Annotated in this window: 45 protein-coding genes, 1 tRNA gene, 1 other RNA gene and 5 riboswitches (2 of these 52 only partly in view); of the genes, 24 read left to right on the top strand and 23 right to left on the bottom strand. The window is 70.5% G+C overall.

Annotated features, from left to right (window positions below; genetic code table 11):
* The 3 genes from NCCP_RS09365 to NCCP_RS09355 form a co-directional block, all read right to left on the bottom strand.
* On the bottom strand, positions 1–3,036 hold the 5' portion of the coding sequence (locus NCCP_RS09365) for an Ig-like domain-containing protein (RefSeq protein WP_149956972.1). Its footprint begins 2,253 nt before the window's first position; only the first 3,036 of its 5,289 coding nucleotides appear in the window; it begins with the start codon at positions 3,034–3,036; its stop codon lies off the left edge, out of view.
* A gap of 185 nt (positions 3,037–3,221) precedes the next feature.
* Positions 3,222–3,716 (bottom strand): CoA-binding protein, encoded by a 495-nt coding sequence (locus NCCP_RS09360; RefSeq protein WP_149956971.1) that lies wholly within the window; start codon positions 3,714–3,716, stop codon positions 3,222–3,224.
* Positions 3,713–5,188 (bottom strand): O-acetylhomoserine aminocarboxypropyltransferase/cysteine synthase family protein, encoded by a 1,476-nt coding sequence (locus NCCP_RS09355; protein ID WP_149956970.1) that lies wholly within the window; start codon positions 5,186–5,188, stop codon positions 3,713–3,715. Before NCCP_RS09355 ends, NCCP_RS09360 begins: the two co-directional genes overlap by 4 nt.
* A gap of 388 nt (positions 5,189–5,576) precedes the next feature.
* Between NCCP_RS09355 and NCCP_RS09350 the strand changes: the two genes are divergently transcribed.
* Entirely contained in the window at positions 5,577–6,137 is a 561-nt protein-coding gene (locus NCCP_RS09350) for a histidine phosphatase family protein (RefSeq protein WP_149956969.1), read from the top strand.
* Positions 6,138–6,353: 216 nt separating this feature from the next.
* The gene (locus tag NCCP_RS09345; RefSeq protein WP_149956968.1) at positions 6,354–7,139 is read left to right on the top strand and encodes an SRPBCC family protein; all 786 of its coding nucleotides are present in this window, start codon (positions 6,354–6,356) and stop codon (positions 7,137–7,139) included.
* A 240-nt stretch (positions 7,140–7,379) separates the two neighbouring features.
* Here NCCP_RS09345 and NCCP_RS09340 read toward each other — a convergent pair whose 3' ends face one another.
* A complete protein-coding gene (locus NCCP_RS09340; RefSeq protein ID WP_149956967.1) occupies positions 7,380–9,104 on the bottom strand; it encodes a thiamine pyrophosphate-binding protein in 1,725 nt (574 codons plus the stop codon).
* Positions 9,105–9,389: 285 nt separating this feature from the next.
* Here NCCP_RS09340 and NCCP_RS09335 point away from each other — a divergent pair, with 285 nt between their 5' ends.
* Entirely contained in the window at positions 9,390–10,190 is an 801-nt protein-coding gene (locus tag NCCP_RS09335; RefSeq protein ID WP_149956966.1) for a cyclase family protein, read from the top strand.
* A 54-nt stretch (positions 10,191–10,244) separates the two neighbouring features.
* Here NCCP_RS09335 and acs read toward each other — a convergent pair whose 3' ends face one another.
* The 4 genes from acs to NCCP_RS09315 form a co-directional block, all read right to left on the bottom strand.
* A complete protein-coding gene (gene acs / locus NCCP_RS09330) occupies positions 10,245–12,209 on the bottom strand; it encodes an acetate--CoA ligase (RefSeq protein WP_149956965.1) in 1,965 nt (654 codons plus the stop codon).
* Positions 12,210–12,214: 5 nt separating this feature from the next.
* Positions 12,215–12,310: riboswitch (SAM riboswitch) on the bottom strand.
* Positions 12,311–12,419: 109 nt separating this feature from the next.
* Positions 12,420–13,265, bottom strand: a complete 846-nt coding sequence (locus NCCP_RS09325) for an ABC transporter permease (RefSeq protein WP_149956964.1) — start codon at positions 13,263–13,265, stop codon at positions 12,420–12,422.
* Positions 13,265–14,305: an aliphatic sulfonate ABC transporter substrate-binding protein gene (locus tag NCCP_RS09320; RefSeq protein WP_149956963.1), complete on the bottom strand. Its 1,041-nt coding sequence runs from the start codon at positions 14,303–14,305 to the stop codon at positions 13,265–13,267. Before NCCP_RS09320 ends, NCCP_RS09325 begins: the two co-directional genes overlap by 1 nt.
* Before the next feature lie 127 nt (positions 14,306–14,432).
* Positions 14,433–15,266 (bottom strand): ABC transporter ATP-binding protein, encoded by an 834-nt coding sequence (locus NCCP_RS09315; protein WP_149956962.1) that lies wholly within the window; start codon positions 15,264–15,266, stop codon positions 14,433–14,435.
* 5 nt (positions 15,267–15,271) lie between these two features.
* Positions 15,272–15,363: riboswitch (SAM riboswitch) on the bottom strand.
* Positions 15,364–15,814: 451 nt separating this feature from the next.
* Positions 15,815–15,912: riboswitch (SAM riboswitch) on the top strand.
* A gap of 9 nt (positions 15,913–15,921) precedes the next feature.
* Here NCCP_RS09315 and NCCP_RS09310 point away from each other — a divergent pair.
* Both NCCP_RS09310 and NCCP_RS09305 read left to right on the top strand, forming a co-directional pair.
* Positions 15,922–17,250, top strand: coding sequence for an acyl-CoA dehydrogenase family protein (locus NCCP_RS09310; protein WP_225873770.1), 1,329 nt, complete (start codon positions 15,922–15,924; stop codon positions 17,248–17,250).
* Between the two features lie 168 nt (positions 17,251–17,418).
* A riboswitch (SAM riboswitch) is annotated at positions 17,419–17,507 on the top strand.
* A gap of 124 nt (positions 17,508–17,631) precedes the next feature.
* Entirely contained in the window at positions 17,632–19,050 is a 1,419-nt protein-coding gene (locus NCCP_RS09305) for an LLM class flavin-dependent oxidoreductase (protein WP_263970134.1), read from the top strand.
* Between the two features lie 110 nt (positions 19,051–19,160).
* Here NCCP_RS09305 and NCCP_RS09300 read toward each other — a convergent pair whose 3' ends face one another.
* Positions 19,161–19,553 (bottom strand): hypothetical protein, encoded by a 393-nt coding sequence (locus tag NCCP_RS09300; RefSeq protein ID WP_149956961.1) that lies wholly within the window; start codon positions 19,551–19,553, stop codon positions 19,161–19,163.
* Positions 19,554–19,856: 303 nt separating this feature from the next.
* Positions 19,857–19,945: riboswitch (SAM riboswitch) on the top strand.
* A gap of 105 nt (positions 19,946–20,050) precedes the next feature.
* On the opposite strand from NCCP_RS09300, the gene NCCP_RS09295 reads away from it, so the two are divergent.
* The 6 genes from NCCP_RS09295 (at position 20,051) to NCCP_RS09270 (ending at position 25,827) form a co-directional block, all read left to right on the top strand.
* The gene (locus NCCP_RS09295; protein WP_149956960.1) at positions 20,051–20,845 is read left to right on the top strand and encodes a methionine ABC transporter ATP-binding protein; all 795 of its coding nucleotides are present in this window, start codon (positions 20,051–20,053) and stop codon (positions 20,843–20,845) included.
* A gap of 1 nt (position 20,846) precedes the next feature.
* Positions 20,847–21,557, top strand: a complete 711-nt coding sequence (locus NCCP_RS09290) for a methionine ABC transporter permease (protein WP_225873771.1) — start codon at positions 20,847–20,849, stop codon at positions 21,555–21,557.
* 75 nt (positions 21,558–21,632) lie between these two features.
* Positions 21,633–23,072 (top strand): NtaA/DmoA family FMN-dependent monooxygenase, encoded by a 1,440-nt coding sequence (locus NCCP_RS09285; protein WP_149956959.1) that lies wholly within the window; start codon positions 21,633–21,635, stop codon positions 23,070–23,072.
* 8 nt (positions 23,073–23,080) lie between these two features.
* Complete coding sequence (locus NCCP_RS09280; protein ID WP_149956958.1) at positions 23,081–24,286, top strand: acyl-CoA dehydrogenase family protein; 1,206 nt, start codon at positions 23,081–23,083, stop codon at positions 24,284–24,286.
* A 108-nt stretch (positions 24,287–24,394) separates the two neighbouring features.
* The gene (locus NCCP_RS09275; protein WP_149956957.1) at positions 24,395–25,276 is read left to right on the top strand and encodes a MetQ/NlpA family ABC transporter substrate-binding protein; all 882 of its coding nucleotides are present in this window, start codon (positions 24,395–24,397) and stop codon (positions 25,274–25,276) included.
* Positions 25,277–25,380: 104 nt separating this feature from the next.
* Positions 25,381–25,827, top strand: a complete 447-nt coding sequence (locus NCCP_RS09270) for a CoA-binding protein (protein WP_149956956.1) — start codon at positions 25,381–25,383, stop codon at positions 25,825–25,827.
* A gap of 82 nt (positions 25,828–25,909) precedes the next feature.
* Here the strand turns inward: NCCP_RS09270 and NCCP_RS09265 are convergent, their stop codons facing one another.
* The gene (locus NCCP_RS09265) at positions 25,910–26,827 is read right to left on the bottom strand and encodes a DUF1206 domain-containing protein (protein ID WP_149956955.1); all 918 of its coding nucleotides are present in this window, start codon (positions 26,825–26,827) and stop codon (positions 25,910–25,912) included.
* 22 nt (positions 26,828–26,849) lie between these two features.
* On the opposite strand from NCCP_RS09265, the gene NCCP_RS09260 reads away from it, so the two are divergent.
* The 3 genes from NCCP_RS09260 to NCCP_RS09250 are packed head-to-tail and all read left to right on the top strand — an operon-like array spanning position 26,850 to position 28,282.
* Positions 26,850–27,299, top strand: a complete 450-nt coding sequence (locus NCCP_RS09260; protein WP_149956954.1) for an MmcQ/YjbR family DNA-binding protein — start codon at positions 26,850–26,852, stop codon at positions 27,297–27,299.
* Entirely contained in the window at positions 27,296–27,949 is a 654-nt protein-coding gene (locus NCCP_RS09255; protein ID WP_149956953.1) for a hypothetical protein, read from the top strand. Before NCCP_RS09260 ends, NCCP_RS09255 begins: the two co-directional genes overlap by 4 nt.
* Before the next feature lie 9 nt (positions 27,950–27,958).
* Positions 27,959–28,282, top strand: a complete 324-nt coding sequence (locus tag NCCP_RS09250) for a putative quinol monooxygenase (RefSeq protein ID WP_149956952.1) — start codon at positions 27,959–27,961, stop codon at positions 28,280–28,282.
* A gap of 3 nt (positions 28,283–28,285) precedes the next feature.
* Here NCCP_RS09250 and NCCP_RS09245 read toward each other — a convergent pair whose 3' ends face one another.
* Complete coding sequence (locus NCCP_RS09245) at positions 28,286–29,251, bottom strand: hypothetical protein (RefSeq protein ID WP_149956951.1); 966 nt, start codon at positions 29,249–29,251, stop codon at positions 28,286–28,288.
* A 74-nt stretch (positions 29,252–29,325) separates the two neighbouring features.
* On the opposite strand from NCCP_RS09245, the gene NCCP_RS09240 reads away from it, so the two are divergent.
* Entirely contained in the window at positions 29,326–30,249 is a 924-nt protein-coding gene (locus tag NCCP_RS09240) for an oxygenase MpaB family protein (protein ID WP_149956950.1), read from the top strand.
* Between the two features lie 136 nt (positions 30,250–30,385).
* Here the strand turns inward: NCCP_RS09240 and purL are convergent, their stop codons facing one another.
* From purL to purS, 3 genes are read right to left on the bottom strand one after another with little or no spacing between them, the layout of a single operon-like run.
* Positions 30,386–32,695 (bottom strand): phosphoribosylformylglycinamidine synthase subunit PurL, encoded by a 2,310-nt coding sequence (purL, locus tag NCCP_RS09235; protein ID WP_149956949.1) that lies wholly within the window; start codon positions 32,693–32,695, stop codon positions 30,386–30,388.
* Positions 32,692–33,447 (bottom strand): phosphoribosylformylglycinamidine synthase subunit PurQ, encoded by a 756-nt coding sequence (gene purQ / locus NCCP_RS09230; RefSeq protein ID WP_149956948.1) that lies wholly within the window; start codon positions 33,445–33,447, stop codon positions 32,692–32,694. The genes purL and purQ overlap by 4 nt, the downstream gene beginning before the upstream one ends.
* Positions 33,447–33,698: a phosphoribosylformylglycinamidine synthase subunit PurS gene (gene purS, locus NCCP_RS09225; RefSeq protein WP_149956947.1), complete on the bottom strand. Its 252-nt coding sequence runs from the start codon at positions 33,696–33,698 to the stop codon at positions 33,447–33,449. The genes purQ and purS overlap by 1 nt, the downstream gene beginning before the upstream one ends.
* A 186-nt stretch (positions 33,699–33,884) precedes the next feature.
* Here purS and NCCP_RS09220 point away from each other — a divergent pair, with 186 nt between their 5' ends.
* A complete protein-coding gene (locus tag NCCP_RS09220) occupies positions 33,885–34,277 on the top strand; it encodes a YchJ family protein (protein ID WP_149956946.1) in 393 nt (130 codons plus the stop codon).
* Positions 34,278–34,364: 87 nt separating this feature from the next.
* Here the strand turns inward: NCCP_RS09220 and NCCP_RS09215 are convergent, their stop codons facing one another.
* Both NCCP_RS09215 and NCCP_RS09210 read right to left on the bottom strand, forming a co-directional pair.
* A complete protein-coding gene (locus tag NCCP_RS09215) occupies positions 34,365–35,954 on the bottom strand; it encodes a Na+/H+ antiporter (RefSeq protein ID WP_149956945.1) in 1,590 nt (529 codons plus the stop codon).
* 148 nt (positions 35,955–36,102) lie between these two features.
* Positions 36,103–37,581, bottom strand: a complete 1,479-nt coding sequence (locus NCCP_RS09210) for a CitMHS family transporter (protein ID WP_149956944.1) — start codon at positions 37,579–37,581, stop codon at positions 36,103–36,105.
* Between the two features lie 201 nt (positions 37,582–37,782).
* Between NCCP_RS09210 and NCCP_RS09205 the strand changes: the two genes are divergently transcribed.
* Positions 37,783–39,546 carry a sensor histidine kinase gene (locus tag NCCP_RS09205; protein WP_149956943.1) on the top strand — a complete coding sequence of 588 codons (1,764 nt, stop codon included), beginning with the start codon at positions 37,783–37,785 and terminating at the stop codon, positions 39,544–39,546.
* A complete protein-coding gene (locus tag NCCP_RS09200; protein WP_149956942.1) occupies positions 39,543–40,205 on the top strand; it encodes a response regulator in 663 nt (220 codons plus the stop codon). The genes NCCP_RS09205 and NCCP_RS09200 overlap by 4 nt, the downstream gene beginning before the upstream one ends.
* Here the strand turns inward: NCCP_RS09200 and NCCP_RS09195 are convergent.
* The 6 genes from NCCP_RS09195 to ffs form a co-directional block, all read right to left on the bottom strand.
* Positions 40,141–41,172 carry a 3-methyladenine DNA glycosylase gene (locus tag NCCP_RS09195; RefSeq protein ID WP_225873769.1) on the bottom strand — a complete coding sequence of 344 codons (1,032 nt, stop codon included), beginning with the start codon at positions 41,170–41,172 and terminating at the stop codon, positions 40,141–40,143. The two genes, NCCP_RS09200 and NCCP_RS09195, sit on opposite strands and share 65 nt — an antisense overlap.
* 133 nt (positions 41,173–41,305) lie before the next feature.
* Complete coding sequence (locus NCCP_RS09185) at positions 41,306–42,592, bottom strand: aspartate kinase (protein WP_149956941.1); 1,287 nt, start codon at positions 42,590–42,592, stop codon at positions 41,306–41,308.
* A 213-nt stretch (positions 42,593–42,805) separates the two neighbouring features.
* On the bottom strand, positions 42,806–43,405 hold the full coding sequence (recR, locus tag NCCP_RS09180) for a recombination mediator RecR (RefSeq protein WP_149956940.1): 600 nt from the start codon (positions 43,403–43,405) through the stop codon (positions 42,806–42,808).
* A 59-nt stretch (positions 43,406–43,464) separates the two neighbouring features.
* Positions 43,465–47,100, bottom strand: coding sequence for a DNA polymerase III subunit gamma and tau (locus NCCP_RS09175; protein ID WP_149956939.1), 3,636 nt, complete (start codon positions 47,098–47,100; stop codon positions 43,465–43,467).
* A gap of 38 nt (positions 47,101–47,138) precedes the next feature.
* Positions 47,139–48,029, bottom strand: a complete 891-nt coding sequence (gene gluQRS / locus NCCP_RS09170) for a tRNA glutamyl-Q(34) synthetase GluQRS (RefSeq protein ID WP_149956938.1) — start codon at positions 48,027–48,029, stop codon at positions 47,139–47,141.
* A gap of 29 nt (positions 48,030–48,058) precedes the next feature.
* Positions 48,059–48,155: signal recognition particle sRNA small type (gene ffs, locus NCCP_RS09165), an RNA gene on the bottom strand.
* A gap of 215 nt (positions 48,156–48,370) precedes the next feature.
* Here ffs and NCCP_RS09160 point away from each other — a divergent pair.
* Both NCCP_RS09160 and mmsB read left to right on the top strand, forming a co-directional pair.
* Positions 48,371–48,459 (top strand) — tRNA-Ser (locus NCCP_RS09160).
* A 410-nt stretch (positions 48,460–48,869) separates the two neighbouring features.
* Positions 48,870–49,781: a 3-hydroxyisobutyrate dehydrogenase gene (gene mmsB / locus NCCP_RS09155; protein WP_149956937.1), complete on the top strand. Its 912-nt coding sequence runs from the start codon at positions 48,870–48,872 to the stop codon at positions 49,779–49,781.
* Positions 49,782–50,450: 669 nt separating this feature from the next.
* Here mmsB and NCCP_RS09150 read toward each other — a convergent pair.
* Positions 50,451–51,350 carry an HAD family hydrolase gene (locus NCCP_RS09150; RefSeq protein ID WP_149956936.1) on the bottom strand — a complete coding sequence of 300 codons (900 nt, stop codon included), beginning with the start codon at positions 51,348–51,350 and terminating at the stop codon, positions 50,451–50,453.
* A gap of 220 nt (positions 51,351–51,570) precedes the next feature.
* Here NCCP_RS09150 and NCCP_RS09145 point away from each other — a divergent pair, with 220 nt between their 5' ends.
* The 4 genes from NCCP_RS09145 to NCCP_RS09130 all read left to right on the top strand — a co-directional run.
* Positions 51,571–51,921 (top strand): bifunctional 3-phenylpropionate/cinnamic acid dioxygenase ferredoxin subunit, encoded by a 351-nt coding sequence (locus tag NCCP_RS09145; RefSeq protein ID WP_149956935.1) that lies wholly within the window; start codon positions 51,571–51,573, stop codon positions 51,919–51,921.
* Positions 51,914–53,869, top strand: coding sequence for a BCCT family transporter (locus NCCP_RS09140; RefSeq protein WP_149956934.1), 1,956 nt, complete (start codon positions 51,914–51,916; stop codon positions 53,867–53,869). The genes NCCP_RS09145 and NCCP_RS09140 overlap by 8 nt, the downstream gene beginning before the upstream one ends.
* Before the next feature lie 267 nt (positions 53,870–54,136).
* Positions 54,137–55,042: a formyltetrahydrofolate deformylase gene (gene purU, locus NCCP_RS09135; RefSeq protein ID WP_149956933.1), complete on the top strand. Its 906-nt coding sequence runs from the start codon at positions 54,137–54,139 to the stop codon at positions 55,040–55,042.
* A 60-nt stretch (positions 55,043–55,102) separates the two neighbouring features.
* On the top strand, positions 55,103–56,697 hold the 5' portion of the coding sequence (locus NCCP_RS09130; RefSeq protein ID WP_149956932.1) for a GcvT family protein. 898 nt of this gene lie beyond the right edge of the window; only the first 1,595 of its 2,493 coding nucleotides appear in the window; its start codon is at positions 55,103–55,105; the stop codon falls past the right edge of the window.

Raw genomic sequence — 56,697 nt, 5'->3', positions numbered from 1 at the left:
CATGATGATGTCCAGTCCGGCTCCGGCGTCGATGGCGTCGTTGCCCGGACCTCCCTTGAGCACGTCGTCGCCGTGGGAGTCGGTGATCCGGTCATCGCCGTCGCCGCCGAGCGCGACATCCGCGCCGTCGTTGCCCTCGATGACGTCGGGTCCCTCGTTGCCCCAGAAGGTGTCGTTGTCGACGCCGCCCCAGATCCGGTCGGTACCCGCGGTGCCGTTGTAGGTGGCCTGGGCGTTCAGCCCCGGGCGGTCCACCGTGTTGGAGACGCGGTACCGGATGGTGCCGTCCGCCATGCGCAGCAGCAGCTTGGACTCATCGCAGGCCGATGCCGGATCGTCCAGGACGTTGTTGCCGCCGGCCGACTGGATGTTGCCCATCTCGAACTCGCAGTCCGCGGTGCCGAAGACATCCGCCTTCAGCGCCCTGGCGTCGGTGTTGCGCATGACCAGCTCGGCCATCGAGTTGCCTTCGAGCTGCGTGCGCAGGTTCAGGCCCGAGGTGCGCGAGAGGTAGTACAGCCGGTCCCCGTCCTGCAGGTCCGTCATCTGGCGCTCGAAGATGTAGTTGAAGGTGTTGCCCAGCAGGCCGCCGAAGAGGTTCTGCGACTCGGCCAGGCCACCCACCCACAGGTCCACGTCATCGAGGCCGGTGGCGGAGTTCCCGCCCACCGTGGCCCACTCCGTGTCCGGGGCGCTGTTGGCAAAGGCGTAGGCGTCCGCGGGGGTGGCCGGGTTGTTGACGTCCATGTCGAAGATCAACTGCGCCGCGGCCCGCTTGTCCTTAATGGTGGTGGCGGAGGTGATGGTGGGGTGCTTGCCGTAGGCGGCCATGAAGTTCACCACGGAGTCCGGGTGCTTGAGCGCCTGGCCGAAGTCCACCCAGCTGGAGTACGGCTTCAGCGAGGACTCGTTCGTTTTCGCGTACAGGTCCTTGCGGAAGTTGTTCAGTGACGGCACGCCGGTGTCGCGGCCGCGGGCGATGTTCAGCGACGCCAGGTCCAGCGGCAGCCCGAGCACGTTGTTGCGCAGCGTGTCGGTGACGAACTCGTCCAGCTCGGCGCCGACCTGGTCCGTCATGCCCATGGCGATGGCGCCGGCGGCTGCCTCCGGGGTCAGCGGGCTGTCGCCGTTGGCGTAGTAGGCCGGCGGGTTCAGGAAGGCCTCCAGCAGCGGCAGGCTGATGTCGGCGCCGGTGTTGGTCTTCCGGTCCACCATGTCCGTGAGCATGGAGTGCCCGAAGCGGTAGGTGGCGTGGGCGAACTCGGCCTTGATGGCCGGGTTGATGCCAGTGTCGGACTGCGTGAACACGTTGAAGGGATTGATCCCGGGGGAGATCTTCCGGGCAAAGTCCTCGAAGACGATGTGCTGGTACTCCATCTCCGTGACGAACCGGGCGGCCTGGAACAGGCGCTCGCCGTTCCATTCGCCGTTGGGAAGCTTCCACTCGTTCAGGTCCAGGTTCAGGTGGGTCAGCAGGTCCTCCATGTAGTCCACCAGGCGGTTGTGCTCCGAGTGGAAGACCTGGTGGACGGCGGTCAGGCCGATGTTCTCGTTGACCCGACCGTCACCGGCGACGAAGTGGGCGTTGAGCATTTCGTCGTCGTAGGTCCCGGCCGGCTGCTGGGCCGTGGCGGGGGTGATGGCGGTGTCCTCATCGGGTGCCAGCGCGGCACCGGACCGCGCGTTGAACGGCGCGGCGTGGTGGGAGATGTCGTCCAGGAACGCGATGGAGATGCGCTGCACGTTGGCCGGAGGCGCCACCGGGGTTTCCAGGTTGCCCTCGACCAGCTGGTTGTCCGTGGTCACATACTGCGGCAGCCCGTTGGGGCCGCGCAGGAACCGGCCGTACTGGTCGGTGGCCAGCATCGGGACGTTCGTCACGTCCGTGTCCGACAGCAGCAGTCCCAGCCGGAGCCGGGCCTGCTCCTTGAGGTCCTTCCAGGTGGCCATGCCGCCCTTGACGCCGTTGGGCGTACCCTCGGCCATCTTGCCGGTGGAGACCGGCTTGCCGTCCGTGTTGGCGTCGTACTCGCGCAGGAAGACGTGGTGGGAGGGGTGCGAGGAGTAGGTCTGGCTCTGGTCAACCCAGGGCGAGTTGGTGTTGGTGCCGTCGGCGACGTCGTCCGCGGTGCCCAGCTGCCCGTCGGGGCCGGGCTGGTTCTCGGCCCGGTTCAGCACCATGAAGCGCTGGTTGGCCGGGACCTTGCCCTCCACCACCAGCGGATCGTCTGCCGCCAGCGGCATCATGACGAAGTTGTTGGTCTTCCTGGTGGAGTCGACTCCGTGGTCGAAGAACTGGCCGAAGAGGGCGAAGAAGCCGTTGTAGGGCGGGGACAGGCCGAAGTCGGTGGTGACGTTCGGGATGTCCAGCGTCTCGCCCTCCGGCACGCAGTTGTCGGTGGCCGGGTCCTGGCCCGCGGCGCAGGGCACCGCCGTGGGCTCGTCATTGACCGTGCGGTGCGCCTTGCCCGCGGCTGCGACGGCGGCCGGGTTGGCCGAGGTCTGGTCCACGATCACGTTGCTGACGAACCTCGGGTCGGCGTCTGTGACGTTGGTGTTGACGGCACCGTAGTTTCCGCTGCCGCTTGTTGCCGCGCGCCACTGGGGCGGGGCCAAGCGCGGGAAGGGCAGGCTCGCCGCCCCATAGTTCCCCTGCTCCGGCAGCAGGTTGTTCTCCGAACCGTCCACGGTGCGCAGCCCGTACGGGGCCAAAGCGTTGGGCACCTGGTTGGGGCCGCTGCCCAGCAGCGGCTGGCCGGGAACCGGCCTGCCGGCCGCGTCCTCCTTGGTGGCGTGGTTTTCGGCGATCTTGATTTGCTTGAGGATGAAACGCATGTCCCCGGCGTTGAGGGTGAGCCCCTGGCCCACCGGTGCGGCGGCCAGCGCCGCCGGCGCCAGCGCGCCGGGCAGGACTCCGGCGCCCAGGATCAGGGCCGTCAGCCCGGCGGTGAGCTTCCGTCCCGCGGAGGTTCCTCTCCCCCTCTCCCCGGGTGGGTCAGCGGAATGTTTGGGCCCGCGTGCAGATGGCAGTGGCATGGTCTTTTCCCCCTTAGTCGAGTGGTCCGGCTGGCCACAGCCTTTACACCCGACCTTGGGGATATCTTGTGGCGGCGGGAAAGGGGCCCCGGCCCGAGGGGCGCATACGACGGGGGGAGGCGGGCCGGTGTCCGGCCCGCCTCCCGCGGTGCTTGTGGCGGCGGCGTGCCGCCAGGCTCATCCCCTTAGTGGAGCTGGCGCTTGGAGCTGATCACACCAGTGTTGAAGCCGGCCAGGTGCAGACCGCCGTGGAAGCGTGCGTGCTCGATCTTCACGCAGCGGTCCATGACCACGTTCAGGCCCGCGGCCTCGCCCTTCTCGGCGACGCCCTCGTGCCAGGAGCCCAGTTGCAGCCAGATGGTCTTGGCCCCCACCGCGATCGCTTCGTCCAGGACGCCCGGCAGGTCGTCGTGCTTGCGGAAGACCTCGACCAGGTCCGGCACTTCCGGCAGGTCCGCCAGGGACTTGTAGACCGGCTGGCCCAGGATGGTGTCCACCACGGGGTTCACGAAGTAGACCCTGAACTTCGTGGAGGAGAGCAGGTAGGTCGCCACGAAGTAGGACGCGCGGGACGGCTTGTCCGAGGCGCCCACAATGGCGATCGAGGTGGTGTTGCGCAGGATTTCGAGGCGCTCCGGGGCGGACGGGCCCACCCAGGTGCGCTTGGCGGCGGCGGTCACTTGGAGGCCCCTTCCTCGGCGGCGATGGCTTCCTCGACGGACTCGACCACCCGGGTGCCCGGCTCCGTCACCCTGGCGCGGGCTGCGGGGATGGTGCAGGCCTCGCCGTCGTAGGTCGGAGCGGCGAATTCGGCAGGGCTGAAGACGTGGTCCTCGTGGTCGCGGCTGGGCCCGTGCTCGGCGCCGGCCTGCTGGGAGGCGGTGAGCGCCTGGTCCAGGTCCCACAGGATGTCCTCAAGGTCCTCCAGGCCCACCGAGAGACGGATGAGGTCCTCCGGAACACCGCCGGCGACCAGCTGGTCGGCCGTGAGCTGCTGGTGCGTGGTGGATGCCGGGTGCAGGACCAGCGTCCGGGCATCGCCGATGTTGGCCAGGTGGCTGGCCAGCTGCAGCGCCTCGATGAACTTGGCGCCGGCGGCGCGGCCGCCCTTGACGCCAAAGCTGAACACGGAGCCCACGCCCAGGGGGAGCAGTTCCTTGGCACGCTCATGGTGCGGGTGGGTCGGCAGGCCGGCGAAGTTCACGTAGCTGACGCGTTCGTCCCGGGCCAGCCACTCGGCCACCTTCTGGGCGTTATGCAGGTGGGCGTCCATGCGCTGGGGCAGGGTCTCGACGCCCATCAGCAGCTGGAACGCGGACTGTGCCGGCAGGGACGGGCCGATGTCGCGCAGCTGCTCCGAGCGCAGCTTGGTCAGGAAGCCGTACTCCCCGAAGTTGCCCCACCAGGAGACGTTGCCGTAGCTGGGCACCGGCTCGGTCATTTGCGGGAACTTGCCGTTGCCCCAGTTGAAGGTGCCGGCCTCGACGACGACGCCGCCCAGGGTAGTTCCATGGCCGCCGAGGAACTTGGTGGCGGAGTGGATGACGATGTCCGCCCCATGCTCGATCGGGCGGATCAGGTACGGCGGGGTCAGCGTGGAGTCCACGACCAGCGGAACGCCGGCCTCGTGCGCGACGGCGGCCAGGCCCTTGAGGTCGGCGACGTCGCCGGAGGGGTTGGCCACGATCTCGGTGTACACGGCCTTGGTGTTCTCGCGGATGGCAGCCCTGTAATCGGCCGGGTCCGTGGAGTCGACGAAGGTGGTGTCCACGCCAAAGCGGCGCAGCGTCACGTCCAGCTGCGTGATGGTGCCTCCATACAGCTTGGAGGAGGCGACGATGTGGTCCCCGGCCCCGGCGAGCGCGGCGAACACGAGGAACTCCGCGGCCATGCCCGAGGCGGTGGCGACGGCACCGATGCCGCCCTCCAGCGAGGCGATGCGCTCCTCGAAAGCCGCCACGGTGGGGTTGCCGATACGCGAGTAGATGTTGCCGTACTTCTGCAGGGCGAACAGGTTGGCGGCGTCGTCCGAGTCCTTGAACACGAACGACGAGGTCTGGTAGATCGGGACCGCGCGGGCGCCGTGTTCGGCGTCGGGGGTGCCCCCGGCGTGGAGGGCGCGCGTGCGGAAGCCGAACTGGTGTTCTGCCATGAGGCGGGGGCTCCTTCGAGGTTGGTGGCGGGGAGATAGGTCGATGGCGGATCGGGTGCCGCCGGGGCGGACGGCGGCGGCCCGCGGCACCGGGGAACCCGGCGCCACCACGGCCGGCGAAAAGCCTGCGCCTTCCCCATCGTTTCCGGCGGCAGCACCTATCCGGCGGCAGTACCTTTCCGGCGGAGTCCGGAAGGTTGCTGTGGCATCAGGGAGCCAGATTTCTCAGCCACTCGGGATGGACCGAACCATCCTCCCAAAAAGCGGCCCCCCGATCAAAGAATGTTGACCCCCGTTGCGCTGGGGCGGGATCCGCTCGAAGATCCGGCGGCGGTTCCCGCCCCCCGCTTCGCGCGGATCAGGGCCCGCGGCTCATACACTGGGGCACATGCAGGCACGGATCGCCTTGGTCAGGCACGGGGAAACGGACTGGAACGCCCAGGGGCGGCTGCAGGGCAGCAGGGATATCCCGCTGAACGACGCCGGCCGGAGCCAGGCGCGCCAGGCCGGCGTGGCGTTGGGGCGCGGACGGTGGGACCTGCTGGTCTCCTCGACGCTGCAGCGCGCCGCGGAGAGCGCGGACATCATCGGTGCGCTGATCGGGCTGGAGGCCACCCACCGGCTGCCCGACCTGGTGGAGCGCAGCTACGGAGCCGCCGAAGGGCATATTGTGCAGGGCCTGTCCCGGCCCCAGGTCGAGGCCCTGCTGGCCACGGGCGAACCGGAGGCCTCCGTGGCGGCGCGCGGAGTCGGCGCCATCGGACGCCTGGTGTCCGAGTACCCCGGCCGGCGGATCGTGGTGGTCGCCCACGGCACGCTCATCCGCCTGACGCTGGACGCGGTGCTTGGCGGCAACCATCCGCACGTGGAGAACGGCCAGGTCCTTGAACTGGACTGGGATGCGCGGGCTTGGGTGGCCCCGGTGCGTGCGTCCCTGCCCGGGCAGTAGACGGAGCCATCCCGCCGACCGGCCGTCTTGGGTGCCAACCGGAGCGGGAGGGTGGCGAGCAGGCCAAGGTTCTGCTTGCCGGGCTTTATGAGCCGCGCGAGGGCGCCGATGCAGCTCTGGCCACGGGTTGGGACGCGCGGTAACGTGATGGTTCCACGGGCGGTTGATCTTCCGTCTTTCCCTGTTCTAGTCGAAGTTCTAGCCGAAGGAGACACTGTGAGCACGAGGATCGAAAAGCAGATCATGGTGAACGTGCCGGTCAGCACGGCCTACAACCAATGGACTCAGTTCGAAGAGTTTCCTCACTTCATGGGCGGGGTCAAGCAGGTGACGCAGCTCGGCGATGACCGGCTGGAGTGGGTCGCGGAGATCGGCGGGGTCCGCCGCCGGTGGGAAGCGAGGATCCTGGAGCAGGTCCCGGACCAGAAGGTCGCTTGGGCGGCAACCGAGGGTGCCACCAACGCCGGTGCCGTCACGTTCGAAGACGTTGGAGGCGGCCAAACGTCAGTGCGCCTGACGCTGGAATACGAACCCGAAGGCCTCGTGGAGCAAATCGGCGACAAGCTCAACGTCATCGAAAGGCAGGCTGAAAGCGACCTGGCCCGGTTCAAGGAGTTCATCGAATCCGAGGGCTACGCGTCCGGGGCTTGGCGCGGAACGATCAATGAAGGTGCCGGTGGCACGCCCGGAGTTGAGGCGGCCGAGGCGTCGCGCGGCGACAGTGGAAAGGCCGGGGTCTCCGGGACGGCGGTTGCCGCCGGCTTGGGCGTCGCCGCGGCCGCGGCCGCGGGTGTCGCGGCCGCCACGGGAGGCAAAAAGTCCGACGAGGAAGAGGAACCCGTCATTTCGTCCGAGACGGCCACGCCGGTGACGCCGGTGACGCCGGTGGTCGAGCCCGTGGTGGTGGAGGAAGTTGACCCGAACGCCGGCATCACCGGCGCCGGTTCAAGCGAGGGCGGAACCTTGCCCCCGACGGATCCGGACGGCACTACCCGCTGGTAGGCCGGTGCCGGCGTTTGAGGGCCTGACAATGGCGCATGCCGCTTGACGCGAGGGTCCCAGCCTTGGATCGGGTTGGGGCCTTCGTCGCGTCCAGGGGGCGCCGCTCAGGAACCGGCCGTTCCGGTCGCCTGAGGCCGGCGGAGGGCAGAGGCTTGCCCTGTGTCCGCCACCTCACCAACGGCTCGGGGCATCCTGCCGCGTCGCTCAACCGGCTCGAAGCCGGCCCCGGGACAACACTCCCTAGTGGCCCTTGAACGCCTCCGCCAGCCACCATGCACCGCCGTCGGAGGCGATGCGCGCGTCGATCACCAGCGGTGCCGCGCGCGGGCCCTCCAGCCATTCGGCCACCCCGGCCAGGTCCGCCACGGTCCTGACCGTCACGCCCGCGGCCCCGTAGCCGCGGGCGATCGAGGCGATGTCCACCAGCGGGAACCTCACCACCTCAAGGTCCTGGTCCCCGACGTCGAAGTGGTGCACCTCGGCGCCGTACGCGGAGTCGTTGTACACGATGGCCACCAGCGGGATCCGCCCGCGGACGGCAGTCTCAAGTTCGGAGATGGACATCAGGAACCCGCCGTCGCCGGTGCCGAGCACCGGCAGCCGGTCCGGGCGCGCGGTGGCCGCGCCGATGGCCGTGTACAGCCCCAGGCCAATCGACTGGAACGCTTGGGTGAAGCAGAACCCAAACTCGTCCGGCACGGACAGGTAGGCGCTCGGGTAGCCCATGAAGTTGCCCGAATCGATGGACACGATCCTCTCGGCCGGCAGCAGCCTGTCCAGTTCCCGGCTGAGCACGCGCGGATCGATGGCCTCCTCCGTGGAGATGTCCCCGGTCGGCACGTCGTTCCAGCGGGAGCGGGCAGCAATCCGGGCCGCCATTTCGGGCGTTCGCCATCCCGCGGTGGGCTGACCGGCGGCATGGCCGTCCGCCCGCAGCCGCTCCAGCACCGCGGTGGCGGCCTGCGCGCAGTCCCCGAGCACGCCCAGGTCGATGGGCCGGTGCGCGCCCAGCCCGGAATCCTCCACGTCCACCTGGACCACCTTGGCGCCCGGTCCGATCAGCGAGCCATGCCGCATGGTCCACATGTTCAGCGCGCAGCCCCAGCCGACGACCAGGTCCGCCCGGGCGATGGTCTCCGCCGTGAAGGGAGAGGAGAACCCGCCCGAAATGCCCAGGCTGAAGGGGTCCCGGGCGAACAGGCCGTTGGCGACGGCGGAGGTGGCCAGCAGCGCCCCGCCCGCCTCGGCCAGGGCGGCAATTTCCGGGCCGGCGCTCCGGGCCCCGCGGCCGGCCACGAAGACCGGGCGCCGGGCGGCGCGGATCAGGCCGGCCAGCTGCGCGACGGCGGCGTCGTTCGGCCGGACCGGCTGCGGCACTGGGAGCGGCCCGGCGGCGGGCGCGTCCGCGGGGGCGGGGGCGGCCTGGATGTCGATGGGCAGGGACAGCACCACCGTGCGGCGCTCGTTGACGGCGGTGCGGAAGGCGCGGACGGTGTCCGCGACGGCGCTCTGGGGCGAGTGGACGCGCTCGGCGACGGCACCCACGCTGCGCGCGAGGCCGTCCTGGTCGATCCTGAAATTGGAGCGGATGGCCGAGGCCGCGGTGTCGGCGGTCAGCACGATCATGGGGGTGCGGCTCTTGGCGGCCTCGCCGATGCCGGTGACGGCGTTGGTCAGGCCGCAGCCCTGGTGGGTGGTGACGATGCCGACCCTGCCGGACATGCGCCCGTAGGCGTCGGCCATGGTGGCGGCCCCGCCCTCGTGACGGGCCGCAGTGAACGGGACGCCGTGGCGGCGCAGCGCATTGGTGACCGTGAAGTTGCCGCTGCCCACCACACCGAAGGCGTGCCCGGCGCCCAGGCGGGCCAGGGTGCGCCCCACGGCCTCGGCGACGTTCTCCACCGGCGTGGCCGGGCCCTCCGCGGAGGGGCCGGCGGTTCCGGCGCGGGCGGTGGCGGCTGTCATGGAAGTCTCCTCGTGTCGATGGGTCCGGCGTCCAGCTGCGGGGCCGCTCCCTGGTGTCCGGGCTGGTGTCCGGGCCGGAAGCCGCCGGCTGGTCCGTGGCCCGCATCCCCGGATAAATGCTATGCCGTGGATGTGACGGCCCTATGCAAAAACCCGTAAACGGGCGGGGCCTCTGGAACGCCTTCCACTCCCGATGGTAGACAGGTGGCATGCGCCACGCCGTGGCGGACCCACGCCCCTCTGGCACGCCCCTTTGACACGCGCCTTGACCGAAAGTTGGATGAGATGACTTCTGCCGCCGCAGCGCCCGCAACCGGCCCCGTCGCCGGCTTCCTTGCCGCGCTGACCGGCGGGGACGTCGAGATCGTGGACCTGACCAACCGCCTCAGCAGCGCCACCCCGACCCTGCGCCTGCCGGAGCCGTTCGCGAACCTGATCGACTTCAGCCTCGAAACGGTCAGCGAGTACAACGGGCCCGGTCCCTTCTGGAAGCACGCCAACATCCACACCGGCGAACACATCGGCACCCACCTGGATGCCCCCATCCACTGGATCACCGGCCGCGACGGCCACGACGTCGCCGACATCCCCCCATCCCGCCTGGTCGGGCCCGCCGTCGTGCTGGACTTCACCGCCGAGGCCGCAGCGGACCCCGACTTCCTGCTGGACGTGCACCACCTCCAGGCGTGGGAGGCCGCGCACGGCCCGCTGCCGGAGGGCGGCTGGGTCCTGTACCGCACCGGCTGGGACGCGTACGCCCAGGACCGCGAACGGTTCCTCAACGCCGACGCCGGCGGATCCCACACTCCCGGCGTCACCGCCGAGGCCGCCAAATGGCTCTCCGAGACGGGGATCGCCGGATTCGGCGCCGAAACTGTGGGCATCGACGCCGGCAACGCGGTCCGGTTGGACCCCCCGTTCCCGGTGCACCACTTCCTGCTGGGGGCGGACAAGTACGGCATCACCTCCCTGCAGAACCTGGCCAGGCTGCCCGCCACCGGGGCGATGCTCGCCGTGGCCCCGCTGCCGATCGTGGGCGGCACCGGAAGCCCTGCCCGGGTCCTCGCCTTCGTCCCGAAGGCCTAGTCCGCCGGCGGCGCGTGCCTGCCCGGCAGGGAATCCGGCCAGGCGCGCCTTCCTTTAGCGTGCCTCGCAGATGCCCTTGATCTCGGCGATGCAGGGTTCGTTCTGCAGGCTGGTGGTGTCTCCCAGCGTGGTGCCCTCGAACAGTTGGGTCAGCAGGCGGCGCATGATCTTGCCGGAGCGCGTCTTGGGCACGTCCGGGACGAAGATGATCTCGCGCGGCTTGGCGATCGGGCCGATCTGCTTCGAGACGTGCCCGCGCAGGTCGGCAGCCGCGGCCGCAACGGCCTCCACGGAGGCTCCGGAAATCAGCGACTTGTCCAGCGGCACCACGAACGCGGTCGCGGCATGGCCGGTCTTGGCATCCACCGTCGGGCACACCCCGGCCTCGACGACGGCGGGGTGGGAGACCAGCGCGGATTCGATCTCGATCGTGGACAGCCGGTGTCCGGAGATGTTGATGACGTCGTCGGTGCGCCCCAGGATCCAGATGTCGCCGTCGGCGTCGAAACGGGCGCCGTCACCGGCCAGGAACCAGCCCTGCGCGGCGTACTTCTCCCAGTAGGAGGTGAAGTAGCGCTCCGGGTTCCCCCAGACGGTGCGGGCCATCGACGGGCCCGTCCTGGTGACCACGATGTTGCCCTGCGTGTCGGCCGGAACGGTCCTGCCGGCGTCGTCCACGATGTCCACGGCGAGGCCGGGCAGGGGCCGGGAGGCACTGCCGCCCTTGAATCGGGAATCGGTGGGGCGGGGGGAGAGGACGGTCGCGCCGGTCTCCGACTGCCACCAGGTGTCGACCATGGGCACGCCGTTCGGGGTGTCGCGGCCCACTTGGGTCCGCAGCCACTTCCACGCCTCAGGGTTCACGGCCTCGCCCACGGTGCCGCACAGGCGGATCGAGGAGAGGTCGTACCCGGCCGGGATGCCCTCCGGGAACCAGCCCATCAGCGACCGCACCAGCGTGGGGGCCGTGTAGTAGGCGGTCACCCCGTAGCGCTGGATGATCTCGAAGTGGCGGCCCGGGTGCGGGGCGTTGGGGACGCCCTCGTAGATGACCTGGGTGACGCCGTTGGAGAGCGGCCCGTAGATCTCATAGGTGTGCGCGGTGACCCAGGCCAGGTCAGCGGTGCACCAGTGCACGTCGGCGTCGCGCTGGGCCGGATCCGGGTGGGAGAAGAGAAACTCGTGGCTCCAGGACGCCTGGGTGAGGTAGCCGCCGGTGGTGTGGACCAGGCCCTTGGGCTGGCCGGTGGTGCCGGAGGTGTACATGATGAACAGGGGGGTCTCGGCGTCGAACGCCTCGGCCTCGTGGGTGCGCGGCTGGGTGTCGACGACGTCGTGCCACCACACGTCGCGTCCCTCGACCCAGTTGATGTCGGTGTGCCCGGTGCGGTTGAGGACCAGCACGTGCTCAATCGCGTTGCTGCCGGAGACGGCCTCGTCGGCCTGGGCCTTGACCGGCACGGCCTGGCCGCGGCGGAACTGGCCGTCAGTGGTGACCAGCAGCTTGGCGCCGGTGTCCTCGACGCGGAAGCGCAGCGCCTCGGCGGAGAAGCCGCCGAACACCAGCGAGTGGACCGCGCCGATGCGGGCGCAGGCCAGCGTGATCACGATGGTTTCCACCAGCACGGGCAGGTAGATGACGACGCGGTCGCCCTTGGTGATGCCCAGCGCCAGCAGCGCGTTGGCGGCCTGGGAGACCAGCTCCTGGAGTTCGCGGTAGGTCACGGTGCGGCGGTCGCCCGGCTCGCCCTCGAAGTGCAGGGCCACCTTGTCCCCGCGGCCGGCGGCCACATGGCGGTCGGCACAGTTCACGGCCGCATTGAGCTTGCCGCCGTCGAACCAGCGAATCTCGGGACCGCGCCGGGCGGCGGGGTCCACCGGCGTGGAGGAATGCGCGGTGTGCCACGGCTCGGCCCACTCCAGGCGGCGGGCCGCATCCTCCCAGAACGCGATGCGCTCGGCCTCGGTCCAGGCCTTTTCGGCGGCCTCGGTGCGGGCGGAAGTCTCAACGGTTGTCATGCTCAGCTCCATCGGTCCTGGCTGAAGCACCTGCGCGGCCGCGGCCTGCGTGGTTGCTGCGGCGTCATGGAGCCAGATCTCTCGGCCGCTCGGGATGGTTTCATTCCCACTAAAGGACATCCGGTGCGCCGCCGGCAAACCGGGGCGCCCGAAAACGCAACAATTGGGGCCTGCGTTTCACCGCAGGAGGCCGGGGGTGGGTTACCCGGCCTACGCCCAGCGGGTAACGGCCTTGCGTTCGACGACACCCAACAGGGCATCGGTGATCTTTCCGATCACCGCCAGCAGGATGATGGCCAGCAGCAGGCGGTCCGTGCGCCCGTTGTTCTGCGAATCCGTCAGCAGGAAGCCCAGCCCCATCGAGGAGGCAATGAGCTCGGCGGCGACCAGGAACAGCCAGGACTGGGCCAGGGCCAGGCGCAGGCCGGAGAAGACCGCCGGAACGACGGCGGGCAGCTGCACCGTGGTGAGCAGCTTCAGCCCCTTGAGGCCGAACGCGCGGGCGGCCTCGACCAGGTTCTTGTCCACGTGGCGCAGGGCCAGGTAGACGGTGGTGAAGATCGGGAAGAACGCGCCGATGGCGATCAGCGTGACCTTCGAGTCCTCGCCGATCTTCATCCACAGGATCAGCAGCGGCACCCACGCCAGCGACGGCACGGCACGGAACGCCCCGATGGTCGGTCCAAGCAGCGCATCCGCCCACTTGGACAGGCCCACCAGCGAGCCCAGGGCCAGGCCCAGGGCGGCGCCGATGCCGAAGCCGATCAGCACGCGCTGCACCGAAATGCCGATGTGCCTGCCCAGCTCGCCGCGCCCGGCCAGCTCCCCCGCGGCCTCCACCACGGACGCCGGGGCGGGCAGGGCGACGGCGGAGACCCAGCCGAGCGTGCTGGCCGCCTGCCACAGGGCCACCAGGGCCACGGGGACGACGGCTCCCAGCCCGATGCGCCGGGCCAGTTCCTGGCGGGAGGCCCGCCGGGCAGCGGCCGTGGCGCCGCCGCGGGAGGCGGCGGATCCCTCGGCCTTGGTGGTGGTGTGTGCGCCGGGGAGTGCCATTACGCGTCCTTGATGGTGCTCGGGTCGGCCTTCTGGGCGAAGCTGTCCTCGATGATGGTGCCCACGGCCACGTCGATCTTGGCCTGGTCAGTGACGTCACCGGTTTCCACGAAGATCGGGCCGACCACCTTCAGGACGGATTCCTGGGCCGCGCCCGGGATGCCGCTGACGTCGAGGTTGGAGCGTTCCAGGATGACCTTGTCGGCGACCCCCTGGTCCAGGCCCGCAACCTCGGCCAGGATCGCCGCCGTCTCCTCGGCGTTGTCCGCGGCCCAGGCGCGGGCCTTCTCGTAGGCGTCCACCACGGTCTGCGCCAGTTCCGGGGAGTTGGCGACGAAGTCCTCGGTCGCGTTCAGGAAACCGTAGGTGTTGAAGTCCAGGTTGCGGTAGAGCAGGGTGGCCCCGTTCTGCTCGGCACCGGCCATGATCGGGTCCAGTCCCGCCCACGCGTCCACGGAGCCGTTTTCCAGGGCGGCGCGGCCGTCGGCGTGCTGCAGGTTCTGCACGGTGACGTCGTTGATGGACAGCCCGGCCTCTTCCAGGGCCTGCACCAGGAAGAAGTACGGGTCGGTGCCCTTCGTGGCGGCGACCTGCTTGCCCTTGAGGTCCGCGACGGACGTGATCGGGGAGTCCTTGGCCACCACCAGCGCCGCCCACTCCGGCTGCGAGAAGATGCCGATGGTCTTGATCGGGGAGCCGTTGGAACGGGCAAGCAACGCGGCGGAACCGGCGGTGGAGCCGACCTCGATGGCGCCTGCGCGCAGCGCCTCGTTGGCCTTGTTGGAACCGGCGGACTGGACCCAGTTCACCGCGATGCCCTGGTCCTTGAGGGTGGCCTCAAGCCAGCCCTTCTTCTTGATGACCAGGCTCAGCGGGTTGTAGGTGGCGAAGTCGATGTTCAGGGTCTTCGCCGCGCCGGAAGCCGCGCCGCCGGTTGGGGCCGACTCGCCCGCGCAGGCGGTGAGGAGGGCGGCGGCGCCGACGGCGCCGAAGCCCAGGAAGGCGCGGCGGGACACGGGGGAAAGCGGACGCGTGGTCATGGGGAGCGGTTCCTTCTGGTGGGTGCGGGGCGGGTAGGGCTGACGGGTGGTGGGCCGGACACGGACGGGCGCGACGGGGGGCGCCGTTGCACGGCGGTGCCGGGTGGGTGGTTTTTCGGGGGTGGCGCTAGTGCCGGTGCGAATCGACGCCGAGGCTTTCCAGCAGCGCGGAACGCATGCGGGCCAGTTCGGCGGAGGCGCGGTCGCGCGGGCGCTCGCCCGGGACGGTGAGGACCTCGGAGATCGTGGCACCTTCGCGGTCGGGCGTGCGGCCCAGGACCAGGATGCGGTCGGCCAGCTGCAGGGCCTCGTCGACGTCGTGCGTCACCAGCAGCACCGTGGCCGGGGCGACGCGGCGCACCTCCAGCAGGAGGTCCTGCATCTTGAGCCGGGTCAGCGCGTCCAGGGCGCCGAAGGGCTCGTCGAGCAGCAGCACGCCGGGGCGGCGGGCCAGCGCCCGGGCCAGCGAGGCGCGCTGCGCCATGCCGCCGGAGATTTCGCGCGGGCGGTGGCTGGCGTGCGCACCGAGTTCAACGAGGTCGATCAGTTCGTCGACGCGGGCGTCGCCTTCGGCCTTGCCGGTCCCGTGGGGCAGGCCCAGGGCCACGTTCCTGCGGACGCTCTGCCACGGCATGAGGCGCGGTTCCTGGAACGCGACGGCGCAGCGGCCGTCGATGCCCTCCACTGCGGTGCCGTCAATCAGGACCTCGCCCGCGCTGGGGGCATCGAGGCCGGCAACGGCCCGCAGCAGGGTGGATTTGCCGCAGCCGCTGGGACCGAGGATGGCGACGAGCTCGCCGGGGACCACGTCGAAGTCGATGTCGCGCAGGACGGTGCGGCGGGCGGTGCCTTCACCGAAGGACCGGCCCAGCCCGCGGAAGCTCACGCCCAGGGCGGAGCGGGGACCGGCCGTGGCCGAGCCCGCCGGATGGGGGGCAGCCGGGGCGAACGTTGCAGTCATGGTCTTCTCCATCGGATCTGGCGGTAGCACCTTGCCTTCCGGAGGCGGGTTGCTGCGGCGTCGGGGAGCCAGATCTCTCAGCCGCTCGGGATGGTCACGGTTTCGGTCCAGCCTAGGGGTAACCCAAGCAGGCCTCCCAAGAATATGACATTCGATGTCGGATATTTGGTGGAAGGCCCCCGGAGGGCGGAAGGAATGAACTTTTGTACCGTGGGTGGCGTTTTCCGTGCCGGATCTTCAGCCGGGGCCCCGCGTTTCCGTAGAGCGGGGCTTCCGGCGCATCCGGGGGCCGGAAATGTTCGAACGGTTCGACCGCTCCCGGTCCACCCGCCAGAAGCGTCGGGTGCGGAGCTTCCGGGGCGTGGCCGGCGGAGCCCGCCGAGCCCTGGAATGAAATTTTCTGGCCCCTGCCCGGGGTCCGGGCGGTAATTTTGGCCGAAAAATCCAGCGTAATGCCCACGTGCCAAAGATAATTCGACGTTCACGTGACGCGGTATGACGCGGCGCGGCTTGGCGTGACGCGGGGCCATGGGGCAACAATGGGGGCGTAACCATCCAGAGCGGCCGAGAGATCTGGCTCCATGACGCCGCAGCAACCCCTTCCCGGGATCCGGGAGGAAGGTGCTCACGCCAGGACCGATGGAGTGTGATTCCCGTGGCCTTGCCGTCAGTTTCCCCCCGTGTTGGCGGGGTCCCAACTGAAGCGGTCCCCGCCGGTGGCGCCGCGGCCGGCCTTGAGGACCACCAAGCCCCGCCCCCGCCCCGCCACCTGATCAAGCTCACGCCCGGGGTGCCGGCCGACGGCGGCTACGACGGTCTCGCCGAGGTCTTCCGTCCCGTGTTTGCGCGCATTGCCGAGGGTGCGCGGGAGCGCGACGCCGGCCGGATCCTGCCGTACGAGCCGGTGGGCTGGCTGAACCAGGTCCGCTTCGGCGCCGTGCGCGTGCCCGTGGCGGACGGCGGCTACGGGGCTTCGCTCATCGACACCTTCCGGCTGCTGATCGAGCTGGCCGAAGCGGACTCGCAGGTGGCCCACCTGCTGCGTTCCCACGTGGGCTTCGTCGAGTCCGTGCTGCTGCTGGAGGACGGCGGGACGCGCCGCCGCTGGACCGAACGCTTTGTCTCCGGGCAGCTGGTCGGCAACGCCTACACGGAGCGGGGCGGCAACGCGCTGGGCAGGTTGAACTCGGTGCTCCGCGGGCACGACGGCGCCTGGCTGGTTTCGGGCGACAAGTACTACTGCACGGGGACGATTTTCGCCGACTGGGTGGCGGTGACCGCCGAACGGCCCGGCGTGGCCGGCCGCCACATCGCCGTCGTCCCCACCCAGCATTCGGGGGTGCGGATCTTCGACGACTGGGACGGCTTCGGGCAGCAGCTGACCGGCACCGGCTCCACCACCTTCCGCGACGTGCCGGTCGATACCCTGCTCACTCCCTCCCAGCTGGGGGCGCATCCGGAATCGGCGGTGTTCCAGCTGGTCCTGCTGGCGGTGCAGGCCGGAATTTCCCGAGCCGTGCTGGCCGACACCCGCAACGAGGTCCAGCAGCGCACCCGCGCCTTCAGCACCGGCACCGGGGTGCCCGTGCGCAACGATCCCCAGGTCCTGCAGGTGGTGGGGGAGATCTCCGCGGCGGCATTCACCGTCGATGCCGTGGTCCTGGCCGCGGTGGCGGAGCTTGAATCGGCACTCTCCGCCCCCGGGCTGACCCCCGCCGAGCGGTACGCGGTGTGCGAACTGGCGGCCAACCGCGCGCAGGCCGCGGTGCAGCCGATTGTGTTGGAGGCGGCGGGCAAGCTCTTCGACGGACTGGGTGCGTCCTCGACCGCCCGCGGATGCAACCTGGACCGGCACTGGCGCAACGCCCGCACGGTCGCCACCCACAACCCGGCCATGTACAAGGCCCGGATCGTGGGGGACTACGAGGTCAACGGGGTGGCCCCCCGCAGGCTCGACGCCGTTGGGGACGCGGCCCCGGCCTAGTGCGGCCGCCGGGGGTTGGGGGCCGCAGGCTGGGGGGCGGGCAGCCGAAGGAACGGACGCCGGCACGCGCGGTCCCCCGGGAATTGTTTCGCCATGAGTCGGTTCCGGGTTGAGGCATCGAAGGAAGTACGGTTCCATTGAGGTACCGCCGGTTCCGTTTTTCGCCGGCGCCCATCCAGAGCGGCCGAGAGACCTGGCTTGTCGACGCCGCAGCAACCACCCTTCGGGGCCGGTGCTAATGCCAGAACCGATGGAGAATCCCCGATTCGCCTCAGGCCCGGGAGCCACCCGGGCGCACGCGCCAGCCTGCGCCCCACCCGGCCCCAGGTGCGTGACGGTGCAGGATCCACGAATTGCCCGCCACCTTCGGAAGGAACCACCGTGACAGGGAACAACCGGTCCGGCGCCCCGCAGCGCCGCCAGCTCCGCTTCAACGCTTTTGACATGAACTGCGTGGGCCACCAGTCCCCGGGCCTGTGGCGCCATCCGCAGGACAGGTCCGCCGACTACAACACCATCGGCTACTGGACGCACCTGGCCAAGGTGCTGGAGAAGGGCCTCTTCGACGGCCTTTTCATCGCCGACGTGCTGGGCACCTACGACGTCTTCGGCGGCACCAACGAGGTGCCGCTGCGCACCGCCGCGCAGGTCCCGGTCAATGACCCGTTCATGCTGGTCTCCGCCATGGCGGCTGTTACTGAACACCTCGGCTTCGGCGTCACCGCGGGCACCGCCTACGAGCATCCCTACCCCTTCTCCCGCCGCCTGGCCACGCTGGACCACCTGACCAACGGCCGCGTCGGCTGGAACGTCGTCACCGGCTACCTGCCCTCGGCCGCGCGCAACATGGGCCAGGAGGACCAGTTGGAGCACGACGAGCGCTACAACCACGCGGACGAGTACATGGAGGTCGTCTACAAGCTCCTCGAGGGCTCGTGGGAGGACGGCGCCGTGGTCCGCGACGCGGAGGCCGGCGTCTTCACGGACCCGTCCAAGGTCCACGAGATCAACCACGAGGGCAAGTACTTCAAGGTCCCGGGCATCGCCATCACGGAGCCGAGCCCGCAGCGCACCCCGGTGGTTTTCCAGGCCGGCGCCTCCCCGCGCGGGATGAGGTTCGCCGCCGCGAACGCCGAGGCGGTCTTCGTCACCTGCCCCACCAAGGAACTGCTGAAGGAAACGGTGGCCAGGATCCGCGATGCCGCGGAAGCCGCCGGCCGCGGCCGCTACGACATCCGCATCTACACCATGCAGACCATCGTGACCGGGGCCGACACCGCCACCGCGCAGGCCAAGTTCGAGGAGTACAAGTCCTACGCCGACATCCAGGGTGCGCTGGCGCTGATCTCGGGCTGGATGGGGGTGGACCTGTCCACCTTCAACCCGGACGAGCCCATCGGCGACGTGAAGTCCAACGCCATCCAGTCTTCCGTGGCCACCTTCCAGAAGGCTTCCGGCGAGGAAGGCAAGCCGTGGACGGTGCGCCAGCTGGCCGAGTGGGTCGGCGTCGGCGGGTTCGGCCCGATCACGGTCGGCTCGGGCGAAGAAGTGGCCCGCCAGCTCGTCGAATGGGTCGATGAGACCGACGTCGACGGCTTCAACCTGGCCTACGCGATCACCCCGGGCACCTTCGAGGACATCGTCGAGTTCGTGGTCCCCGAACTGCAGAAGCTCGGGGCCTACCCGACCGAGTACGTCGAGGGCACGCTGCGCCACAAGCTGTTCGGCAAGGGCGACAAGCTTCCCGAAACCCACCGCGGGGCGGCCTTCCGCCTGCACCCGGCCCTCTCCGGGCGGTAGCGGCACGCTCCGTACGACGGCGGCCGGCACCTTCCCCGCGGAAGGCGCCGGCCGCCGTCGTACGTTTCCGGGGGCCCGCGCCTCAGGCCGTGGCCGCGCGGCGGGAGGCGCTAGGGCAGGAGTGCGGCGGCCAGGCCCACGATGTTGGCCAGTACCGCCACGAAGAGCAGCACCCAGCCCGCGGTGCGGATGGGGCGCGAGCGGTCCGGAGGCTCGTGGGTGAGCCAGACGTGCCACCCGGGGTCCTGGTGGTAGATGGTGACCGTGCTCCCTGGCGGCGCCGCGTCTGCGCTGAGCAGGCCGGAGACTACGGTCCCGTCCGGCGCTGTCCATACGGCGCACGGCTGGCCCTCCAGGATGCGGACCTCCGCGGGGGAAGGGCGCCAGCGGCGATAGTGCCGGCGCAGGACCCATGCCGTCACCAGCAGGCCGATCGCGGGCACGCCGGCGGCCCATCCGACCATCTCCAGGGCCGGGCCGACCGCTTCCAACAGCTCCCGCATGGAATCCCAGTGTAGGCGGCGAGGGTCCCGCGTCGAGCGAAGCGAGGTGCGGGAGCCGCCGGAACGGTAGGCGGCGAGGGTCCCGCGTCGAGCGAAGCGAGGTGCGGGAGCCGCCGGAACGGCTCAGAGCCGGTCGGCGATCGGAACCGGGCTGGTTGGGGGTCGAATAAAGCGGCAGCTTTGTGTCGGTTTAAGACAGTTAGTTTCACCTCCCCGCTCCACGGGTTTGATGGATCGAAGGAAATGCGGTTCCATGGGCCATGGAGGCCGCAGGGCCGACGCAATGAACACCACCCACCTGCAACACCATCCAGAGCGGCTGAGAGACCTGGCTCACTGACGCCGCAGCAACCGCCCTTTGGGGACGGTGCTAATGCCAGGACCGATGGAGAAGCCCTCGCCGACGAGCCTTCCGGTCCGAACCACCGCCCCGCGGTGCGCCCTGTTCGGACGGCCGGCACGGCAGCCTCTTCCTCGGGACGACCTGAGGAGGCCACATGATCAGCATCCGGGACGTCTCGACGGTCTTCACGACCGCGGGACAAACCTTCACGGCCGTGGACGCCGTGTCCCTGGAGATTCCGCGCGGATCCATCCAGGGCATCATCGGATTCTCCGGTGCCGGCAAGTCCACGCTGCTGCGCAACATCAACCTGCTGGAACGCCCGACCTCCGGCAGCGTCGTCGTGGACGGCACCGACCTCACCGCGCTCGGCGACGAGGACCTGCGCCGCGAGCGCCACCAGATCGGGATGATCTTCCAGCACTTCAACCTGCTGAACAACCGCACTGCCCTGCAGAACGTGGAGCTGAGCCTGAAGTTCGCCGGGGTGGGCAAGAAGGACCGCCGCCGCCGGGCGCAGGAGGCCCTGGACATCGTCGACCTCGCCGACAAGGCCTCGTCCTACCCGGGCCGGCTCTCCGGCGGGCAGAAACAGCGCGTGGCGATCGCCCGCGCGCTGGCGACCGAGCCGAAGGTGCTGCTCTGCGACGAGCCGACTTCCGCCGTCGACCCGCGCACCACCGCCTCGGTGCTCCAATACCTCTCCGACATCAACGCCCAGCTGGGTATCACCACGGTGATCGTCACGCACGAGATGAACGTCATCAAGGCCGTCGCGGACAACGTGGCGGTGATGGAGGACGGTGCCCTCGTGGAGCAGTTCGACCTCGCCGACCTGAGCCGTCCGGGCTTCAGCCCGGCTACCCAGATCGGCCGCTACCTGATCAGCGACGACATCACCCTCGAACGCCGCCCGCGCGTCCAGCAGAAGGAGGCCACCCTTGTCTAACGTGTCCGTCGCGGGCGCCCTCCCCGCCAATGGCGCCACCGCCTTCGACCTGAACCGCGTTGCCGAGCTGCTGCCGGAGATCGCCGTGGCGCTCGGGCAGACCTTCGCCATGCTGCTGGTCGCCATCCCGCTGGCCGTGCTGGCCGGCACCCCGCTGGGCATCTGGCTCTACTCCATGTCCCCGGTGGGCCTGAAGCCGCGCCCGAAGCTGCACAGGGTGGTGGACGCGCTGGTGAACACCATGCGCTCGTTCCCGTTCCTGATCCTGCTGATCGCGATCATCCCGATCACCCGCTTCATCGTGGGCACCACCATCGGCACCGCTGCCGTGATCGTGCCGCTGACCATCAACGCCATCCCGTACTTCGCGCGGTTCGTCGAGCAGAACCTCACCCAGCTTGGCGGCGGCGTCGTCGAGGCCGCCCGGGCGATGGGCGCCACCCGCGGGCAGATCGTCCGCGACGTTCTGCTGGTCGAGGCCAAGCCCGCGCTCATCGGATCCATCACCATCATGACCGTCAGCTTCATCAGCTATTCGGCCATGGCCGGCCTGGTGGGCGGCGGAGGCATTGGCGACTTCGCCATCCGCTACGGGTACTACCGCTACGAGACCGGCGTGATGTTCCTGGCGATCATCCTGATGATCGTGCTGGTCCAGTCTGTCCAGATCGGCGGCACCCGGCTGGCCCGCCGCTTCGACAAGCGCCGCTAGCGCCCCGGGGCCGGGACCTCCGGCCGCGTCCTCCGCCCCCGCACCACCTTCCGCACCCCCTGTCCTAGGAGCACCATGCCCACCAACGGGTCCCCCCGCCGTCCGCGACTGCTGCTCAGCGCGTTCCTGATGAACACCACCAGCCACATCCTCGGCGGGCAGTGGCGCCATCCCGAGGCCCAGCAGCACCGCTTCAACGAGCTTGCGCTGTGGACGGACCTGGCCCGCCAGCTCGAGGACGCGAAGTTCGACGCCATGTTCTTCGCCGACGTGGTGGGGCTCTACGGCGACCACGACGGCGGATGGGCTTCCCACGTGCGCCGCGGCCTGCAGGTGCCGGCCAACGACCCGCTGGTCCTGGCCTCCGCGCTGGCCGGGGCGACCCGGGACATCGGCATTGCGGTCACCAGCTCCGTCGTCCAGTCCGACCCCTTCCAGCTGGCCCGTCAGCTGTCCACCCTGGACCACCTCACCGGCGGGCGGGTGGCCTGGAACATCGTCACCTCCGTGCTGGAGAACGCGCACCGCAACTTCGGCGGCAACGGGCTGGCCGCCCACGACGACCGCTATGACTGGGCGGACGAGTACGTCGAAGCCACCTACAAGCTGTGGGAGGGCTCCTGGGAAGAGGGCGCGCTGCTGCAGGACAAGATCCGCGGCATCCATGCCGACCCGGCCCGGGTCAACAAGATCAACCACCGCGGCGCGCGCTACTCGATCGACGGGCCGCATCTGGTGGCCCCCAGCCCGCAGCGCACCCCGTTCCTCTTCCAGGCAGGCTCCTCCCCGCGCGGGCGCGCCTTCGCCGCCGCCAACGCCGAGGCCACCTTCCTCTTCGCTCCCAACCCGGAGCACGTGGCCAAGAACGTCGCCGCCGTCCGCCGGCTCGCCGTGGAGGCCGGCCGTGGAGAACACGACGTCGCCGTCTTCGCGGGGCTGTCCTTTGTAGTCGGCTCCACCGAGGCGGAGGTCGCCCGCAAGGAGGCCGAGTACGACGAGTACCTGGACCTGGACGCGATCGTCGCGCACATCGGCGGCGGCTTCGGGATCGACCTGGGCGGCCTGCCGCTGGACACCCCGCTCGGCGACATCCACACCGAGGGCGGGCGGGGCGTGCTGGACGCGGTGCGCGACTCCGTGCCCGGGGGCAACCCCACCATTGGAGACCTGGCCCGCTACCGCGCCAAGAGCCAGCAGATCGCCGGAACCCCGGAGCAGATCGCGGACACGCTGGAGCGCTGGCAGGACGCCGGGGTGGACGGCATCAACATCATCAACCAGATCCTCCCGGGCTCCTACACGGACTTTATCGAGGGCGTGCTCCCGGAGTTGCGCCGCCGCGGTCTCGCCCAAACCGAGTACGCCCCGGGCACGCTGCGCGAGAAGGTGCTCGGCCGCGGTCCCCTGCTGGAACCGACCCACCCGGCCGCCCGCTTCCGCGGCGCTTTCAGCGCCCACTCGGCCGCCGCCACCAACCGGCCCGCCGCCGAGCCCGTCCCTTCCGTCTACCGCTAAGGATCGCCATGACCGTCATCCACACCCCCGTGGCCGGCAGCGCCGCGGCAGCCGGCTATGCGGAACTGGCCGCGCGCTTCGGCCCGGTCTTCGAGCGCATCGCCGAGGGGGCGCTGCGCCGGGACCTGGACCGCGAACTGCCGTTCGAGCCGGTCCGCTGGCTGAACGCCGAGCGCTTCGGGGCCCTGCGCGTGCCCGTGAGCCACGGCGGCTTCGGCGCGTCCCTTGAGACCATGGTGCGCCTGCTGGTGGACCTGGCCGCCGCCGATCCCAACGTGGCCCATCTCTACCGTTCCCACATCGGGTTCGTGGAGGCACTGCGCTGGGAGGCTGCGGGGGTCCGGGAGCGCTGGTACGGGCGGGCCGCGGCCGGGGAAACCGTCGGCAACGCCTCCACGGAAAAGGGGGGAAACGCGCTGGGTTCCGTGGCGACGCGGCTGATCCGCGACGACGGCGGGTACCGGATCGAGGGCGAAAAGTTCTACTCCACCGGCACGATCTTTGCGGAATGGACCATGGTCACGGCGGGCCTTGACTCGGGGGAGGACCGCCACTTCGCGATCGTGCGCACCAACCAGCCGGGCGTGGAGATCCTGGACGACTGGGACGGGTTCGGGCAGAAGCTTACCGGCACCGGAACCACGCGTTTCCGCGGCGCCCGGGTGGAGGCGGGCGATGTGTTTCCGCGCCGGCTGGAGGCCACGCACCAAAGCGCGGTCTTCCAGCTGGTGCTGCTCTCCGTGCTCGCCGGCATCGCCCGGGCCTCCCGCGACGAGGCCGCCTCGATCGTGCGCAGCCGCACCCGGACCTTCAACACCGGCTCGGGGGCGCTGTTCCGCGAGGACCCGCTGATCCTGCAGGTTGTCGGCAGGATTGGGGCCAAGGCGTTCGCAGCGGAGGCCGCCGTCGTTGCCGCCGCCCGGGAAATCGATGCGGCGCTGGAAGAACGGGACTTCGTCCGCGCGAACGTTGCTGTGGACAACGCCCAGGTCGTCGTGCCCGAGCTGGCCCTGGGGGCGGCGCAGCAGCTGTTCGAGGCCACCGGGGCGTCCTCGGTGTCCACCGCCAAGGGCCTGGACCGGCATTGGCGCAACGCCCAGACGGTCGCCACCCACAACCCGGCGGCCTTCAAGGCCCGGCAGCTGGGGGACCACCTGGTCAACGGGACCGTTCCGGTGGGGCTGAACGCCATCGGAGAGGCCCGGCAGGCCTGAGCCCCGGGGGACGGTTCCCGCCCCACAGGATCCCGCTTCACCACATTCCGCTTCACCCATGAAGCCAATTCACCAACCAAGCCAATTCACCAACCAAGGAGACACACCATGGAACGCCGTTCCTTCCTCGCCGGGGCCCTGGGCCTGGGCGCCCTCGCCGGCCTCGGCACGCTCACCGGCTGCGGACTGACCGGCGGCGCCGGGGCGGCCGGGGCGGCCGGGGACAAGACCATCAAGCTGATCGTCACGGAGTCCGCCCCCTACCAGGAGCCGACCAAGATCGCCCAGAAGATCCTCGAGGGCCAGGGCTGGACGGTCGACGCCAAGTACGTCACCGACATCGTGCAGCCGAACATCGCGGTCGCCAACGGCGAGTTCGACGCCAACTACTTCCAGCACGGCGCCTACCTGCAGCAGTTCAGCGCCGACAACAACCTGGACCTGGACCCGGCGTTCTACATGTACGGATCCCCGGGCGGCATCTACTCCACCAGGCACAAGAGCGTCGGGGACCTGCCCCAGGGCGCGAAGATTGCCCTGCCGGTGGACCCCGCCAACAACGGCCGCGCCCTGGCGCTGCTGGCCAAGGCCGGCGAACTGAAGATCACCGAGGGCAAGAGCGTCATCCACGTCTCCCAAAAGGACATCCTGGAGAACCCGAAGAACTTCAGCTTCGTCGAGGTGGACCAGCAGTCGCTGTCCAAGACCCTGCCGGACGTGGACGCGGGCTTCCTCTTCGTGCGTCTGGGCGCGGAGCTGGACATGACCCCGGAGGACGCGCTGCTGTTCGAGGAGGATGCCGACGCCCTGCCGTACATCTGCCTCGTGGCCGCGAAGCCGGGCTTCGCCGAGACGGAGAAGGGCAAGGCGCTCCGGGCGGCCTACCAGTCCGAGGAGGTCAAGGCCTGGTTTGCCGGTTACCTCGGCGGCGTGCTGCCCACCCCGTGGGACCGCGATCCGATCGCTGACACCGCCAAGTGGAACGCCTGACCACGTTCTGCCGGTAGCCGGGGCGGCACCCGCGGCGCCGATGGGGGAAAACAAACCGCGGGCCCGCACTGGGGCGCCGGGGCCGGGGCAGCTACCGTGGGGGCATGTCCACGGAACCGACGCCCCCGGCCCCGGCCGGGCCCCCGCGCCATACCAATGATCCCGCCGTCGTCCGGCGCCTGCTGTCCACCCCGGGGCGGTGGGCCGTGGTCGGACTGTCCAACAACCCGCGCCGGGCCGCGCTGGGCGTTTCCCGGTTCCTGATGGACCGGCTTGGCATGGAGATTGTCCCGGTTTCGCTGAAGGGGGATGAGGTCCACGGCAGGGCCGGCTACCGGAAGCTGGCCGAGATCCCGGGACCGGTGGACGTCGTGGACTGCTTCGTGAACTCCACCAAGGTCGGTGCGGTGGTGGACCAGGCGATCGAGATCGGCGCGCGCGCCGTCTGGCTGCAACTGGGCGTGGTCGACGAGGCCGCCGCCGCCCGTGCCAAGGCCGCCGGACTGGACGTGGTGATGAACACCTGCCCGGTGATGGAGGCCGGGACCTAGAACCCCCGGGAGGAGCGGCCCGGCCGCGCGACCCGTCCGGGCCGGCGCTCAGTCCATCCTGCAGCTCAGTCCATCCTGCAGCTCAGTCCATCCTGGCGTAGCGGGAGCGCAACGCCAGGTAGCCGCCGTAGCACAGCAGGCCCGCGCCGATTGCGGCCAGCAGTGCGGTGCCGTACGGCTGGTCGCGCAGGGACTTCAGGGCTCCGTCCAGTCCGGTGGACTCCTGCGGGTCGTGCTGGAGGGTTGCGACGATGAACAGCAGGCCCAGCAGCCCCAGCGCCGCGCCCTTGGCGATGTACCCCGCCACGCCGAGCACCTGCACGGCCCGCCGTGCCTGGGGATTGGAGGGCATGGCCACGTCGTCCCGGAACTTGCGGACGATTCCTTTGTAGGCGAAGAACGCCCCCACGCCCAGGATGGTGGCGCCCAGGAGCAGCAGGAGGACGCTGCCGCCGGGCGTGGACATCAGGTCGGCGCTGAACCGGCGGGTGTCCTTGGAACTGCTCGAACTGCCGCCGGCGGCAAAGCGCGCGAAGAGCCCGCTCACGGCAAGGAACGTGACGCCTAAGACCAGGTTCCTGGCGATCGGCTTCCACTGCCGCAGGGCGGACTTCGAGGCCGGCTTGCGCCGCTTCGCGGCCCGGAGGCCCCCCTTGTCGAAGACGGCGGAGGCCAAGTGCCACATTCCCAGCAGGAGGCAGCCGGCGAAGCAGGCCCACAGCAGTACCGCACCGAAGGGCTGCCGGGAAATTTCCTCCAGGGCACCGGTCTGGTCCGCGGAAGCCTTCTCACCCAGCGCCAGCTGGAAAACGAGGGTGCCGAGCACCCCGTGCAGAATGCCGTTGGCGGCGTACCCGGCCCGGGCCCCGCGTTCGAACCACGGATGGCCTGCGGTGCGTTCGGCAGCATCCGCGGCCTTGCGTGCCGCCCGCTTGGCGCCGTCCTTTGAGGAGCCGTCCTTCGAGGGGCTGTCCGATGTGCCGTGCTGTGGTCCCGCCATCCCTACAGCATAGGATTTGCAAGTGGACTACCAACAGGTGCGCGATTGCTGCATGGAGCAGCCCGGGGCCTTCGAGGACTTCCCCTTCGGCCCGGACAGCGCCGTGTACAAGGTGCGCGCCCGGGCAGGCCGCACCGCCAAAATGTTTGCCCTGCTGTGGCCGGAACGGGACGGGAGGACCCGCATCAACCTCAAGTGCGATCCGGTCCTGGCCGAACAGCTGCGCGCCGCCCACCCGGAGATCACCCCGGGCTACCACATGAGCAAGAAGCACTGGAACACCGTGGACTGCTCCGGAGGCCTTGACGAGCGCACGCTGCGCGACCTCGTGGAGGACTCCTACGACCTCGTGGTGGCGTCGCTGCCGCGCACCGACCGCGAAGCGCTGCGCTGGACCGGACTGGCGGGAGGCCCCGCGGCTGCGGCCTCCTCCGGCCCCGGCTCCGGCCCCGCCGAAAGGAGTCCCCAATGAACCAGGAAGACCTCGACGAACTCTGGGACTTCGCGGACCCCGCCGCCAGCGAGCGCCGGTTCCGGGACGAATCGGCGGCCTCGACCGGCGCCGACCGGGCCGTGCTGCTCACACAGGTGGCCCGGGCGCTGGGCCTGCAGGGGCGCTACGACGAAGCCCTGGGGCTGCTCGAGGACATCGAGGACGCCCTGACCCTGCCTGATTTCACGCAGGACGAGCGCACCGAACTCCGGGTGCGCGCCGCCCTCGAACATGGACGGGTGCTGAACGCGGCCGGGAGGCCGGCCGCCGCCGTCGTGCAGCTGGCCCGCGCCGCGGGCCTGGCCGCCGGGGCGCGGCTGGACTTCCTGGCCGTGGATGCCCTGCACATGCTCGCCATCGCCGATCCCGTGCGGGCCGGAGAGTGGACGCGCCGCGGACTGGCCGCCGCGCTCGCCTCCCCGGACCCGCGGACCCAGCGGTGGGCCGTGGCGCTGCACGCCAGCCTGGGGTGGGGCCTGTACGACGCCGGGGAGCACGCGGACGCGCTCGCCGCCTTCCGCGCGGCCCTGAGCGAGGCCCGCAGGGTCGGCACCGCAGAGCAGGTCCGCCGGTGCGAGGAGGGGGTGGCCGCCGCCGAGGAGGCGCTGCGCGCGGGGGCCGATGGGTAGGATGAAGGCATGATCTTTATCGTCGCCAAGATGCGCACCAAGCCCGAGTACACCGACACCTTCCTGGAGCTGGTGCGCCCCTTCACCGAGGCCACCCGCGCCGAGGAGGGCAACCTCTGGTTCGAGTGGTCGCGCAGCGTCGAGGACCCGGCCGAGTTCGTGCTGGTCGAGGCTTTCCGGGACGGCGCCGCCGAGGCCCACGTGAACAGCGAGCATTTCGCGGCAGGGCTGGAGGCGATGCGCCCGGCGCTGGCCGAAACCCCGCAAATCGTCAGCCGCTCCGTGGAGGGCGAAGGATGGGACCGGATGGGCGAGCTGCAGATCGGGGACTGATCCCTACTTCTTCCAGGACACGCTGAAGCTGCCGTACCCCCCGCTGTACCGGCAGGTCCCGTCCACTCCGGGGCCCAGGTCCGCCGCCCCCAGGATGTCCAGGGTGCACTTGTAGTCCCCGGCGACACGGACCGTGGCGCCCTTGCGGGACTCCCACGCCCGGTTCCAGCGGGCCAGCTGGTATACCTGCAGCACGGTGTCGCAGTCGATGTTCACGGTGGTGAAAGTGAAGCTGGCGCCCTCGCACGAGGTGCCCTTGGCTTCCTTCGGGTGGTACTCCAGCGACAGGAACATCGCCACCAGGTCCGCATACTCCTGCGTGTACACGTACTCCTTGGCCGCCTCCAGCGCCTCCTCCGGATGCGCGGCGCTGCGGATGGACCTGTCCAGCGCCAGTTCGCCCTGGAAGAGCAGCGGCCCGGCCAGCAGCGGATAGCCCTTGTTTCCGTGCAGGCCCTTGCCGCCGGCGGTCAGGCCGTAGATGGGGTGGCTCTTGGCGTTCGGATGCGTGGTGAGGTCGAAGACCACCTTGGCGTTGTCCGAATCCACCAGCAGCGGCACCTTCCGGGCAGGCACGGAGTCGATGCGCTGGATCGTGGCCCCGGGCAGCGCCTCCGGCAGGCCGTCGCCGGGATTCTGCTGCAGCGTCGCGATCAGCCGGCCCGCGGCGTTGCGCACCTCATGGGCCGGGATGCCGGTGGCGGAGAATCCCGGTTCGGAGGGCACCACCTCCATCGTCCAGTCGGAGCGGATGCGGAAGGACATGTCTCCGGCCTGGGTGATGACGGTCTTCCATTCGCTTTCCGCGGCCGGGCTAGCCCGAACCGGCGGTGGCTCGGGAGGCGGGGCCTCGGACGGGAACGCCTTGGGGAAAAACTGCTGCACGGAGCAGGAGGACAAAAGCAGCGCCGCAGCCAGGGCCCCGGCCGCGGCCGTCACCCTCAGGGAACCTCTGGAAAGTGCCACCATGGGGACACACTAGCCACGGGCCTGCCGGACGCAAGGGCCCGTCGCCGAATCGTTGCAGGACCTACGCTTAACCCATGGATTTGCTTGCCCCGCTGCGGACCCGCCTGCGCCTTACCTTCGCCGGCCAGGCGGAGGGCGTTCCCGCCTGGGAGCAGGCCCTGGAGAACGGCGGCGACGCCGGCTATTTTGCTCCGGACTCCGCCGTCTGGACGGTCCACGGAGGCATGACCCCGATCGCCGCCGGCATCCGGGCCCTGCTGGTCCAGGCCCTGCATCCCGGGGCGCTGGCCGGGGTGGCCGAACACTCCAGCTACCGCGCGGACCCGCTGGCCCGGCTGGCCGGCACCATCCGCTGGATCTTCACCGTCACCTACGGGGACACGGCCGCCGCGCGGGCCGCCTGCGATTATGTCCGGCGCCGCCACCGTTCCGTGACCGGAACCTACACCGATGCCGCCGGCGCGGAGCGTCCCTACTCCGCCAGCGACCCCGCCCTGTCCGAGTGGGTCCACCTGGCCTTCATGGATGCCTTCCTGCGCTCCTACGAGATCTTCCGCGGCCCCGTCCCCCAGGGCGCGGACGCGTACGTGTCCGAATGGGCGGTGGCCGGGGAGCTGATGGGCGTGGTGGACCCGCCCCGGACCGAAGCGGCCCTGCGCGCCCGGCTCCAGGAATACGACGATGCCGGCCTCCTCTGCGGCGGAGCGCGCGTGGTGGAAGTAGTGCGGTTCCTGAGGGAGCCGCCGCTGGATCCGATGCTGCTGCCGGGGTACAAGGTGCTGTTCGCCGCCGTCGCGGACACCCTGCCGGACCGCTACCGGGAACTGCTGGGGCTGGAGCGCACCCGGCTGGGGCCATTCCCGCTGCCCACCCGGCTCGCCGGAAGGGCCGCCCTCGCCGCGGTGGGAGCCGCCCTGGGGAAGGTCGGCCCCAGCGAGCAGGCCGCCCGCCGGCGGCTGGCCCGGCTGGGTGTCCTGCCCGCGAAGGATGTCCCGTAGCCTCACATTCCGGAAGGGAAGGGCACCCCGGCGGAAACAGCGGCGGCGGGGCCGCCTTCCGCGCGACGTGCATCGCGCGGGAAGCGGCCCCGCCGTCGTGCCGGCGCGCGTTGCGGGGAACACGCGCCAGGCGGTGCTAGAAGTACTTCGGCAGCGTGGCCTCGTGGGCCTCGCGCAGCTCGCCGAGGTCCAGGTGGAAGAGGCCCTGCACCTCCAGGGCGGAGGTCTCCGTGTCGACCACGCCCAGGCGGACCACCGGGTACTGGCGGGCCGTGGCCATGTCGTTGAAGCGGACCTCCTCGGAGCGCGGCACCGCGACCAGGGCTCGGCCCTGGGACTCGGAGAACAGCGCCGTGAAGGCGTCCACGCCGTCGCGCTCGCACAGGTCGTCCAGCGCCACGCGCGCGCCGACCCCGTAGCGCAGCGCCATCTCGGACAGCGCCGCGGCCAGGCCGCCCTCGGAGAGGTCGTGCGCGGCGTCGATCATGCCGTCGCGGCTGGCGTTGATCAGGATCGCGCCCAGGGTCTTCTCCGCCGCCAGGTCCAGCTTCGGCGGCAGGCCGCCAAGGTGCCCGCGGATGTTCGCGAACTCCGAGCCGTCCAGCTCGTCACGGGTGGTGCCGAGCAGGTAGATGGCCTGGCCGTCGGCGTCGTTGCGCCAGCCCGAGGGCGTGCGGCGGGCGACGTCGTCAAGCTTGCCGAGCACCGCCACCACGGGGGAGGGGTGGATCGGCGTGGAGCCGGTCTGGTTGTAGAGGGAGACGTTGCCGCCGGTGACCGGGACGCCAAGCTCCATGCAGGCGTCGGAGAGGCCGCGGATGGACTCGGCCAGCTGCCACATCACGTCCGGGTCCTCGGGGGAGCCGAAGTTCAGGCAGTCGGAGACGGCCATCGGCACGGCGCCGGCGGTGGCGACGTTGCGGTAGGCCTCGGCCAGTGCCAGCTGGGCGCCGGTGTACGGGTCCAGGAAGGAGTAGCGGCCGTTGGCGTCCGTGGACAGCGCCACGCCCAGGCCGGTCTCCTCATCGACGCGGATCACGCCGGCGTCGTCCGGGGCGGACAGGGCCGTGTTGCCGCCGACGTAGCGGTCGTACTGGTTGGTGATCCAGGACTTGTCGCACATGTTCGGGGACGCCATCAGCTCCAGTACGGCGGCCTTGAGCTCCCCGCCGGTGGCCGGCAGGCCGGCTCCGGCCTCGGATGCCCTGAACGTGTCGGCCTGCAGCGCGTCCTGCCACTCGGGGCGCGCATACGGGCGGTCGTAGACCGGGCCCTCATGCGCGACCGTGCGCGGGTCCACGTCGACGATGGTCTCCCCGTTCCACGTGATGATCAGGCGGCCGGTGTCGGTGACCTCGCCAAGCCAGGAGTACTCCACGGCCCACTTCTCCATGACCGCTTCGAAGGCCGCGACGTTCTCCGGGGAGACCACGGCCATCATGCGTTCCTGGGACTCGGACATCAGGATTTCGCCCGGGGTCAGGGTCGGGTCACGCAGCAGCACGGAGGTCAGCTCCACCTGCATGCCGCCGTCGCCGTTGGAGGCCAGCTCGGAGGTGGCGCAGGAGATGCCCGCGGCGCCGAGGTCCTGGATGCCCTCGACGAGCGAGCCCTTGAACAGCTCCAGGCAGCACTCGATGAGCACCTTCTCCGCGAAGGGGTCGCCCACCTGGACGGCCGGGCGCTTGGACGGCTTGGAGTCGTCGAAGGACTCCGACGCCAGCACGGAGGCGCCGCCGATGCCGTCGCCGCCGGTCCGGGCGCCGAACAGGACAACCTTGTTGCCCTTGCCGGAGGCGTTGGCCAGGCGGATGTCCTCGTGGCGCATGACGCCCACGGCGAGGGCGTTCACCAGCGGGTTGCCCTGGTAGACCGAGTCGAAGACCATTTCGCCGCCGATGTTCGGCAGGCCCAGCGAGTTGCCGTAGCCGCCGATGCCGGCAACCGCTCCGTGCATCACGCGGGCGGTGTCCGGGTGGTCGATCGCTCCGAAGCGCAGGGGGTCCATCACGGCGACCGGGCGGGCACCCATGGAGATGATGTCGCGGACGATCCCGCCGATGCCGGTCGCGGCGCCCTGGTAGGGCTCCACGAACGACGGCGAGTTGTGGGACTCGATCTTGAAGGTGACGGCCCAGCCGTCGCCCAGGTTGGTGACGCCGGCGTTCTCGCCGATGCCCACCAGCATGTCCTTCTTCATCTCCTCGGTCACCTTCTCGCCGAACTGGCGCAGGTGGTTCTTGGAGGACTTGTAGGAGCAGTGCTCGGACCACATGACCGAGTACATGGCCAGTTCCGCGGCGGTCGGGCGGCGGCCCAGGAGCTTGACGATCTCCTCGAACTCGTTCTGCTTCAGGCCCAGTTCGGCCCAGGGCAGCTCGGTGTCCGGGGTGGTGGCGGCGTGCTCGACCGTGTCGATGTTGAACTTGTGTGCCTCGGCGGTCACTTGGTGCCTCCAACAAGGGTGGTGAGGACGGAGGTGAAGATTCCCAGTCCGTCGGTTCCGGTGTGGTCGGGGCCGTAGCCGGCCTCCACCGCGTGCTCGGGGTGCGGCATGAGGCCCACGACGTTGCCGGCCTCGTTGGAGATGCCGGCGATGTCGCGGCGGGACCCGTTCGGGTTCCAGCCCACGTAGCGGAACGCCACGCGGCCCTCGGCCTCGAGCGCGTCGAGGGTCTTCTCGTCGGCGATGTACTGGCCGTCCTGGTTCTTCAGGACGATCGAGATCTCCTGGCCGGTCGCGTACTGGCTGGTCCACGCGGTGGCGTTGTTCTCCACGCGCAGCACCTGGTCGCGGCAGATGAACTTCAGGTGGTCGTTCTTGATCATGGAGCCCGGCAGCAGGTGCGACTCGGTGAGGATCTGGAAGCCGTTGCAGATGCCCAGGACCGGGAGCTTGGCGTCGGAGTTCGCGGCGTCAATGATCTTGGACATCATCGGGGCGAACCGGGCGATCGCGCCGGCGCGCAGGTAGTCGCCGTAGGAGAAACCGCCCGGGAGGATGACGGCGTCGACGTCCTGCAGGGACTCGTCGGCGTGCCACAGGGCCACCGGCTCGGCGCCGGCGAGGCGGACCGCGCGCGCGGCGTCGCGGTCGTCGAGCGTGCCCGGAAAGGTCACGACGCCGATGCGCGCGCCCGAGAGCGCGGCGCCCGGGGCGGGCGAGAAGTCGCCGATCAGGGGGAATTCGCTGCTCATTAGTCCGCGACGACCTCGACGTTGACGACGTCCTCGATCACCGGGTTGGACAGCAGCGTCTCGGCGGCGTTGCGGGCCTGCTCCAGGACGGCCTCGGTGATTTCGCCTTCGACGGTCAGTTCGAAGCGCTTGCCCTGGCGGACGCCGGCGAAGGCGTCGAAGCCGAGGCGGGGGAGTGCGCCCACGATGGCCTTGCCCTGCGGGTCAAGAATTTCGGGCTTGGGCATGACATCAACAACGATCCGGGGCATCCGGGTTCTCCTGTGCGCGAGGGTTGGGTTTGACGCCTGCGGAGGTGCCGTCTCACGCCATGGCAGTCGATGACGCTCCGCGAGCTTGCCCCACCATTCTACCGGGTTATGCATGGGTGCCTGTCCGGCGGGGGTCCGGCGGGGCCGGGCCCCCGCGGGCCCCGTTCCGCCGCGTAGGCTGGTCACATGGACTCCGAGGACCGCTGCCCCTGCCTGTCCGGCGAAACCTATGGCGCCTGCTGTGGCCGGTTTCACTCCGGCTACGCCTCCGGGGCGTGGCCGGGCACCGCGCAGGTCCTGATGCGCTCGCGCTACAGCGCGTTCGCCGCCGGGGCCGTCGATTACCTGCTGGCCACCTGGCACCCCTCCACCCGGCCGGTGGAGCTGGTCCTGGACACGGACACCGTATGGCGGCGGCTGGACATCCTGCGCACCCAGGGCGGCGGCCCGTTCGACGAGCGCGGGATGGTCGAGTTCGCGGCGCACTACCGGCACGACGGCGAGAGCGGGGTCCAGCGCGAAACTTCGCGCTTCGTGCGCGAGGACGGCCGCTGGTACTACCTGGACGGGGAACTCTAGGGCGAACTGCCCGGCCCGGTTCGGCGGCGTCTTCCGGGCTGGTGCCCGCGGGGCTGGTGTCCCCTCCGAGCTGGTGTCCTCTCCGGGCTAGTGTCCCCTCCGGTCAAGGGTGACGGTGCGCAGGTCCAGGCGGCGCAGCACCCGGTCCACGAGCTCGGGATCGGCGCCGGGCTGCTTGCGGGCCAGGAGCATCTCCTTGCGGGCGGCGTCGAGGGCCTCGCGCTGGACCTCGTCCATGACCTCCAGGATCTGGCGGAGGCTGTGCATCTTGTCCGCGTTTTCCCCATCCTCCTCGAAGTCGTGCTCCAGGATGGTGTGCAGGGAGGACATGCGCTTGGCCAGGGTGGCCCGGCGTTCCGGCGGCAGCTGGGCCGCGGCCTGCGAACGCCTCACGGCCTCCAGCGCCACCCGCTCGGCGCGGCGGGCGAGGTCGCGCTCGCGGCGCTCCTCGGCGGCGTCGTCGCGGGGCATCCTGAGCGCCTTCATCAGCGCCGGGAGGGTCAGGCCCGGAAGCACCAGGGTGACCAGCAGGACCGCGCAGGCGGTGGCAAGGATGAAGTTGCGGCCCGGGAACGGCTCCCCGGCGTCGGTCTGGTGGGGAAGTGCCAGCGCCAGCGCCAGCGTGGCCAGGCCGCGCATGCCGCACCACGTCAGCACCAGCACCTCCTTGGGCGAGCCGGGGGTGTTGATGCGCTTCTCGGCCCCGCCGAAGCGGTAGATCCCGTACATCCAGAGGAAGCGGACCAGCACCACCGCGGCACAGATGGCGGCGACGGCGGGCACGAAGGTGATGAGGTTGGGTCCTTCGTCCTGGAACACATGGCGCATCTCGATGCCCACCAGCCCGAAGGCGACTCCGGTGGTCAGCAGCTCGACGACGTCCCAGAACGCGGTGCGGGTCAGGCGCTCCTCCGAGTCCTGCGGACGGGCGCGGCGGCCCAGTTCCAGGGCGGTGACCACCACCGCCACGACGCCGGAGAAGTGCACCTCCTCGGCCAGGAGGTAGACGGCGTAGGGAGCCACCAGGGTGGCGGCCGAACGGGCCACCAGGTTCGGCACGAAGCGGTTGAGCGTGCCGATCAGCCAGGCCATGGCCAGGCCGAGCACGACGGCGCCGGCCGCACCCAGCAGGAACTTCGGGATCAGTGTCCAGCCCACCTCCCCGCCGCTGACGGCCGCGGCGACCGCGGCCTGGAAGATGACGATCGCCATGGCGTCGTTGAACAGGCCCTCGGTCTGCAGGACGGTCACCAGGCGGCGGCGCATGTTGACCTTGCCCGCGATGGCCTCCACGGCGACCGGGTCCGGGGGTGCGGCGATGGCGCCGAGGGCGATCGCGGCGGAGAGTCCGATACCCGGCACCAGCAGCCAGGTCAGGCCGGCCACGGCGGCGGTGGTGGCCACGACCAGCAGGACGGCCAGCAGTACCAGAGAGCGCCAGCGCAGGCGGAACACGGACCACGAGCTGCGCTGGGCCGCGGCGAACAGCAGGGGCGGCAGGAAGAGCGGAAGGATCAGCTCGGGGCCGATGTGTACGTCCGGAATGAAGGGAAGCAGTCCCAGCAGTGCGGAGAAGATCAGCATCAGCACCGGGTAGGGCAGCCTGATCCGCTCGCCCAGCCCGACCACGAGAACCGTGCCGAACAGCAGGCTCACCAGCAGGATCAGAAATTCCATGGAGCGTTCCCCTTTGTCCGCCCCAATTCTTTCATGGCACCTTCTCCGGCCTTTGGGACATGACACGGAGTGAAGCGGGGACCGGCAAAGGACTGGGGGCGGGACCGCGCCGTGCACGGTCCCGCCCCCAGTCCTTTGCCGGCCGGGGTCAGCCGATGCCGATGGCTCCCACCAGGACGCCGACGACCAGCATCGCCACGGAGACGGCCACGGCCCGCCACAGCACCTTCTTATGGTGCTCACCCAGGTCCACGCGGGACAGGGAGACCAGCAGGAGGATGGCCGGCACCAGCGGAGACTGCATGTGCACCGGCTGGCCGGTGATCGAGGCGCGGGCCATGTCCACGGCCGGGATGCCGTAGTGCGCGCCGGTTTCGGTCAGCACGGGCAGGATGCCGAAGTAGAAGGCGTCGTTGCTCATGAAGAACGTGGCCGGGATGCTGATCAGCCCGGTGATGACGGCCAGGAACGGGCCCATCGAGGCGGGGATCACGGAGACCAGCCAGGCGGACATGGCCTCCACCATTCCGGTGCCGGACAGGACGCCGGTCAGGACCGCGGCGGCCATGACCATCGACACGACGGCAATGATCTCCGAGGAGTGGGCGGTGACCATCTTCGCCTGGTCGCTGATCTTCGGGAAGTTCACGAGCAGGGCGATGGCCGAGCCGGCCATGAACAGGTACGGCAGCGGCACCACGTCGATGACCAGGGTGGCCATGATGGCCACGGTGAGCGCCAGGTTGAACCAGAACAGCTTGGGGCGCAGCGTCGGGCGGTTGGGGTCCAGCGCGCTGTCGGCCAGGGACGGGGCCTCCTCCACGTCGCTGCGCAGTTCCTCGAGCACCGCGACCTGGCGGGCCCGTTCCCCGATGCTGCCCGCAGGGGCCGGGGTGGCCGGCGCTCCGCCGCGGGGGCCGGAGCCCTTCCCGCGTCCGCCGGAGGAGTCCCCGCCGGCGAGGCCGGCGGCCAGGGCCACATCTCCGCCGGGAGCCCAGCGGAAGGGGTCATCGCGGCGCAGGCGGCGGCGTTCGCTCACGCCCATCGACCAGGCGAAGGCCAGGCACAGGGCGATCCCCACGGCCAGGGAGGGAAGCATCGGCAGGAACACGTCGGAGGCGTCCACGCCCAGGGCCGAGGCGGCGCGCGCCGTCGGGCCGCCCCACGGGACGATGTTCAGGGTGCCGTTGGTCAGGCCCGCGACGCAGGTGAGGACAACGGGGCTCAGGCCCAGCCGCTGGTAGATCGGCAGCAGCGCGGCGGTGACGACGATGAAGGTGGTGGACCCGTCCCCGTCCAGGGAGATCAGGGCCGTGAGGATCGCGGTGCCGACGACGACCTTCGCCGGGTCGTTGCCCACCAGCTTCAGGATGCCGGCGACCAGCTTGTCGAACAGGCCCACGTCGATCATCAGGCCGAAGTAGATAATCGCGAACATGAGCAGGGCGGCCGTGGAAGACATGGCCTTCACGGACTCCATCACCATGTCGCCGATCCCCAGCCCGGCCCCGGCGAAGAGGCCGAAGACGGTGGGGACGATGATCAGGGCAAGCAGGGGCGTGAGCCGTTTGGTCATGATGAGCGCCATGAAGGTGGCGATCATCGCGAATCCCAGTAGGACCAGCATGGTTTCTCCTCAACGGTGAGGCGGGGCGGGGAGCGTCCCGGTGCGTGTGGGGGAGCGGGGTGATCTGCACCGCTTTCCGTTAGACGGTACGGTGACCGGCGACACACGGGACGGTTGTGATCGCTTCGCCGCAAAGTACCCGTTGCCCGCTTTATGCGCATTGTGCTCGCAGGATGTTCCGAAGGCGTCTAGGCTGGGGGGATGCAGGGGCAACGGGTTCGGCGCGGAACGTTTTCGGGCCGGATCACCGGTCTGGTGCTGACGGCCGTCATCGGCACCCTGGCGCTGTGCCTGGGAGCCGTCCTTTGGCTCACCGCCGAGCGGGTCCACGACCAGGCCGCGCAGAACGCCCTGGGCATCGCCCGCACGGTGGCCGCCGATCCCGAGGTGCGGGCCCTGGTCGCTGAACAGTCGGCCTTCGAGGCGCTCGATGTCCAGGCCCTGCGGGCAGGTCCCCTGCAGGCCGGGCTGGAGGCGGTCCGCCAGCGCACCGGGGCCCTGTTCGTCATCGTCACGGAGGACCGCGGCCTGCGGCTGGCCCACCCCAACCCCGAGCTCATCGGGCAGCGCGTCAGCACCGATCCCGTGGGGCTCCAGGGCGTGGAGGCCGTGGCCCGCGAACGCGGCACGCTGGGCGAATCCGTCCGCGCCAAGGTCCCCGTCTACGCCCCCGGCTCCACGCGCGTGGTGGGGGAGGTCAGTGCGGGCGTGCCCGTCTCCGCCGTCGCCGGCGACGTGCGCCAGGCGCTCTCCTCGGTCCTGGTGGCCGGCACCGTGTCCCTGGCGCTGGGGGTGCTGGTCGCCCTCTACCTCAAGCGCAGGCTGCGCCGGCTCACCCTGGGGCTGGAGCCGGAGGAGATGGCCGCGCTGGCCCGCGACCAGGCCGCCGTGCTCTACGGGGTCGAGGACGGCGTCATCGGCGTCGGCCCGGACGGGCTGATCACGGTCCGGAACAAGGCCGCCCGGCTCCTGCTGGGCCTGGCCCAGCGGCGGACGGAGGACGACGTCGTCGGGCGCCGCTTCGACGGCGCCGGCCTGCCCCCGGACCTGGTGGATGCCATTGCCCGCACGCTGGCCACCGGCGAAGCCTCGCCGCGGATGCGCCTGGCGCTGGGCGAGTCCTCAGTGGTGGCCGACGTCGTTCCCGTCCGGCGCGAGGGCACGGACCTGGGCGGGGTGGTGCTGCTGCGGGACACCACGGCCGTGGAGACGCTGGGCAGCCGGCTGGACGCCGTGGAGACCATGGCCGCGGCCCTGCGCGCCCAGCGGCACGAATTCGCGAACCGGCTGCATGCCATCTCCGGGCTGCTGGCCAACGGCGAGCTCGAGCAGGCCCGGGGCTATGTCCGGGAGGTGCTCGACTCCGGACCGGTGCGGGAGCCGGTGGCCAACATCGGGGCCGTGCGGGACACCTTCCTGCGGGCCTTCCTCGGCGCCAAGGGCGTGCAGGCCCGCGAGCAGGGGGTGGACCTGCGGGTGGGGGAACGGACGGCGCTGTGGGACGCGGTGGTCGACCCCCAGGACGCCACCGCGATCCTGGGCAACCTGGTGGACAACGCCGTCCGCGCCGCGCTCGAGGCGGGGGACACCGGGACCGGCTGCTGGGTGGAGGTGGACCTGCTCGGCGATGGCGATACGCTCCACCTGGCGGTCGCCGACTCCGGAGCCGGAGTCAGGCCCGGCCTGGACGTCTTCGCGCCGGGCACCACCACGCGCGCCGGCGGCCCCTCCGCCGAGCACGGCCACGGCCTGGGGCTCGCGCTCGCGCGGCGGCTGGCCCGGGAACGGGGCGGCGACGTGTGGCTGGCCGACCCCGGCGGGCCGGGGATCCCCGGAACCGGCCGGGAAAGTGACGGGGAACCCGCCGGGGCGGTGTTCTGCGCCAGGCTGCCCGGCATGCTGCGCGTGGCAGGGAAGGCAAACACTGAAAACGGAAACGGGAACGGAACGGGGGCGGCGCGGTGAGCGAGGGCAACGATCTGAAGGTCCTGGTGGTCGACGATGACTTCCGCGTCGCCGGGCTCCATGCCGCCTACGTGGACGCCGTGCCGGGCTTCGTGGCGCTGCCGCCGGTGCACGATGTCCGCACGGTTCCGCGCGTGGTGGCCGAGACCCGGCCCGACCTGCTGCTGCTGGACGTGTACCTTCCCCATGGCTCGGGACTGGACCTGATGCGCGAGCTCGACGTGGACGCCTTCGTGCTCTCCGCGGCGGTGGAGGGACCAGCCGTGCGCACGGCCCTGCGCCGCGGGGCGCTCGCCTACCTGGTCAAGCCGTTCGAGGAGCGGATGTTGGCCGACCGGTTGCGCGCCTACGCCCGCTACCGGCGCCTGCTCGCAGCCGACGTGCTGGACCAGACCGCCATCGACCGCGCCCGCCGGGTGCTGCTGGCCGGCGAAGAGGCCGCCCCCTCCTCGGGAGCCGCGACCGAGCAGGCGGTCCTGGCGGCGGTCTCCGCGGCGGGGGACGAGCTCAGCGTCGTGGAGGTCGCCGAGGCGGTGGGCATCTCCCGGGCCACGGCGCAGCGGTACCTGTCCCAGCTGGCGCAGGCGGGCCAGATCAGGCTGGGCCTGCGCTACGGGCTGCGCGGGCGTCCGGAGCACCGGTACGGGGCCGTGCGCTAGCAGGGCCCGCCAGGGCCTCGGCGACCCCCAGCAGCCGGCCCCGCAGCACGTCCGCCCGCGCAGCGAAGTGCTTCTGCGCCCGCACATACTCCGCCTTGCCCTCGGCGGTCTCGATGCGGATGGGCGTGTGTCCCCAATCGGCCAGGTCGTACGGGGAAGCGCGCATGTCCATGGTGCGGATCTCCCAAGCCAGCTCGAAGCAGTCCATCAACAGCCCGCTGGGCACCGCCGGGGTGAGCTTGTAGGCCCATTTGTACAGGTCCATGTTCGCGTGCAGGCAGCCGGGCTGCTCCAGCTCCCGCTGCGTCTCGCGGGTGGGCTGCAGCTCATTCAGCGGCGCGGCCTGCGGGGCGTAGAAGCGGAACGCGTCAAAGTGGGTGCAGCGGATCCTATGCTCCTCCACCACCTGGTCCGTGCCCGCAGCGCCCAGGCGCAGCGGCAGGTACTCGTGGCGGATCCCGTTTTCCGCGCTGCGGTAGGCCATGGCCCACTCGTGCAGCCCGAAGCAGGAGAACTGCCCCGGGCGCGCGGCCGTGCCGGCCAAAATGATTCGGGCAAACCGGACCGCCTCCGCCCGCGCGGCGGCGAATGCCGCCGCGTCCAGCACCGCGCCGCCGCCGGGCCCCGCCGGGACGTAGAACTTCCAGGCGAGCCGCCCGGCCGCGGCGGGACCTTCCAGCACGACGCCGGCCCCCGGGTGCCAGCGCTGCAGCTGACCGGGCTTGTGCGTGTAGTACGTGAAGAGGAAGTCCTCGATGGGGTGCTTCTTACCGGCCATGCGCCGCTGGATGAACGGCGCGGCGAAGCGCTCCACGCGCACCCGGTGGGCCTCGGCGCGCCGGAGCCACTCGTCCTGCGGCAGGACGGAAGGGACGGCAGGGGAGGTTTCGGGGGCGGGGGCGGGGGCCGGGACGGCTTCGGGGGCGGGGGACGGGGAAGCTCGGCGGGAAGAGGCGGTCGCGGGCATGCTCACCCCTCCATTATCCCGCGCGCAAAAACCCGGCCCTCCCGGGAACACCTGCCCGGGGTCGGGCGGGTGTTTTCCGAAAGGGCCGGGTCTTCTGGCTGGTCCCCTGGCCGGGTCCCCTGGCGGGGAGTCCCTAGCGGCCGGTGCCGCCGTAGACGGTGGCCTCGGTCTCGCCGTCCAGGTCGAACGCGGCGTGGACGGCGCGCACGGCGTCGTTGAGCCTGTCGGCGTGGGTGACCACCGAGATGCGGATCTCGGAGGTGGAGATCATGTCCACGTTCACGCCGGCCTTGTGCAGGGCCTCGAAGAAGGTGAAGGACACGCCCGGGTTGGAGCGCATGCCCGCGCCGATCAGCGAGAGCTTGCCGATCTCGTCGTCGTACTCGATGCCTTCGAAGCCGATCTCCGCCTGAGCCGCACGCAGCGCCTCCAGGGCGTCCTTGCCTTCGACGATCGGCAGGGTGAAGGAGATGTCGGTCTTGCCGGAGGCGGCGGTGGACACGTTCTGCACGATCATGTCGATGTTGGCGTGCGCGCCGGCAATCACGCCGAAGATCTGCGCGGCCTTGCCGGGGATGTCGGGCACGCCGATGACCGTGACCTTGGCCTCGGAGCGGTCGTGGGCGACACCGGAGATGATGGGCTGTTCCAAGGGCTCCCCCTCTTGAATCTTGATCTGGTCGTCGGGGCTGGGCAGGACCCAGGTTCCCTCGTTCGTGCTGAACGAGGAACGTACGTGAAGCGGAACGCCGAAGCGGCGTGCGTACTCCACGCAGCGCAGGTGCAGGATCTTGGCGCCGGAGGCTGCTAGTTCCAGCATCTCCTCGCTGGAGATCTTGTCAATCTTCTGGGCCGAAGGCACCACGCGCGGGTCCGCGGTGTAGACGCCGTCGACGTCGGTGTAGATCTCGCAGCTGTCGGCGCTCAGGGCTGCCGCCAGGGCCACCGCGGTGGTGTCGGAGCCGCCGCGGCCCATCGTGGTGACGTCGTTGGATTCCTTGGCCATGCCCTGGAACCCGGCCACGATCGCCACGTAGCCGCGGTCGATCGCGCGGCGCACCCGCTGGGGGGACACGTCGATAATGCGGGCCTTGCCGTGGATCGCGTCGGTGATCATGCCGGCCTGGCTGCCGGTGAAAGACACCGCCTTCTCGCCCAGGCCGTCGATGGCCATGGCCAGCAGGGCCATCGAGATGCGCTCGCCGGCGGAGAGGAGCATGTCCATCTCGCGCGCCGGGGCGTCGCTGGTCAGCTGGGCGGCCAAATCCAGCAGTTCGTCGGTGGTGTCGCCCATGGCGGAGACCACGACGACGACGTCGTTGCCGGCGGCCTTGGTGTCAATAATCCGGCGGGCGACGCGCTTGATGCCTTCGGCATCGGACACGGATGAACCGCCGAACTTCTGGACAATGAGGCTCATGCCTACGCACACTCCACGGGGCTGGTTGGAAAGGGTCGATGGCGTGCCGGCGGGTGCCCGCACGCCGTTCCAGTGTAACGAGCATGTTTCGGCACCCCGGCCATTCGTGACTCCACGCGGTCACATTCGCCGGACCCGCCCGGCCCGTCCGGACTGGACGTGCCCGCACTCCGGTGTTTTGCGGCGCGGGGGCGCCTCCGGTCTGCGGCCGCCCTAGCCGATCAGGCTGCGCCGGCCCTCGAAGGCCCGGCCCAGGGTGACCTCGTCGGCGTACTCCAGGTCCCCGCCCACCGGCAGTCCCGACGCCAGGCGGGTGACCTTGATGCCGATGGTCTTGAGCATCCGGGCGAGGTAGGTGGCCGTCGCCTCGCCTTCCAGGTTCGGGTCGGTGGCGATGATAATCTCCTCGATCCGGTCGTCGGAGAGGCGGTTGAGCAGCTCGCGGATGTGCAGCTGGTCGGGGCCGATGCCGGCGATCGGATTGATGGAGCCCCCCAGCACATGGTACCGGCCCCGGAAGGACCGGGTGCGCTCAACGGCCATGACGTCCTTGGACTCCTCGACCACGCACAGCACGGTCTCGTCCCGGCGCGGGTCGCGGCAGATCGCGCACGTCTCCTGCTCGGAGACGTTGAAGCAGATCGAGCAGAACTTCACGCGCTCCTTGACCGCACGGATCGCGTCGGACAGGCGCTTCATGTCCTCGGGGTCCGCCTCAAGGATGTGGAACGCGATGCGCTGCGCGGACTTGGGCCCCACGCCGGGCAGCCGGCCGAGCTCGTCGATCAGTTCCTGGACTGCACCCTCGTACACAAAACCTCACCCTGCTTGAAACGGGACATCTTCGGTCGCCCACCGTGCCGGCGGGCCGGCTAGTAGGCAGGTTTGCCGACGACGTTGCCCTCGTGGTCGCGCTCCTCGATGAGCCGCCCGTTCAGGAGCCGTTCGATCGCGGGGCGTCCGACCAGGCCGGATTCCTCGATGGCGATGTCGTCGTCGCTGGGGATGTCCTCAACGTACTTCGAGTCTACGGCGTTCGCGCCCGCCGGGCTGCCTGCGGCGGGCATGCTTCCCCAGCCCGGGGCGGCGGCGCGGTGGCCGGGAGCCCCGGGCCGCGCGGCGGCACTCTGGGATCCGCCTGGCTGTCCGCCGGCCTGGTTCATCAGCTGCTGGTAGCGGCTGATCCGCTGCCCCGGGCGCCCCGCTTGGGGCTGGGGCTGGGGCTGGGGCTGGGTTGGGACTGTGGCGGGGGCCGTCGCGGGAGCCTTCACCGCGGCGTTCCCCCAGGTGGGTGCCGTGGCGGAGGCGCCGGGGGCAGGAGCGGCTGCGGCCTCCCCGCCGTGGACCTTGGCGGACAACGGCGCCGGCCGTCCCGCTGCGCTGTGTTCTTCCGCTGGGCCATGTTCTTCCGCTGCGCCGTGTCCTCCCGCTGCGCCGTGTCTTCCCGCTGCGCCGGGCCCTTCCTTTGTGCCCTGTCCTCCCGCGTAGGGTGCCGTCCCTGAACCGGCCGCGGGTGAGCCCACCCCTGAGGGAGGCGCGGACGGACCCGGGCGGGTGGGGGAGTTCGGACGGGCCGGGGACCCCGTGGGCGCGGCGGGAGGGAGTTCCCAGTCCGGGACCGGAACGCTGTCCGCACTCCAGTCGTAGGCGCCGTCGTCGAAAGGTTCCGGGCCGAAGTCAGGTTCCGGGCCGTAGCCGGGATCGCCGTCGTCGTCCGGCGAAGCCGCGGGGGAAGCGAAGCGGCCACGGGCCGGGACCGCCGGGACCGCCGGGGCAACCGGAGCCGCCGGAGCAACGGGAGCCGCCGGGGCAGCACGGTGGGAGGCCGGAGCGATCGAAACCGAAGCCATTGGGGCCGGAGCGGCGGGCGCCTGCCCGGGAGCAGGGGCAACCGGGCGCTCCCCGGAGGGTGCGGGCGCGGCCGGCCGTGCCTCCGCCGGGGCGGGCGCTGCTGGTCGGTCTCGGCCGGGAGCGGGGGCAACCGGGCGCTCCCCGGAGGATGCAGGCACTGCGGGCGGGTGGCTCGGCCAATGGTTCGCTGGGGCAGCCGTGGCAGGTGCGTGCGCACCCGCGGGTGCGGGGGCCGCGGGTGCGGGCGCGGCGGGGACTTCCCCCGTGCGGGCTGCACCGGGCGCGGCGGGGACTTCCCCGGTGCGGGCCGGAGCGGGCGCAGCAGCGGCGGCAGGCTCGGCCGGGCGGGGCGCTACGGACGGAGTATCTGCCGGCCCGGGCCGGCGTTCAGCTTTTGGGCCCGAACCACCCGCCGGAGCGGACCCTCCGGCTGTCACGACGATCTGGCACTGGACCCCCAGTACCTTGTGGATGCACTGGGCAAGCAGGTTGACGTTGTCCTGGCTGCGGGTGAACGCGGTCATCGCGCCCTGGTGCGCAAAGGAGACAGTGAGGCTGCGGCCGTCGTACCCGGTGACCGAGGCATTGGGCTGAACCGTCATCCACAGGAACTTCTTCACCGACTGGAGTTCGTTCATGATCTCCGGCCAGGCGCGCCGGAACATCTCCACGCTGCCACCTGCCGCCGCCTGCGCAGGCGCTGCCACAGGCTGGCCCGGCTGGCCTGCCTGGGCCGGTGGGGGTGCGGACTGGCCAGCCTGGTGCTGCCGCGCCGCCGCAGCACCGTCCGCCCGCGCCTGTACAGGGGCGGGATTGGACGGGGCGGGATTGGACGGCGCGGGTGCCGCAGCCGGTGCGGGTGCCGGGGCAGCGGCCGGCACCTTTGGTTTTTCCGGCTCCGGCATGGCGCCCCAGGACCCGCCCCAGTCCGGGGAGACGGCAGGGGCCGCCGGGGTGGGGGCGGCAGCCGCGGCGGGGGACACCCTGGCGGGTGCCTCTGCAACGGGAGCCGGCGCGGCCGTTTCTCCGGCAACCGGTTCCACGGGTTCGTTCCACCCTTCGGGATCGCCCCACACGGGAGCCTCGCCGTGGGGGGCTGCGGCGCCCGCCGCCTCCTGCGCGGCAGAGGGCCGCGCCGCCGACGGCGCGGGGGCAACAGGTGCCCCGACCTCCTCGGCCGGCTCGGACGCTGGGGCATCGGAGCCGGACGCTGCAGAGTCAGACCCAACGGAGCCGGGCGCCGTGGAAGCAGGACCCGCGGAAAGCGGTGCTTCCACTACAGGGGCCGGCCCGCCATGCTGCGGGGAGCCGGTGGCCGGGGCCCCCGCAGGTTCCGCGTCGCCGGGTTCCTGCGTGCGGCGGGCCGCCCGCAGCGCTTCGCGGACCTGGGCCGCGCCCTGCTCGCGCGGGGAGCCGAAGCCGCCGGCGGGTTCCGCCGCCGTCGGGCCGCCGCCGTCGTACGCGGGAAGGACGGTGCCGGCCGGGACTTCGCCGGCGTAGGCCATCCGCCGCTCCAGGCGGTCCACGCGGGCATTGATGCCGCGCTCGGTGGGGTCGGAGGCCGGCAGCAGCAGCCGCGCGCACAGCAGCTCAAGGTGCAGGCGCGGCGAAGTGGCTCCGGTCATCTCTGTCAGGGCCTGGTTGGTGATGTCCGCCGAGCGGCTCAGTTCCGACTGGCCCAACAGCGCCGCCTGCGTGCGCATCCGGTTCAGCTGGTCCTCGGGCAAACCGCGGATGACCTGCCCCGCGGTGTCCGGCATGGCCTTGACGATGATCAGGTCCCGGAACCGCTCCAGCAGGTCCTCGACGAAGCGGCGCGGGTCGTGCCCGGTTTGGATGATGCGGTCCACCGCCCCGAACACGGTCGCGGCGTCCTGGGCGGCCATCGCGTCCACCACGTCGTCCAACAGGGACGCGTGCGTGTAGCCCAGCAGCGAGACGGCGAGCTCGTAGTCCAGTCCCTCCGGCCCTGCGCCGGCAATCAGCTGGTCCAGCACCGACAGCGAGTCGCGCACCGAGCCGCCGCCGGCGCGGATCACCAGCGAGAGCACTCCGGGGGCCACCGGAACGCCCTCCGCCTGGCACAACTGCTCCAGGTACGCCATCAGCGGTTCCGGCGGAACCAGCCGGAACGGGTAGTGGTGGGTGCGCGAGCGGATGGTGCCGATGACCTTGTCCGGCTCCGTCGTCGCGAAAATGAACTTGATGTGCTCCGGCGGCTCTTCGACGATTTTCAGGAGCGCATTGAAGCCGGCCGAGGTCACCATGTGGGCCTCGTCGATGATGAAGATCTTGTAGCGGTCGCGCACCGGGGCGAAGGTGGCGCGTTCGCGCAGGTCGCGGGCGTCGTCCACGCCGCCGTGGGAGGCCGCGTCGATCTCGATGACGTCCAGCGAGCCGGGGCCGCCGCGGCCCAGCTCAACGCAGGAGGGGCAGGTGCCGCACGGGGTGGGCGTTGGGCCCTGCTCGCAGTTCAGGCAGCGGGCCAGGATGCGGGCGGAGGTGGTCTTGCCGCAGCCGCGCGGTCCGGAGAACAGGTAGGCGTGGCTGACGCGGTTCTTCTGCAGCGCCGCCATGAGCGGCACGGTGACATGCTCCTGCCCGATCACGTCCGCGAAAGTGTCCGGACGGTAGCGACGGTAAAGGGCTGTACTCACCCTATGAGCCTACCTTTCGCGAGGCACCCCCCGCATTTCTAGAGGTCAGTTGTGAGGGGTGGAAGGATCCACGGTTCGCGCGGCAGCCGGGCGGGGTCGAACGCCTCCAGCGCCTCCCGCGGCGGGCCGCCGGGCAGCCCCAGCGAGGCCATGATCGCGGCCCGAACCTTCTCCGGTCCCACGCCCGCCTCCGCCAGGGCGGCAAGGGTCACCGCGCCGTCGCGCTTGGCCAGGCGCCTGCCCTCGCGGTTGAGCACCAGCGGCACGTGCGCGTACTCGGGCACGGCGGCCCCGAGCAGCGTGGCCAGGTATGCCTGGCGCGGGGCGGAACTGAGCAGGTCGTCGCCGCGGACCACCTGGTCCACGCCCTGCAGGTGGTCATCGACCACCACCGCCAGGTTGTACGCGGGTACGCCGTCATTGCGCACCACCACGAAGTCGTCCACGATACCCGTGTACTGCCCGTGCAGCGTGTCCGTCACGGTGTACTGCCCGACGCCGGTCCGCAGCCGCAGCGCGGCCGGCCGGAAGGCGCGGCGGGCGGCCCGCTCCGCCTCGGTGAGCTCGCGGCAGGTTCCGGGGTAGGCACCGGGTGCGGCGTGCGGGGCGGAAGGGGACTCGGCGATGTCCCGGCGGGTGCAGTAGCACTCATAGAGCAGGCCGCGGGTGCGCAGGTCCTCCACGGCGGCGGCGAATACGTCCAGGCGCCCGGATTGGCGCTCGATGGGCCCGTCCCAGTCCAGGCCCAGTGCGGCGAGGTCGCGGACCTGGGCCTCCTCGGATCCGGCGCGGGCACGGTCCAGGTCCTCGATACGCAGCAGGAAGCTGCGGCCGGTGGAGCGGGCGAAGAGCCAGGCAAGGATTGCGGTGCGCAGGTTCCCCAGGTGCAGTTCCCCGGAAGGGCTCGGTGCGAACCGGCCTGCGCCCATCTGCTGCCTCCTCGCGGAATGGCGGGAAAAGTAAAGACCCCCCATGTACCTGCCAGAGCCCGTCTACCCTTGCTACCTTCCGGTCCTGGGGGAGTTCAACAGGATGACACCACATGAGGGGCCGTCGAAAACTATACCCGATCTTCCGGGGCATCCGTGCACGCCCCGGCCGCCCTCGCTGCAACGCGGCTGGGGAAGTGCGCCCCATCCGCCGCCGATGGGGCGCACTTCCCAAGCAGCGTTCTCCGCGTGCCGGGGGACCGGCCGCGGGGGCCCCGGGCCCCGATTGGGAACTTTCCCAAAACTCCGCTAGGCTATTACTCGCGCTTTGAAGCGTATCTGGAGGATTCGCCTAGCGGCCTATGGCGCACGCCTGGAACGCGTGTTGGGTTAACAGCCCTCGGGGGTTCAAATCCCCCATCCTCCGCCAGATGGAATGCGGCCCGCACCGGCAACGGTGCGGGCCGCATTCTTTTGCCCTTAAACTCCTGCCGGGCGGGGCCGGCGGGGACATTTTTTGGAACTTCGAGAAGTTCCTGGTCGGGCGGGACGGCGGGCTCGCTCCTTGGGCGGTTCGCCCTGCGCACCGAGCCCCTTTCGGAGGAAACCGCCGCGGCCGTTCGCGCCCCCTGTCGTCCGGCGCCCGCCGTCCGGTGCCATGGTCCTGCGCGCAGGCCCATACCACCGCCTCACCGCCATCGCCCGTCGTGGTTCGGGTCCCAACGCCCGGTTGTCCCCGCGCCCTGTTGCCCGGCGCGGGTTCGTCCTAGCGTGTGTCCTATCCCGGACAGGCAGGCGGGGACAGGCAGGCGGGGACAGGCGAGGACAGGGGAGATCCTGATGGCGACGTACGGCTGGATTGGGCTGGGGCACATGGGAGCGCCGATGACAGCGAACCTGGTCAAGGCTGGGCACACGGTGCGCGGCTACGACCCGAGCGCCGCGGCCTGCGCCGAGGCCGCGCGCGGGGGAGTGGAGGTGGTCGGGTCGCTGGCCGCCGCGGCGGCCGGTGCGGATGCCGTCTTTACGAGCCTGCCCACCGGAGCGCACGTGCTGGAGGTGTACGGGGCCCCGGACGGGGTGTGGGCCAACGCCGCCCCGGGCACCCTGCTGCTGGACACCTCCACCTCCGATATCTCCTCCTCGCGCCGCTGCCACGAGGAATCCGCCCGGCGCGGGTTCCGGTTCGTGGATTCGCCGGTCTCCGGGGGGATTGCCGGGGCGGCAGCCGGGACCCTCACGTTCATGCTCGGCGGCGAACCCGAAGCCGTCGCCGACGCCGAACGCTTCATCGGGCCCATGGCCGGGCGGATTATTCCGGCGGGAGGTCCGACGGCGGGAATCGCCGCCAAGCTCTGCAACAACCTGATGCTCTTCGTGAGTCTCTTAGGGGTGGCCGAGGGGTCGCAGCTGGCGCGGGAGCTGGGGTTGGATCCCAAAGTGTTCTACGAGATCGCATCCGTTTCCTCCGGCGCGTCCTGGCCCCAAAAGACCTGGTACCCGGTGCCCGGCGTGGTGGATTCGGCTGCGGCCAACCGCAACTTTGACGCCACTTTCCGTGCGGACCTGGCCCTGAAAGACATCAGGATCGCACTGGAGGCCGCCGGCGCCGCGGGGCTCCATACCCCGGCCGCGCACGTGGCCCGCGAGCAGTTCCGCCGGTTGGACGAAGAGGGGCTGGGCGGCAAGGACTGTTCCCTGGTGGTCAAGTACGTCACCCGCGACGGGACCGTGGAGGGCTACCGGCCCTGACAGGGCGGGACGCCGAGCGGGGTGACGGGCGGGACGCCGTGCGGGGTGCAGCCGAACGGGGTGCGGCCGAGCGGGGTGCGGCCGAACGGGGTGACGCCGAACGGGGTGACGAGGGCGCAGTGGACCCGGGTTTCTTCCGGAACCCCGCCGGCAGCCGGCACAGGTACACCACGTGGGCCGCCGCGACCAGGAACAGGTACGGCAGCCCCAGGCGCAGCATGGGGAAGCGGCCCAGTTCCCGTACCAGCAGCGCGGGGTCTACTCCGCGCACGGCGGGAACTTCGGGGCCGAACCCCACGAACAGGGCGAACAGTGCGCCCGCCACGTACAGGCACGCAGCCACCCGCGGGAACGTCCGCCTCCCGGATGCCCGCGGGAACGTCCGCGCGTATGCGCCGGCCGGTCCAACGGCGTCGAGGGGCGGGACCTTCGCCCGGGCGGCCTTCCGGCGTACGGTATTCAGGATCCTGGCCACCTCGGCGTCGCTGAGGTGCCGCCGCCGCAGGTGGAACGCCAGATCGTTGTAGTAGCCCACTGCCGTCTTCCACGCCGTCCCGGGGCGTTGGTGCGCCCGCGCCTTTCCTGTTCCCCTTTGTACCCGCCGCCCCCGACAGGAAGCGCGGGGTCGCCGTCCAGGAGCCCGGGAAATCAGGGAACCCAGGGAACCAGCTAGGAGCCCAGGGAACCCATCCAGTGCGCCAGGAAGGCCTCCCCGGCGTCGTCGTGGATGGCGTCCGCGGACAGGTTCAGGTCGGCCCCGGTCAGGATGGGGTACGGCTTGGCCGGAACGCCGTCGGCCGGGCGCACGTCCACGTGGCTGACCTGGTGGCCCCGGTCGTGCAGCCAGTCCGCCATGGCGTAGTCGGTGCGCGAATCCCCGACCGTGAACCACGAACGCGGCACGATCCCGTCGCGGGCGAGCAGTTCGCAGGCCCGGTCGGCGCCGAGGTCCTTGCCGAGCCGGACAGATTCGATGTCGGTGGAAATGATGGTGGGGTCCACAATGTAGCCGACCGCCTCGTCCTGGCCCCCGTAGTCCTGCGTCGCGGCATGGTGGTCCAGCCGCACCGCGCTGAGTCCGTGCCGGGCCATCGCGGCAAGCGCGTCGGCGTCGAAATGTTCCTGTTCGGCAAGGTAGTCGGCGTTGGCCACGTCGAGGCGCTGCTCCACGGAGACCATTGCCCGCTTCGTCTCGTCGAAGAACATGTGGTCGGCGTAGTCCGCGGCCACCAGGGCGCGGATGTCGTCCGCGTAGGGGCCGGGAACGGCCAGTGAGTGGTCCACGTGCACCCTCCCGGGGCCCGCCGCCGTGAAGGAGAACCAGGTGGCGCCCTTTTCGCAGATGGCGTGCACCGTCATCCCCTCCGGCAGCCCGGTGGCAAGCATGGGTTCCATGACCTGCCGGGCAATGAAGTCGTCGGACCGGCCGGTGTTGAAGACCACGGGGATTCCGGAGGCGCCCAGCTCCTTCAGCAGTGAAATGACCCGCGGGCGGACCGTGCGGGTAATGGGGCTCGCGATGGGCCCGTCGACGTCGAGAAGCAGGGCAAAAGGCGGAGTCGAAAGCATTCGTCCATTCTCCCAGCCCCGGCCCGGGCCCGGGGCTGTGTGGCGGCAAAACCGTCCTCCCCCGCCTGACATGGGCCGTCTCCGGCGGGGTGTGACGTGGTCCCTGATCCCCTTGACAGGTCCCTGTGAGGTCCGTCACTGTTGCTTAACTCGCTTCCTGTTGATCCATTCAAAACAAGCGTCATCCCGCTTCAAGGGCGGCGGCGTGAAAGGGGTTCTGATGCACAGGGCATGCCCACTCAACGACCTAGCGCGGGGAGACGCGATCCGTCTCGATACCTCCCCACCCATCGCCGTGTTCCACACCGAAGAAGGTGAACTTTTCGCTATCGACGACACCTGTACACACCAGGACGCCTCCCTCGCGGATGGATGGGTCGAGGGGTGCGAGGTCGAATGCCCGCTCCACGCCTCTAAATTCGATCTGCGCACCGGAGCGGTGGACTCGCCCCCGGCCAAGCTGCCGGTCCGTGTCCACGAGGTCGCCGTGATTGACGGGGACATCATGGTCATCGAGTCGCAGGAAGCCCCGAACCTGCCGCCTGGACTGACGGTCGGTGGCCATGTATAAGGAAACGCAGGGCCCGGGGACGGAAGAGGTTCTGGTGGCTGCCGGGGGCGCCCCCCTCAGTGATGCCCCCCTTGCCGAGGTTATTGAAGAGCGGCCGGAGCCGGGGCACGCAGTGGAGGAACATCCCGTAGACGAGGACCTCGAAATCCTGGAGACGCTGCGCCAGAGCGCCACGGAACAGGCCGTGGCGCACCGCGTTCTCCGCGAGCGCCCCCGGCTGGACAAGACCGTCTTCGGCGTGGCGGGCGCGCTGGCCCTGGCCTTCGTCGTGTGGGGCTTCGCCGGCCGGGAGAGTCTCGCCGCCGTGTCCCAGGCGGCCCTGGACTGGGTGATGAAGGACACAGGCTGGCTGTTCATTGCGCTGGCTTCGCTGTTTGTTGTCTACGTCCTGTGGCTGGCGCTGGGGCGCTTCGGCAATATCCCGCTGGGCAAGGACGGTGAGAAGCCCGAGTTCCGGACCATCTCATGGATCTCCATGATGTTCGCGGCCGGCATGGGCATCGGCCTGATGTTCTACGGCGTCGCCGAGCCGCTGTACCACTACATCTCACCCCCGCCCGGCACCGTGGAGGGCCAGACCCCCGAGGCCATCCAGGCGGCCATGGCGACCTCGCTGTTCCACTGGACCCTCCACCCGTGGGCCATGTACGCGGTGGTTGGGCTGGCCATGGCCTACGGAACCTTCCGCCTGGGCCGGCGGCAGCTGATCTCCGCGGCCTTCACCTCCCTTTTTGGGGCCAAGTCGGTGGATGGCGCAGCCGGGCGGTTCATCAACATGCTCGCCATCTTCGCCACGCTCTTCGGAACGGCAGCCTCCCTGGGGCTCGGGGCGCTGCAGATCGGCAGCGGCCTGGCTTCCAACGGGTGGATCGGGGGGCAGCTTGCCACCCCGATCCTGGTGGGGATCGTCGCCATCCTGACCTTCTGCTTCATCGCCTCCGCGGTCTCCGGGATCCGGCGCGGCATTCAGTGGCTGGCCAACATCAACATGGTCCTGGCCGTGCTGCTTGCCCTGATCGTCTTCGTGGCGGGCCCGTCGCTGTTCATCCTCAACCTCATTCCGTCGGCGGTGGGGGATTACGCGGCGAACCTGCCGGAAATGTCTTCCCGGACGGAGGCTGTGGGGGACGGAGCCCTGCGCGACTGGATGTCGGGCTGGACCATCTTCTACTGGGCCTGGTGGGTCTCCTGGACCCCGTTCGTCGGCATGTTCATCGCCCGCATCAGCCGGGGGCGGACGATCCGCCAGTTCGTGACCGGCGTCCTGTTGGTGCCCAGCATCGTCAGCCTGATCTGGTTCGGCATCTTTGGGGGCGCGGCCATCCACATCCAGTCCGCCAGCACCACTTCAGAGGACCCGTCCGACGGAATCGCCACGATGGTCGACGGCGTGCCGACGATCTCCTTCGACAGCGCGCTGTTCGACCTCCTGCACCAGCTGCCGCTGGCGCAGGTGGCCGCCGCGGCCGTGTCCGTCCTGGCCATGGTCCTCGTCGCCATCTTCTTCGTGACCGGAGCGGACTCGGCGTCCCTTGTCATGGGTTCGCTCAGCTCCAACGGCGCCGAGGAGCCGCGCCGCGGCGTCGTGATCTTCTGGGGCGCACTCACCGGGGCCGTGGCGGCCGTGATGCTCCTCGCGGGCGGGGACAAGCCGGCCGATGCTTTGGCCGGGCTGCAGCGGGTCACGATTGTTTCGGCCCTGCCCTTCGTCCTGGTCATGCTCCTGATGTGCGTTGCGCTGGTCAAAGACCTGCGCCGGGACCCGCTGGCCCTGCGCAAGCGCCTGGCGGATTCCGTCGTCGAGCGGGCCATCAGGTCCGGGGTCGACCAGCACAACGGCGGACTGTTCGACCTGGTGACCCGGCATGAGTGCGGCGAGTCCTGCGGGCGGCGGCCCTGCCCGTCCCCGGCAGGGGAGGGCGAAGCAGAACGCCGCTCGACCAGCTAGTTCCTGCCCCGGGCCCGGGAGCCGGGCCCGGGGGCAGGAAGGGGGAAATCACCACTAGCATTCCCTCATATATCAGTTGTATGATCAGAGAGATCCGTATCACACCGGTCCGGGAGGCGCCCCCCGGAAACGGGAAGGGCCGGCCCCGCCGCCAGGGGCTACGCGCCCGCCCCCCACTCCCACGCTTCACCTCCGGTTTCGACCGCAGCCCAAACCCCAGCTTCACATCCAGCCTCTCCCTGAAGCGGACCACCTGAAGGAGCACCAATGACCACCCAAGCCACTTTGGAACCGCGGGTCTCCACCGAAGCCCGCGCCGCGAGCCCAAACCCGCACGTCGGCGTCCTGACGCTGTCCTGCCCCCAGCGGCCCGGCATCGTCCACGCGGTGTCCCGCTTCCTGGCGGAACTGGGCGCGGACATTACCGAGCACCAGCAGTTCGATGACCGGGTGGAGAACACCCTGTTCATGCGGACGGCCTTCACTGCACAGGATGCCGACGCCGAGACCCTCACGCGCCGCTTCGAGGACACCGCCCGGGAATTCGGCATGACCTACACGTTCAGCGACGCCACCAGGCCGCGGGTGCTGATCATGGTGTCCAAGTTCGGGCACTGCCTCCACGACCTGATTTTCCGGTGGCAGACCGGAAGCCTGCCGGCCGACCTGGTCGCCGTGGTATCCAACCACGAGGACCTGCGCCCGATGGCCGAGGCGGCCGGGCTCCCCTTCGTCCACATCCCCGTCGACGCGGCGTCCAAGCCCGCGGCCGAGCAGCGGCTGCTGGACGTGGTGGAGCAGTTCGAGGCCGACCTGGTGGTGCTCGCCCGCTACATGCAGGTGCTCTCCGACGACCTCTGCAACCGGCTCTCCGGGCGCGCCATCAACATCCACCACTCCTTCCTGCCCGGGTTCAAGGGCGCGCGCCCGTACCACCAGGCCCACGCACGCGGCGTCAAGCACGTCGGGGCCACAGCCCACTACGTCACCGCCGACCTGGACGAGGGCCCGATCATCGAGCAGGAGGTCGTGCGGGTGGACCACCGGATGACCCCGGAGGAACTGGCCACCGTAGGCAGGGATACCGAGGCGCTGGCCCTCGCCCGAGCGGTCCGCTGGCACGCGGAGAACCGCGTCATGCTCAGCGGCCACCGAACCGTCGTCTTCCACTAGCCCCGACCCCACCACCACTGAACCACGCCCCTGCGCAGGGGCAAATCGAAAGGCACTTTCATGAAGTCTCCTCGCGTTGTCATCATCGGGGCCGGGATCGTCGGGGCGAACCTGGCCGACGAGCTCACCGAACGGGGCTGGACCGACATCACCGTCCTGGACAAGGGACCGATCCCCCTGACGGGTGGCTCGACCTCGCACGCGCCGGGCCTGGTCTTCCAGACCAACTCGTCCCGGACGATGACGGAGCTGGCCGCCTACACCGGCCAGAAGCTCGCCTCCCTGACGCGCGGCGGAGCACGTGCCTTCAACCAGGTCGGGGGCCTGGAGGTGGCCACCTCGCCGGAGCGCCTGGCCGAACTGCACCGCCGCTGCAACTTCGCCACGGCGTGGGGGCTGGAAGCCCGCGTGATCGACGCGGCCGAGGCGAAGGCCCTCCACCCGCTGATCGACGAGGACCTGGTCCTGGGTGCGCTGTACCTGCCCACCGACGGACTGGCCTCCTCGCTCCTTGCGGTCGAGCTGCTGCGCGAACGCTCCGAGGCCCGCGGGGCCCGTTTCCTGGGCAACACCCCGGTGACCGGGGTGGAACGGGCCGCAGGCCGCGTCACCGGCGTCCGCAGCGGCGACACCTTCTTCCCGGCGGACGTGGTGATCTCCGCGGCCGGCTTCTGGGGGCCCCAAATCGGCGACCTCATGGGGATGGAGGTTCCACTGGTTCCCCTGGCGCACCAGTACGTCACCACCACCTCGATCCCGGAGCTGGCCGGGCACCCGGAAACCGCCGTCGGCACCGGAAACAACGCCGCGCTTCCGATCCTGCGCCACCAGAACGAGGACCTGTACTTCCGCCAGCACGGCAGCCGCCTGGGCATCGGCTCCTACGCCCACCGTCCCATCCCGGTCGGCTACGACGAGCTCCCCGGGGGCAACCGCATCACCGAAGAGGCCATGCCGTCCCGCCTGGACTTCACCGCGGAGGACTTCGAGCAGCCCTGGAAGGCCTGCAAGCAGCTGCTGCCCTCGCTGAACGAGGCCGGCATCAGCGACGCCTTCAACGGCATCTTCTCCTTCACCCCGGACGGCGGGTCACTGGTGGGCGAGTCGAAGGACCTCAAGGGCTTCTTCATCGCCGAGGCCGTCTGGGTGACCCATTCGGCCGGCGTGGCCAAGGCGGTCGCGCAGCTCCTGGTCGACGGCCGGTCGGAAACCGACCTCCGCGAACTGGACATCGCCCGCTTCGAGAAGGTCCAGCTGGAGCGCGACTACGTCCTGGAGACCTCGCAGCAGAACTTCGTCGAGATCTACGACATCCGCCACCCCCTGGAGCCCAAGCTCTCGCCGCGGAACCTGCGCCTTGCCCCCTTCCACGAGCGCCAGGTGGAGCTGGGCGCCTTCTTCCTGGAATCCGCCGCCTGGGAGCGCCCGCACTGGTACACGGCCAATGAGCCGCTGCTGCAGTCCCTGCCGCAGGACTGGCAGCCGCCGGCCCGCGACCCGTGGGCCGCGAAGTTCGATTCGCCCATCTCCGCGGCGGAGGCCTACGCCACCCGCACCAACGTGGCCATGTACGACATGACCCCGCTGAAGCGGCTGGAAGTCTCCGGACCCGGCGCGCTGGCCCTGCTCCAGCACCTGAGCACGGGACAGCTGGA

Origin of the sequence: Zafaria cholistanensis (genome assembly GCF_008580665.1) — a bacterium.
Taxonomy (GTDB): domain Bacteria; phylum Actinomycetota; class Actinomycetes; order Actinomycetales; family Micrococcaceae; genus Zafaria; species Zafaria cholistanensis.
Note: the sequence above shows the minus strand (reverse complement) of the source record. Positions and strands in the feature narration are given on the sequence as shown.

What these genes read in the sequence shown, in the direction of transcription:
- NCCP_RS09355 (WP_149956970.1), bottom strand. Translation starts at nt 5,188, where the DNA reads ATGGCAGAACACCAGTTCGGCTTCCGCACGCGCGCCCTCCACGCCGGG.
- NCCP_RS09350 (WP_149956969.1), top strand. Translation starts at nt 5,577, where the DNA reads ATGCAGGCACGGATCGCCTTGGTCAGGCACGGGGAAACGGACTGGAAC.
- NCCP_RS09340 (WP_149956967.1), bottom strand. Translation starts at nt 9,104, where the DNA reads ATGACAGCCGCCACCGCCCGCGCCGGAACCGCCGGCCCCTCCGCGGAG.
- NCCP_RS09335 (WP_149956966.1), top strand. Translation starts at nt 9,390, where the DNA reads ATGACTTCTGCCGCCGCAGCGCCCGCAACCGGCCCCGTCGCCGGCTTC.
- acs (WP_149956965.1), bottom strand. Translation starts at nt 12,209, where the DNA reads ATGACAACCGTTGAGACTTCCGCCCGCACCGAGGCCGCCGAAAAGGCC.
- NCCP_RS09325 (WP_149956964.1), bottom strand. Translation starts at nt 13,265, where the DNA reads ATGGCACTCCCCGGCGCACACACCACCACCAAGGCCGAGGGATCCGCC.
- NCCP_RS09320 (WP_149956963.1), bottom strand. Translation starts at nt 14,305, where the DNA reads ATGACCACGCGTCCGCTTTCCCCCGTGTCCCGCCGCGCCTTCCTGGGC.
- NCCP_RS09315 (WP_149956962.1), bottom strand. Translation starts at nt 15,266, where the DNA reads ATGACTGCAACGTTCGCCCCGGCTGCCCCCCATCCGGCGGGCTCGGCC.
- NCCP_RS09300 (WP_149956961.1), bottom strand. Translation starts at nt 19,553, where the DNA reads ATGCGGGAGCTGTTGGAAGCGGTCGGCCCGGCCCTGGAGATGGTCGGA.
- NCCP_RS09295 (WP_149956960.1), top strand. Translation starts at nt 20,051, where the DNA reads ATGATCAGCATCCGGGACGTCTCGACGGTCTTCACGACCGCGGGACAA.
- NCCP_RS09285 (WP_149956959.1), top strand. Translation starts at nt 21,633, where the DNA reads ATGCCCACCAACGGGTCCCCCCGCCGTCCGCGACTGCTGCTCAGCGCG.
- NCCP_RS09280 (WP_149956958.1), top strand. Translation starts at nt 23,081, where the DNA reads ATGACCGTCATCCACACCCCCGTGGCCGGCAGCGCCGCGGCAGCCGGC.
- NCCP_RS09275 (WP_149956957.1), top strand. Translation starts at nt 24,395, where the DNA reads ATGGAACGCCGTTCCTTCCTCGCCGGGGCCCTGGGCCTGGGCGCCCTC.
- NCCP_RS09270 (WP_149956956.1), top strand. Translation starts at nt 25,381, where the DNA reads ATGTCCACGGAACCGACGCCCCCGGCCCCGGCCGGGCCCCCGCGCCAT.
- NCCP_RS09265 (WP_149956955.1), bottom strand. Translation starts at nt 26,827, where the DNA reads ATGGCGGGACCACAGCACGGCACATCGGACAGCCCCTCGAAGGACGGC.
- NCCP_RS09255 (WP_149956953.1), top strand. Translation starts at nt 27,296, where the DNA reads ATGAACCAGGAAGACCTCGACGAACTCTGGGACTTCGCGGACCCCGCC.
- NCCP_RS09250 (WP_149956952.1), top strand. Translation starts at nt 27,959, where the DNA reads ATGATCTTTATCGTCGCCAAGATGCGCACCAAGCCCGAGTACACCGAC.
- NCCP_RS09245 (WP_149956951.1), bottom strand. Translation starts at nt 29,251, where the DNA reads ATGGTGGCACTTTCCAGAGGTTCCCTGAGGGTGACGGCCGCGGCCGGG.
- NCCP_RS09240 (WP_149956950.1), top strand. Translation starts at nt 29,326, where the DNA reads ATGGATTTGCTTGCCCCGCTGCGGACCCGCCTGCGCCTTACCTTCGCC.
- purQ (WP_149956948.1), bottom strand. Translation starts at nt 33,447, where the DNA reads ATGAGCAGCGAATTCCCCCTGATCGGCGACTTCTCGCCCGCCCCGGGC.
- purS (WP_149956947.1), bottom strand. Translation starts at nt 33,698, where the DNA reads ATGCCCCGGATCGTTGTTGATGTCATGCCCAAGCCCGAAATTCTTGAC.
- NCCP_RS09220 (WP_149956946.1), top strand. Translation starts at nt 33,885, where the DNA reads ATGGACTCCGAGGACCGCTGCCCCTGCCTGTCCGGCGAAACCTATGGC.
- NCCP_RS09215 (WP_149956945.1), bottom strand. Translation starts at nt 35,954, where the DNA reads ATGGAATTTCTGATCCTGCTGGTGAGCCTGCTGTTCGGCACGGTTCTC.
- NCCP_RS09210 (WP_149956944.1), bottom strand. Translation starts at nt 37,581, where the DNA reads ATGCTGGTCCTACTGGGATTCGCGATGATCGCCACCTTCATGGCGCTC.
- NCCP_RS09205 (WP_149956943.1), top strand. Translation starts at nt 37,783, where the DNA reads ATGCAGGGGCAACGGGTTCGGCGCGGAACGTTTTCGGGCCGGATCACC.
- NCCP_RS09195 (WP_225873769.1), bottom strand. Translation starts at nt 41,172, where the DNA reads ATGCCCGCGACCGCCTCTTCCCGCCGAGCTTCCCCGTCCCCCGCCCCC.
- NCCP_RS09185 (WP_149956941.1), bottom strand. Translation starts at nt 42,592, where the DNA reads ATGAGCCTCATTGTCCAGAAGTTCGGCGGTTCATCCGTGTCCGATGCC.
- gluQRS (WP_149956938.1), bottom strand. Translation starts at nt 48,029, where the DNA reads ATGGGCGCAGGCCGGTTCGCACCGAGCCCTTCCGGGGAACTGCACCTG.
- mmsB (WP_149956937.1), top strand. Translation starts at nt 48,870, where the DNA reads ATGGCGACGTACGGCTGGATTGGGCTGGGGCACATGGGAGCGCCGATG.
- NCCP_RS09150 (WP_149956936.1), bottom strand. Translation starts at nt 51,350, where the DNA reads ATGCTTTCGACTCCGCCTTTTGCCCTGCTTCTCGACGTCGACGGGCCC.
- NCCP_RS09145 (WP_149956935.1), top strand. Translation starts at nt 51,571, where the DNA reads ATGCACAGGGCATGCCCACTCAACGACCTAGCGCGGGGAGACGCGATC.
- NCCP_RS09140 (WP_149956934.1), top strand. Translation starts at nt 51,914, where the DNA reads ATGTATAAGGAAACGCAGGGCCCGGGGACGGAAGAGGTTCTGGTGGCT.
- purU (WP_149956933.1), top strand. Translation starts at nt 54,137, where the DNA reads ATGACCACCCAAGCCACTTTGGAACCGCGGGTCTCCACCGAAGCCCGC.